53 protein-coding genes (1 of these 53 running past the window's edge) are annotated in these 56,725 nt (G+C 62.5%); 36 read left to right on the forward strand and 17 right to left on the reverse strand.

The window, feature by feature from the left end:
- Positions 1-1,059, forward strand: partial view of an NAD(P)-binding domain-containing protein gene (locus CCOS865_RS20620; RefSeq protein ID WP_167469085.1) — the 3' portion only. 327 nt of this gene lie to the left of the window's left edge; only the last 1,059 of its 1,386 coding nucleotides appear in the window; its start codon lies off the left edge, out of view; it ends in the stop codon at positions 1,057-1,059.
- 49 nt (positions 1,060-1,108) lie between these two features.
- Here the strand turns inward: CCOS865_RS20620 and CCOS865_RS20625 are convergent, their stop codons facing one another.
- The 3 genes from CCOS865_RS20625 to CCOS865_RS20635 all read right to left on the reverse strand — a co-directional run bounded on the left by CCOS865_RS20625 (position 1,109) and on the right by CCOS865_RS20635 (position 3,621).
- On the reverse strand, positions 1,109-2,200 hold the full coding sequence (locus CCOS865_RS20625; protein WP_119144272.1) for a Zn-dependent alcohol dehydrogenase: 1,092 nt from the start codon (positions 2,198-2,200) through the stop codon (positions 1,109-1,111).
- 56 nt (positions 2,201-2,256) lie between these two features.
- Positions 2,257-2,865, reverse strand: a complete 609-nt coding sequence (locus CCOS865_RS20630) for a TetR/AcrR family transcriptional regulator (RefSeq protein ID WP_119144274.1) — start codon at positions 2,863-2,865, stop codon at positions 2,257-2,259.
- A 117-nt stretch (positions 2,866-2,982) separates the two neighbouring features.
- Entirely contained in the window at positions 2,983-3,621 is a 639-nt protein-coding gene (locus tag CCOS865_RS20635) for a histidine phosphatase family protein (protein WP_119144276.1), read from the reverse strand.
- 808 nt (positions 3,622-4,429) lie between these two features.
- Here CCOS865_RS20635 and CCOS865_RS20645 point away from each other — a divergent pair.
- From CCOS865_RS20645 to CCOS865_RS20675, 6 genes are all read left to right on the forward strand, one after another.
- Positions 4,430-4,738, forward strand: a complete 309-nt coding sequence (locus CCOS865_RS20645; RefSeq protein ID WP_119144280.1) for a DUF3077 domain-containing protein — start codon at positions 4,430-4,432, stop codon at positions 4,736-4,738.
- A 118-nt stretch (positions 4,739-4,856) separates the two neighbouring features.
- Entirely contained in the window at positions 4,857-5,123 is a 267-nt protein-coding gene (locus CCOS865_RS20650; RefSeq protein ID WP_119144282.1) for a DUF3077 domain-containing protein, read from the forward strand.
- A 263-nt stretch (positions 5,124-5,386) separates the two neighbouring features.
- A complete protein-coding gene (vapB, locus tag CCOS865_RS20655; RefSeq protein ID WP_119144284.1) occupies positions 5,387-5,617 on the forward strand; it encodes a type II toxin-antitoxin system VapB family antitoxin in 231 nt (76 codons plus the stop codon).
- Entirely contained in the window at positions 5,614-6,024 is a 411-nt protein-coding gene (locus tag CCOS865_RS20660) for a type II toxin-antitoxin system VapC family toxin (protein WP_119144286.1), read from the forward strand. The genes vapB and CCOS865_RS20660 overlap by 4 nt, the downstream gene beginning before the upstream one ends.
- Positions 6,025-6,619: 595 nt before the next feature.
- Positions 6,620-6,799: a DUF3077 domain-containing protein gene (locus tag CCOS865_RS20665; RefSeq protein WP_119144288.1), complete on the forward strand. Its 180-nt coding sequence runs from the start codon at positions 6,620-6,622 to the stop codon at positions 6,797-6,799.
- A gap of 568 nt (positions 6,800-7,367) precedes the next feature.
- Positions 7,368-7,985, forward strand: a complete 618-nt coding sequence (locus tag CCOS865_RS20675; RefSeq protein WP_119144290.1) for a dTMP kinase — start codon at positions 7,368-7,370, stop codon at positions 7,983-7,985.
- A 130-nt stretch (positions 7,986-8,115) separates the two neighbouring features.
- On the opposite strand, the gene CCOS865_RS20680 is transcribed toward CCOS865_RS20675, so the two are convergent.
- On the reverse strand, positions 8,116-8,580 hold the full coding sequence (locus CCOS865_RS20680) for a hemerythrin domain-containing protein (protein WP_119144292.1): 465 nt from the start codon (positions 8,578-8,580) through the stop codon (positions 8,116-8,118).
- Between the two features lie 176 nt (positions 8,581-8,756).
- On the opposite strand from CCOS865_RS20680, the gene CCOS865_RS28225 reads away from it, so the two are divergent.
- Positions 8,757-8,924, forward strand: coding sequence for a hypothetical protein (locus tag CCOS865_RS28225; protein ID WP_167469086.1), 168 nt, complete (start codon positions 8,757-8,759; stop codon positions 8,922-8,924).
- A 30-nt stretch (positions 8,925-8,954) separates the two neighbouring features.
- On the opposite strand, the gene CCOS865_RS20685 is transcribed toward CCOS865_RS28225, so the two are convergent.
- From CCOS865_RS20685 to CCOS865_RS20710, 6 genes are all read right to left on the reverse strand, one after another.
- Positions 8,955-9,812, reverse strand: coding sequence for an SDR family oxidoreductase (locus tag CCOS865_RS20685; protein WP_119144294.1), 858 nt, complete (start codon positions 9,810-9,812; stop codon positions 8,955-8,957).
- A 36-nt stretch (positions 9,813-9,848) separates the two neighbouring features.
- Complete coding sequence (locus CCOS865_RS20690) at positions 9,849-10,388, reverse strand: type 1 glutamine amidotransferase domain-containing protein (RefSeq protein WP_119144296.1); 540 nt, start codon at positions 10,386-10,388, stop codon at positions 9,849-9,851.
- Positions 10,389-10,554: 166 nt separating this feature from the next.
- On the reverse strand, positions 10,555-11,832 hold the full coding sequence (locus CCOS865_RS20695) for an OprD family porin (RefSeq protein ID WP_119144298.1): 1,278 nt from the start codon (positions 11,830-11,832) through the stop codon (positions 10,555-10,557).
- Between the two features lie 32 nt (positions 11,833-11,864).
- Entirely contained in the window at positions 11,865-13,202 is a 1,338-nt protein-coding gene (locus CCOS865_RS20700; RefSeq protein WP_119144300.1) for an MFS transporter, read from the reverse strand.
- 231 nt (positions 13,203-13,433) lie between these two features.
- The gene (locus CCOS865_RS20705; protein ID WP_119144302.1) at positions 13,434-14,510 is read right to left on the reverse strand and encodes an aromatic ring-hydroxylating oxygenase subunit alpha; all 1,077 of its coding nucleotides are present in this window, start codon (positions 14,508-14,510) and stop codon (positions 13,434-13,436) included.
- Between the two features lie 41 nt (positions 14,511-14,551).
- Complete coding sequence (locus CCOS865_RS20710) at positions 14,552-15,505, reverse strand: PDR/VanB family oxidoreductase (RefSeq protein WP_119144304.1); 954 nt, start codon at positions 15,503-15,505, stop codon at positions 14,552-14,554.
- A 290-nt stretch (positions 15,506-15,795) separates the two neighbouring features.
- On the opposite strand from CCOS865_RS20710, the gene CCOS865_RS20715 reads away from it, so the two are divergent.
- From CCOS865_RS20715 to CCOS865_RS20770, 12 genes are all read left to right on the forward strand, one after another.
- On the forward strand, positions 15,796-16,266 hold the full coding sequence (locus CCOS865_RS20715; RefSeq protein ID WP_119144306.1) for a MarR family winged helix-turn-helix transcriptional regulator: 471 nt from the start codon (positions 15,796-15,798) through the stop codon (positions 16,264-16,266).
- Between the two features lie 262 nt (positions 16,267-16,528).
- Complete coding sequence (locus CCOS865_RS20720; protein WP_119144308.1) at positions 16,529-18,208, forward strand: DUF1302 domain-containing protein; 1,680 nt, start codon at positions 16,529-16,531, stop codon at positions 18,206-18,208.
- Positions 18,209-18,220: 12 nt separating this feature from the next.
- Complete coding sequence (locus tag CCOS865_RS20725) at positions 18,221-19,585, forward strand: DUF1329 domain-containing protein (RefSeq protein ID WP_119144310.1); 1,365 nt, start codon at positions 18,221-18,223, stop codon at positions 19,583-19,585.
- A 58-nt stretch (positions 19,586-19,643) separates the two neighbouring features.
- Entirely contained in the window at positions 19,644-20,732 is a 1,089-nt protein-coding gene (locus CCOS865_RS20730; RefSeq protein WP_119144312.1) for a WD40/YVTN/BNR-like repeat-containing protein, read from the forward strand.
- A 4-nt stretch (positions 20,733-20,736) separates the two neighbouring features.
- On the forward strand, positions 20,737-23,160 hold the full coding sequence (locus CCOS865_RS20735; RefSeq protein WP_119144314.1) for an efflux RND transporter permease subunit: 2,424 nt from the start codon (positions 20,737-20,739) through the stop codon (positions 23,158-23,160).
- On the forward strand, positions 23,153-24,349 hold the full coding sequence (locus tag CCOS865_RS20740) for an MFS transporter (protein ID WP_119144316.1): 1,197 nt from the start codon (positions 23,153-23,155) through the stop codon (positions 24,347-24,349). Before CCOS865_RS20735 ends, CCOS865_RS20740 begins: the two co-directional genes overlap by 8 nt.
- Positions 24,350-24,430: 81 nt before the next feature.
- The gene (locus tag CCOS865_RS20745; protein ID WP_119144318.1) at positions 24,431-25,423 is read left to right on the forward strand and encodes a fumarylacetoacetate hydrolase family protein; all 993 of its coding nucleotides are present in this window, start codon (positions 24,431-24,433) and stop codon (positions 25,421-25,423) included.
- Positions 25,414-26,394 (forward strand): NAD-dependent epimerase/dehydratase family protein, encoded by a 981-nt coding sequence (locus tag CCOS865_RS20750; RefSeq protein ID WP_119144319.1) that lies wholly within the window; start codon positions 25,414-25,416, stop codon positions 26,392-26,394. The genes CCOS865_RS20745 and CCOS865_RS20750 overlap by 10 nt, the downstream gene beginning before the upstream one ends.
- Before the next feature lie 11 nt (positions 26,395-26,405).
- Positions 26,406-27,194, forward strand: a complete 789-nt coding sequence (locus CCOS865_RS20755; RefSeq protein WP_119144320.1) for a cyclase family protein — start codon at positions 26,406-26,408, stop codon at positions 27,192-27,194.
- The gene (locus tag CCOS865_RS20760; protein ID WP_119144322.1) at positions 27,191-28,849 is read left to right on the forward strand and encodes an arylsulfatase; all 1,659 of its coding nucleotides are present in this window, start codon (positions 27,191-27,193) and stop codon (positions 28,847-28,849) included. Before CCOS865_RS20755 ends, CCOS865_RS20760 begins: the two co-directional genes overlap by 4 nt.
- Complete coding sequence (locus CCOS865_RS20765) at positions 28,846-29,850, forward strand: formylglycine-generating enzyme family protein (RefSeq protein ID WP_244216149.1); 1,005 nt, start codon at positions 28,846-28,848, stop codon at positions 29,848-29,850. The genes CCOS865_RS20760 and CCOS865_RS20765 overlap by 4 nt, the downstream gene beginning before the upstream one ends.
- A gap of 4 nt (positions 29,851-29,854) precedes the next feature.
- Complete coding sequence (locus CCOS865_RS20770; protein WP_119144323.1) at positions 29,855-30,688, forward strand: cache domain-containing protein; 834 nt, start codon at positions 29,855-29,857, stop codon at positions 30,686-30,688.
- Positions 30,689-30,804: 116 nt separating this feature from the next.
- Here the strand turns inward: CCOS865_RS20770 and CCOS865_RS20775 are convergent, their stop codons facing one another.
- The 3 genes from CCOS865_RS20775 to CCOS865_RS20785 form a co-directional block, all read right to left on the reverse strand.
- Entirely contained in the window at positions 30,805-31,740 is a 936-nt protein-coding gene (locus tag CCOS865_RS20775) for a VOC family protein (RefSeq protein ID WP_119144326.1), read from the reverse strand.
- A 22-nt stretch (positions 31,741-31,762) separates the two neighbouring features.
- Complete coding sequence (locus CCOS865_RS20780) at positions 31,763-32,920, reverse strand: alpha/beta hydrolase family protein (RefSeq protein ID WP_119144328.1); 1,158 nt, start codon at positions 32,918-32,920, stop codon at positions 31,763-31,765.
- Between the two features lie 366 nt (positions 32,921-33,286).
- Positions 33,287-34,210 (reverse strand): LysR family transcriptional regulator, encoded by a 924-nt coding sequence (locus CCOS865_RS20785; protein WP_119144330.1) that lies wholly within the window; start codon positions 34,208-34,210, stop codon positions 33,287-33,289.
- 187 nt (positions 34,211-34,397) lie between these two features.
- Here CCOS865_RS20785 and CCOS865_RS20790 point away from each other — a divergent pair, with 187 nt between their 5' ends.
- Together CCOS865_RS20790 and CCOS865_RS20795 are read left to right on the forward strand one after the other, a co-directional pair.
- Positions 34,398-35,522 carry an FAD-dependent oxidoreductase gene (locus tag CCOS865_RS20790; RefSeq protein WP_119144332.1) on the forward strand — a complete coding sequence of 375 codons (1,125 nt, stop codon included), beginning with the start codon at positions 34,398-34,400 and terminating at the stop codon, positions 35,520-35,522.
- A 22-nt stretch (positions 35,523-35,544) separates the two neighbouring features.
- Positions 35,545-35,886, forward strand: a complete 342-nt coding sequence (locus tag CCOS865_RS20795) for a Rieske (2Fe-2S) protein (RefSeq protein ID WP_119144334.1) — start codon at positions 35,545-35,547, stop codon at positions 35,884-35,886.
- 29 nt (positions 35,887-35,915) lie between these two features.
- Here CCOS865_RS20795 and CCOS865_RS20800 read toward each other — a convergent pair whose 3' ends face one another.
- The gene (locus tag CCOS865_RS20800) at positions 35,916-37,142 is read right to left on the reverse strand and encodes a PAS domain-containing sensor histidine kinase (protein WP_119144336.1); all 1,227 of its coding nucleotides are present in this window, start codon (positions 37,140-37,142) and stop codon (positions 35,916-35,918) included.
- Positions 37,132-37,947: an alpha/beta fold hydrolase gene (locus CCOS865_RS20805; protein WP_119144338.1), complete on the reverse strand. Its 816-nt coding sequence runs from the start codon at positions 37,945-37,947 to the stop codon at positions 37,132-37,134. The genes CCOS865_RS20800 and CCOS865_RS20805 overlap by 11 nt, the downstream gene beginning before the upstream one ends.
- A 188-nt stretch (positions 37,948-38,135) precedes the next feature.
- Here CCOS865_RS20805 and CCOS865_RS20810 point away from each other — a divergent pair, with 188 nt between their 5' ends.
- Positions 38,136-38,372, forward strand: a complete 237-nt coding sequence (locus CCOS865_RS20810) for a hypothetical protein (protein WP_119144340.1) — start codon at positions 38,136-38,138, stop codon at positions 38,370-38,372.
- 72 nt (positions 38,373-38,444) lie between these two features.
- The gene (locus tag CCOS865_RS20815) at positions 38,445-38,954 is read left to right on the forward strand and encodes a P-loop nucleotide/nucleoside kinase family protein (RefSeq protein ID WP_119144342.1); all 510 of its coding nucleotides are present in this window, start codon (positions 38,445-38,447) and stop codon (positions 38,952-38,954) included.
- Here the strand turns inward: CCOS865_RS20815 and CCOS865_RS20820 are convergent.
- Complete coding sequence (locus CCOS865_RS20820) at positions 38,934-39,935, reverse strand: metallophosphoesterase (RefSeq protein ID WP_119144345.1); 1,002 nt, start codon at positions 39,933-39,935, stop codon at positions 38,934-38,936. The two genes, CCOS865_RS20815 and CCOS865_RS20820, sit on opposite strands and share 21 nt — an antisense overlap.
- Positions 39,936-40,365: 430 nt before the next feature.
- Between CCOS865_RS20820 and CCOS865_RS20830 the strand changes: the two genes are divergently transcribed.
- The 12 genes from CCOS865_RS20830 (at position 40,366) to CCOS865_RS20885 (ending at position 55,820) form a co-directional block, all read left to right on the forward strand.
- Positions 40,366-40,878: a sigma-70 family RNA polymerase sigma factor gene (locus tag CCOS865_RS20830; protein WP_119144347.1), complete on the forward strand. Its 513-nt coding sequence runs from the start codon at positions 40,366-40,368 to the stop codon at positions 40,876-40,878.
- Positions 40,875-41,825, forward strand: a complete 951-nt coding sequence (locus tag CCOS865_RS20835) for a FecR domain-containing protein (protein WP_119144349.1) — start codon at positions 40,875-40,877, stop codon at positions 41,823-41,825. Before CCOS865_RS20830 ends, CCOS865_RS20835 begins: the two co-directional genes overlap by 4 nt.
- Before the next feature lie 106 nt (positions 41,826-41,931).
- On the forward strand, positions 41,932-44,274 hold the full coding sequence (locus CCOS865_RS20840) for a TonB-dependent siderophore receptor (RefSeq protein ID WP_119144351.1): 2,343 nt from the start codon (positions 41,932-41,934) through the stop codon (positions 44,272-44,274).
- A gap of 15 nt (positions 44,275-44,289) precedes the next feature.
- Positions 44,290-46,143, forward strand: a complete 1,854-nt coding sequence (locus CCOS865_RS20845; RefSeq protein WP_119144353.1) for an extracellular solute-binding protein — start codon at positions 44,290-44,292, stop codon at positions 46,141-46,143.
- Entirely contained in the window at positions 46,130-47,200 is a 1,071-nt protein-coding gene (locus CCOS865_RS20850) for a microcin C ABC transporter permease YejB (protein ID WP_119144355.1), read from the forward strand. Before CCOS865_RS20845 ends, CCOS865_RS20850 begins: the two co-directional genes overlap by 14 nt.
- Positions 47,200-48,222, forward strand: a complete 1,023-nt coding sequence (locus CCOS865_RS20855) for an ABC transporter permease (RefSeq protein ID WP_119144357.1) — start codon at positions 47,200-47,202, stop codon at positions 48,220-48,222. Before CCOS865_RS20850 ends, CCOS865_RS20855 begins: the two co-directional genes overlap by 1 nt.
- The gene (locus tag CCOS865_RS20860; protein ID WP_244216150.1) at positions 48,197-49,831 is read left to right on the forward strand and encodes an ABC transporter ATP-binding protein; all 1,635 of its coding nucleotides are present in this window, start codon (positions 48,197-48,199) and stop codon (positions 49,829-49,831) included. The genes CCOS865_RS20855 and CCOS865_RS20860 overlap by 26 nt, the downstream gene beginning before the upstream one ends.
- A 17-nt stretch (positions 49,832-49,848) precedes the next feature.
- On the forward strand, positions 49,849-51,294 hold the full coding sequence (locus CCOS865_RS20865) for a TldD/PmbA family protein (RefSeq protein WP_119144359.1): 1,446 nt from the start codon (positions 49,849-49,851) through the stop codon (positions 51,292-51,294).
- A complete protein-coding gene (locus CCOS865_RS20870) occupies positions 51,294-52,625 on the forward strand; it encodes a TldD/PmbA family protein (protein ID WP_119144361.1) in 1,332 nt (443 codons plus the stop codon). The genes CCOS865_RS20865 and CCOS865_RS20870 overlap by 1 nt, the downstream gene beginning before the upstream one ends.
- Before the next feature lie 137 nt (positions 52,626-52,762).
- Complete coding sequence (locus CCOS865_RS20875; RefSeq protein WP_119144363.1) at positions 52,763-53,587, forward strand: class II aldolase/adducin family protein; 825 nt, start codon at positions 52,763-52,765, stop codon at positions 53,585-53,587.
- Positions 53,588-53,624: 37 nt separating this feature from the next.
- Positions 53,625-54,959 (forward strand): LLM class flavin-dependent oxidoreductase, encoded by a 1,335-nt coding sequence (locus CCOS865_RS20880; RefSeq protein ID WP_119144365.1) that lies wholly within the window; start codon positions 53,625-53,627, stop codon positions 54,957-54,959.
- A 12-nt stretch (positions 54,960-54,971) separates the two neighbouring features.
- Positions 54,972-55,820, forward strand: a complete 849-nt coding sequence (locus tag CCOS865_RS20885) for a sulfurtransferase (RefSeq protein WP_119144367.1) — start codon at positions 54,972-54,974, stop codon at positions 55,818-55,820.
- Here the strand turns inward: CCOS865_RS20885 and CCOS865_RS20890 are convergent.
- Entirely contained in the window at positions 55,815-56,705 is an 891-nt protein-coding gene (locus tag CCOS865_RS20890; protein WP_119144371.1) for a LysR family transcriptional regulator, read from the reverse strand. The two genes, CCOS865_RS20885 and CCOS865_RS20890, sit on opposite strands and share 6 nt — an antisense overlap.
- Positions 56,706-56,725: the final 20 nt, after the last annotated feature.

The following is a 56,725-nucleotide window of genomic DNA, read 5'->3' on the forward strand; positions in this document are numbered from 1 at the left end:
ATCGATCGCCTTTCCTGGGCTAAATACCTCTCCTGGCTACGCGACTCGACTGGCGTTGTGGTTGAGTACGGTCATCGGGTAACGGCGGTTAGCCTGAATCCGTCGTCAGTGGAGTTGGCCGTCGTGCAGGCCGATGGGCAGCACCGCGCTATTGATTGCCGATACGCCGTCTTGGCGACAGGTTTTTTGGGGAGTGGAGCGCCTTCTTTTCCAGCGGTGTTGCGTAAAGCGCTCCCTGCGCACGCCCTTCGTCACACGAGTGAAAGCCTGGACTTTGCTGAGTACTCGGGTAAACGTGTTGCCATAATCGGGGCCGCGGCGTCAGCATTCGATGCAGCGGGAGAGGCCTTGGAACGCGGCGCTGCAGAAGTCAGACTGTTTGCCCGTCGCCCTGCGCTCGCAGGTGGTACGCGATGGAGATTTACGGGCTATGAGGGCTTCGATAGCTTCTTTCATCTTCCTGACGCGCTGAAATGGAAGGTGCAGCACGCACTGCGACAGTACGCCCCGCAGCCGCCCACCGAGAGCGTGACGCGTGCAACTCAGCATTCGAATTTTCACCTGCATCTTGGCGCTGATGTGGTAGCCGCACGCTGGGAAGAGGAGCGCGCCCACCTGCAATTCTTGCAAGGTGAATACAGTGCGGATGTGGTGATCGCAGGAACCGGATTCAGCGTCGAGCTTGCGGCCCGGCCTGAACTGTCTCAGATCAGCGACCGTATCGTCACATGGGATGACCGCTTCATGCCCGGTGATGATCAGCTTGATTCAGCCCTCGGACGCTATCCATACCTGGGGAAGCACTTTGAATTCCTGGACCGTCTCGACGACCCAGCGATGTCAAGAATTCGCTGCTACAACGCCGCCGCGGTGTGTAGCCATGGACGTATTGTTGGGGATATCACCAGCATGAAGTATGGTCTCCCTGTGCTTGTGAACGGATTGTTACGATCACTGTTGCTGGAGAACGCCAACGTTTACGTCGACAGGATCGTAAACGCCGAACTGGAACACGAACTTGACCCGCGCACGTGGCAGAGTGCCGTCTCTGTGCTGTGAACGTCACGCCCCGAGGCGTTCAACTGGCCCTTGAGCGCCTCGGGTGGTTTCAGAACGACGTAATGACGCTGCGGGCGATTGCACCGGTTTGCAGCTCTTCGTAGGCCTCATTGATCTGCGAAATGTGGATTTCCTTCGAGATCAGGTCATCGAGGTTGAAGCGCCCGTCCAGGTAGAGCTGGGCGTACATGGGGATATCGTGCTTGATGTTGCTCGACCCCATGTACACCCCGCGCACGATCACCTGGCGAACGATCAGGTCGTCCAGCACATCCACCTCGATGGTCGCGCCGGCCTTGTGCAGCCCGATGAGGTAGGCGCCACCGCCCAGGCGGGCCATCTTGATCGCCTGCTGGCTGGTGCTTCTCAGGCCGATCACCTCGAACGCGTGGTCCACGCCGGTGACGGTGAGTGCGTGCACGCGCTCGACGGCGTCTGCTTGGCTGGCGTCGATGAAATCCGTGGCGCCGAAGCGGCGCGCCAGCGATGCCTTGGCCGGTTGCGTGTCGATCGCGATGATGCGCACGGCGCCGGCGAGTCGTGCACCCGAGATGACGTTGAGTCCAACGCCGCCAACGCCGATGATCGCGACGGTGTCGCCCGGTTTGACATTCGCCGTGTTGATCGCCGCGCCCGCACCCGTCACGCACCCGCAGCCAAGCACGCAGGCCTGAGCGAAGGGCAGCTCTTTTGGCACTTTGGCCAACTGGTTTTCATGCACCAGCGAATACTCGGCAAACGCCGAGGTGCCGAACACGGCCGTCAGCGGTTGGCCATTGCGTGACAGGCGCGGGCCTTCTGCTTCTGCCCGGTGGGTTTCTTCAGGACGTGCGCACTGGTAGGTGCGGCCATCCAGGCAGGCCTTGCAATGGCCGCAATACTGCACAAGCGATGCCACCACGTGGTCGCCCACCTGGAACTCGCGCACGTCCGGGCCGATCGCTTCCACCACCCCAGCCAACTCATGGCCGAATACCGCGGGGAGTGCCACGCCGTACCCGCCTGCGGACATGTGCAAGTCCGAATGGCAAAGCCCGGAAGCCTTCACGGCAACCAATACTTCGCGCCGTTTGGGGATGTCGATGTCGACTTCCTCGATCTCGAACTTCCCGTTGTCCTGGTTCAATACAGCCGCTTTCATGAGACGTCTCCTGTTGTTGACATTATTGGGGGCGTTATGGGGCAGTGAGGCTGGAATCAGGGGGCGTACCACGACGGATACACGGCTTCGACCGCGGTCAGCAGCAGGTCCTGGTTACGCGGCAGAGGCAGGCGCAGCCAGGCTTCCACCGCGCCGGCGACGCCGTGGGCGAGGAAGGCCGCTTGCAGCAGGGCCGACTCGGCGCCGGGCACGGGCGGTTGGACGAAGCCTGCGTGGAACAGGGTCAGGACTGAGCGCTCGACATGCTCGGCGAGTACGATGCGCAGGGCGTACAGCGACGACGCTCGGTTGGCGCTGCCGTAGACCGATTCGTAGCGCACCACGTGGTTGATAATTTCGTTGAGCGTGGAGCGGGTCAAGTCGCGCAGCAGTCGCCCGTCGCGCTCCAGTTGGCGTTGGCTACGCTGGCTGACCTGGTCGAGGTCCTGGGACAGGACGCGGGTGAGCAGTTGCACGGGGGAGTCGGCGTGGGCGTAGAAGGTGCTGCGGTTGATCTGCGCGCGGCGAGCGAGCTCTGCCACCGAGGCGGTGGTGATGTCTTGCTCGCTGGCAAGGGCCAGCACCGCTTCCGTCAAACGCAGGCGGGTGCGTTGAAAGCGGGCGTCGTCTGCGGCGCTTGTGTGATCAGGTGAAGTCGCTTCCATGCCACACTCCTGCGCTGCGCTGTCGCTAAACGACAGCTGTTGTTTAGTGATAGTGGCACCGAGTTTACGGTCGCGTCAAGCTGTCGTACCGGCGTCAGAAGGAGGGCCGAGCAGGGATCAATCAGCCGCAAGGTTTGTCCTGTGATCGAGGGTCCAGATCGGCTCGTCCTGCGCGCGGGTTAGCGTGTAGCCGCCGCCATTAGGGACGTGATGGTTGATTTCATACCGACGCCAATCGGTCATTGCCGGGCTGTCGATCTGTAGCTGTTTGCATTCGAGCAGCCAGGCAACGGCGTTTAGGAACTGGCCATGGGAAAACACCAGGATGTCCTGCGCAGGGTGCGTGGCCAGGCGATCCAGAAACGCTCGAGCCCGCTCGATCAGGTCGAGGAACGACTCAGCACCTTCTCCGTCTCGATGAGACGGGTCGGCCTTGGCCCAATAGTCATCGACCCAGCCTCGCCGTTGCGCCACCGTCGTGTTCACGCACCTTGCTGGCGCCAGGTAGGTGAACTCTTCAATGGGCCACGTCTCGACCGGCACTGAGGCAAACGCGGCAGCGGTCACGCTGGCCGTTGCCTGGGCACGGGCAAACGGCGACACCACGATCAGCCCAGGCGCGTAAAGCACCGATCGCGCCACCTCCTGCGCCTGCTCCACACCCTTGGCGGTAAGCGCAATGGTGGCATGATCGTGCGTGGCCGCGCCGGCATTGGCGGCACTCTCGCCATGGCGTACCAACCTGACTCTTTTCATAGGTTTACCTCTGATTGATGAGGTAGACCTTAACCTTGGAACTCGCCAGGCGACAGAGGCTTTGTAAAACAGTGATGGCCAACAGCGCGGGGAGGCGCCCAACCCCTGAGGCCGATTACGGCGGCAAATATCAGTCTGCCGCTGACACATTTGGAACTGAAAGCACCGAAACAACACCGTGCAAACCAGCAAAACACTCAGAATTTCCCTCTTCCCTGTAGTCCATTTCCCAAACATACTTCTGCCGCCATCAAGCCATTGCAGCGAATCCGCAGTGCATCTAGCCTCCTTCCGTCGCTGACAATCAGCGACCGGTTGTGACAGGCCGTGCTTTTCGATTCGGATCATGCACGCCGCTTTATGGCGGCTGTGCGTGGGGCACTTCGGTGCGCCGAGTTCCGATATCCTCGGTCTGTCAACCCGCGTATAGCCGCCACCCATTTGTTTGACAGCAGAGACGTGGTAGCTCCAACGATATCGGAGACTTTCATGCTCAAAATCGTTCCGGACCCACCTATAAGCTCAACAGATTCCTCTCTCTCCCTCGAAGACCTCCTAATCCAGATCTCGGAGTACCTGGTCTGTGCCCTGACCGTCTCCCAGCAGACGGTACTGCTCCACGTGAGGCCTCCAGGCCAAGTCTTGACCCTCGCAGCCATGCACGAAATCGAACACGCCCGCACCTTGGTGGAAGTGGCACTTAGTCGCTTGCAGTCGCAGCACTGATCCCCGGGATTAGCCCGGTAACTCAGGTATTCACATTCAAGACCAGGCCTCGCGGTACACGCGGGGCCGGAGGAGGAGTGGTATGGACAAGGATCTGCAAAAGCCAGCAATCGATGAGGTGACCACGGTAGGCGTCGGCCATTTCGGCGTAGGCGTTGACTACAACAGTGAAACGCCGCTGTTTCGCGTGGAGGCGGGGCATCCAATGAGCCATGCGGTCGAACAAGCGACGGTGCTGATCTGTGCGGTACACAAACTCAGTGATCTGGCGATGGGCGAAGTGGAGGAGGGGCCGACGTTGCTGACGGCGATCCACTACCTCAGCGGCATGGCCAAGGCGCTGGCTCAGGATGTGAATCATGGCGTGATGATTCGCTCAGTGGCCGAGTAACCCGCTAACCACCTGTGCCCCCCGGCACAGGCGGTTTTTCCTGCTGGCCTAGACCCTGTAGGAGCGGGCTTGCCCGCGATGAGGCCCGGCCAGGCACCCGCGAAAAGGGAGACGGAACATGACGGAAATCACCAAAACCCCAACCACCCCAGGGCTGACCAAATTCTGCCAAGGCGATGAGCAGCCCGTGCCGCTGTTTGGCATCGAGGCGGGGATTCCTTGCCAGCATGCGCGAGAGCAGGCTTCGGAGCTGCTCGATTATGCCCACCACCTGAGTTTGCAGGGCGTGATGGAGGGGGATCAGCGTGCGGCTTGGGCGGCTTACTACCTTAGTGCGATGGCCAAGGCGCTGCTTGATGATGCGGAGCTTGGGTTGACGCCGTGAAGGGGGATTCACGAGAGCAGTCCAGAAACCCAGTCGGAGTACAAATGTTCTCCTTCTGGGTTGCCACTCATTATTTGCAACTGCCAGCCCTTTATCTAGCTGATTCCGGAAATGCAGGATGCTGAGTCGAATCTGACCTCACGTGGATGAGACGGCATGTTGGATAGCCTCCCATACGGCCATTGTCCTCAAGCATATGCTTTGCATATGCCCATGAGTGGCACTATAGTAGAGATCTGAAATCCAACTCTGGAGGCGCTAAAATGCGGACCGTCTCGATTTTCAAAAACGGCAAGAATCAGGCCGTTCGCTTACCCAACGACATGGCCTACGAAGGCGTTGGTGAACTCGAAATCTCGCGTGAAGGCGACGTGATTACTCTGCGCCCTGCGCGGCCATCCTGGGCTACCTTTTCCGAGCTGCCGAAAGCCGATGCGGACTTCCTTGAGGAGCGCCCAGCAGTGGTCAGCGATGAAGGCAGATTTACTCTGTGATCACCTACATGCTGGATACCTGCATCTGCTCTTACATTATGCGAGAGCACCCAGCCTCGGTGATGCAGCGCTTGATGGCCGAAGTCGAGCAGGGTAATCGTATCGTGATTTCGACCATCACCTACTCTGAAATGCGTTATGGACAGATTGGCAAGAAGGCGTCGCCCAAGCACAAGGTTCTGGTCGATGAGTTTGTAAAGCGTTTGGATGCGGTGTTGCCGTGGGACCAAAAAGCGGTTGATGCGACCGTTGACCTGATGCAATCGCTCGCTCTGATCGGTACACCGATTGGCCCCAACGATACGGCCATCGCAGGGCATGCAGTCGCTGTAAATTGCACGCTAGTGACCAACAATGTGCGCGAGTTCAGCCGAGTTGCAGGCCTCGTTTATGAAGACTGGGTGTGAGAAAGGATAGGCCCGTTACATCTTCCGCGATTCTCAGCCGATAAAGGCAAAACCATCTGCAACCTGCTGAAGACCACCCACACACCCAATCTGCACCTGGGCCGATCTTAGCCTGCTGCTGATACATTTCTTCACTGAATGTATCGAAACATCGCCTGCCAAGCCGGTAAAACACTCAGATTTCCCCTCTTCCCTGTAGTCCATTTCCCAAACATACTCCTGCCGCCACCAAGTCATTGCACATGGTCAACCACGCCCTCTAGTCTCGCCCTGTCGCTGCAAATTCAGCGACCGGTTTTGACAGACCGCTCACGTTGTCCTTCTGCATGCTCGCTATGGCGGCTGTATGTGGGGCACCTTGTGTGCGCCGAGTGCCAACGTCTCGGTCTGTCAACCCGCTTACAGCTGCCACCCTCTTGTTTGACAGCAAGGTCGAGGCGGTTCCGCCTTTTACGTTGGAGTCAAATCATGCTCAAGATCGTTCCCGATCCACCGATGCACGCAAAAGATTCCCGCCACTCCTTTGAAGCGCTGCTGATCCCGATTCCGGAGTTAGTCGCAGCACTGATTCCGGAATCAGCCCGCTAAGTTTGGCATCGAGGCGGGGATTCCTTGCCAGCATGCGCGAGAGCAGGCTTCGGAGCTGCTCGATTATGCCCACCACCTGAGTTTGCAGGGCGTGATGGAGGGGGATCAGCGTGCGGCTTGGGCGGCTTACTACCTTAGTGCGATGGCCAAGGCGCTGCTTGATGATGCGGAGCTTGGGTTGGCGTAATGGTGGTTTGGAGGACGGCGTTGGTTCGCTAATCCGGAAGGAGTACAAATGTGCTCTTCCCGGATTATCGACACCTATCAACCTATTTGCATTCCATCCAACGCTCACTGTCGGACTTCAGTATTTCTGGGGCCGCTACGCGCCCCTTTCGCGACACAAGGCCGCTCCCACAGGGACGGTGTCGTTCAGTACCTGCCGCGCTTGGATAGGCTGTGAGCAACACCGCCGCCTCGGGTGGGAGCGGCCTAGTGTCGCGAAAGGGCTGCGCAGCAGCCCCAGCGAGTTCAAGCCAGGCGCGACGTCACTCACTGCGCGAGCCTATGAATCCAAAGGTGCGCAAAAGCGCGATAGCGGCAATAAAGAGTACAGATGTTCTCTTTTACCCCAAGCTAGACAGCTCAGCGTTCCGCAATGGCTAGAGAGTTACCTGTCTATGCATCGTCATGGCAGGTAGAGTACTTACCTGAGCCTGTTCGCAACGACCCTCAACTCGATTCGCCCGGTCGCCCAAAGTGGCTCCAGCGACCGAGCCGGGCAACCAATCCGCTTATCACTCGTTGTCCGAAAAATGAATCGTCCGCTGTTTGTTTCTGTTGATGGGCCGAAGGGAACCGGCAAAACCACGCTCTTGGAAGCCGTAACGCACGCACTGAGGGCAGACAAGAAAACGGTCATCCGCCTTTCCGAGCAAAAAAGCGATCCGTACCGGGCTGAAACAATGGCCTTGGTGAACAAGCTCGCCAGGCATCCCTGTCATGACTTGGAACTGGCGGTGTGTGAGCGCTTTGCGGATAGCCGTGCCTGGATTACCCAGCATGTGCTGCCCAAGCAGCCAGCGGGCAGCATCATCCTGATCGATCGCTGGTACCCGTCCGATGCCGCGTTCCGCCGAACAGTCCCGTTTGCAGAAATCCTCCAGTTGAACCTCGCACGCAACGTGCGCGTGCCAGATCTCCATGTCGGCGTTGTCACGGCTCCTGAAATTTCATGGGCGAGGGCGGCGGCACGTACGCGTGGGCTGAGCAGTACGGTGATGTACAAGCTCGAAGAGCAGGTTGCGTCTACCCAGGCGTTCGAGCGAGCCGCGGCGGATCACGGCTGGTTCCTGTGCCGTAATGAAGGGACGATCGAGGACGCGACGAGGCAGGTGGTTGGCGAAATTCATCGAGTGCTTTTCGCCGACTAGCAGCTGTAACGGCCATGGCCGGCCATTCCAGAAATTCGATCCAGTTCACCGTCAACACCAGCCTTGTCCAGTTAACGCAGTGGGCGCCTGCCAGACTGGCGGATGCCGTATCCGGCAAGGCGCGCTTGATTCAAGCGGCCCGCTGCTCGCTCTTGAGCAGCTTTTTCTGCGCTTCCATGGCCATCCCCAGTTGTTCCAACTGGTCTTTGCCCAGCAGTTTCTTCGCCGTGGGGAACAGCTCGCCTTCCTCTTCCTCGATGTGATGCTCAAGCAGTTCTTTCATCACCTTGAGCCGTCCGGCGAATTCGAGCGTGCCGGTGTCGGTGTGGAGCAAATCCGGGAGCACCAATGAATCGACCGTGCGGTGCTCTTCCTTCGCTTCGTAATACATCTTCGCTTCTTCCTTGCCGCCGGCCTGTTTGATCGCCGGGTAAAGGATGTCCTCTTCCAATGCGGTATGGATTTGCAGTTCCTGGTCAATCCGATGCAGCAGCTCGGCGCGCTTCTTGACGGCACGCTCCGTGGTCGCGGAGAGCTCTTCCAGCAGCTTCTTCACCAGCTTGTGGTCCTGCATCAGCAGATCGATGGCATTCATGGCGGCACCTCGTCGCGGGAGAGTAAATACTGACTTCCATGGGGTTGAGTCGGCCGTGCGCGGCAGGGTTCAACGATTACGATGGTTGGTAAGGTGACGCCTGTGACCTGAACTTTGTTGCCGTCGCTGCCATCACTCTATTGAAGGTGAATTCGAACACACAGAGGAGCGTGGCGATGAAGAAGCACAGCGATAGTGGCGACGCCAAGACACAGACGCCGTCGAACACGCAGGGTGAAGAAGAGCGTGACAATGATGCGCATCGACCAGACGGCTCATCAGGCACTGCTCATGACTCGACCGCCCAGAAAACGGCGCGGCAAGAGCCTCAGAAGAAGCGCTGAGGCCCGCGAAGCGAGCCCCGTCCATAGCGCTCAAAGGATGGGTTTGCCCCCGGTGACGGCATAGCGCGAGCCGGAGATGTAGCTGGCTTCATCGGACCCGAGCAGGACATAGATCGGGGCGACTTCCACCGGTTGCCCTGGCCGACCCATTGGGTAGCCTGAACCGAAGTTCCTGACCGCCTCATCCGGCATGGTGGCGGGGATCAACGGCGTCCAGATCGGCCCGGGTGCAACGCTGTTGACGCGGATGCCTTGTTTGGCCAGCAACTGCGCCAGGCCTGCGGTGAAGTTGGCGATGGCGCCTTTGGTGGCCGCGTAAGCCAGGAGGCTGGGCGAAGGGTCATCGGAGTTGACCGAGCTGGTGTTGATGATCGAGCCGCCTTTGGGCATCGACGGCAACGCCCGTTGGCAGATGCGGAAGATGGCGGTGATGTTGGTGTCGAACGTCTTCACCCACTCGTCATCGTCGATCTCGTCCAACGTCTCGTGGGCCATCTGAAAGGCAGCGTTGTTGACCAGGATGTCGATGCGCCCGAACTGTGCCACGGTCTTGTCGACGATGTCGTAGCAGTGCTGTTTGTGCACCAGGTCGCCGGGCAGCAGGAGGCACTGGCGGCCTGCGGCTTCGACCCAGCGTGCGGTTTCCTGCGCATCTTCGTGCTCGTCGAGGTAGGCGACGGCAACGTCTGCGCCTTCCCGGGCATAGGCGATCGCAACCGCCCGGCCGATGCCGCTGTCGGCGCCGGTGATCAACGCGATCTTACCCGCGAGCCGATTGTTGCCGGTGTACGTCTGTTCGCCACAGTCCGGGTACGGCTCCATCTTGCGTTGCGAGCCTGGAACGCTCTGCGGTTGGGAGGGGAAGGGAGGCGTAGGGTAGTCGTTCATGCCAAGAGCTCCTGTAGTTGAGGACGTGGTGCACACTCAGCCTGCCAGGGCTCTGATCAACTGCTCATTGAAGGCCGGAATATCATCGGGCTGGCGGCTACTGATCAGGTTGCCGTCGACCACGACCTGCTCATCCACCCATGTGGCGCCAGCGTTGCGAATATCGTCCTGCAAGGTCTTGTAGCTGGTCATCCGCTTGCCTTTGACCAAGCCACTGGACACCAGCAGCCAGCCACCATGGCAAATCACCGCCAGGGGCTTGCCGGCTGCAGCATGGTTTTTCACCAGTTGTTGCGCGCCGGGGATCAAGCGAATCGTGTCAGAGTTTTGCACGCCGCCGGGCAGCACCAGCGCATCGTAGAGGTCGCGCTGGGCACTTTCGAAGGTTGCATCCACGGCGAACGCGTCGGCCGGCTTGTCGTGGTTCCAGCTGCGTACGGTGCCTTCGTCGTCACTCAGGATATCGACCACCGCGCCGTGTTGCTCCAAGGCTTCACGTGGACCGGTGAGCTCCACTTGCTCGAAACCATCCGTGACCAGAAAGGCCACGCGCTTGCCATTCAGTTGGGCACTCATTGTTTGCTCTTCCTTTTATCGATAGACCTCTTAGAAGGGGCCTGCGACCAATAGGCAAAGTTCCTGTGCGACGCTCAGCGGTTCGCGCTAGCGGCGCAGCGTGGCAAACGGGTGGGGACAAACCTGACCCTATCAGTCGGACCGAGCTGCAGCAGCGCCGCCTCAGCTACCAGACCTTGAAGGTGTAGTCGACATTCACACGGGTCTCGTTAGCGCTGCGAAACGTCGATGCGCCGCTCTGGTTGTTTCGATAGAAGGCGTGCCGCAGACGCAGGCTCAGCCCCTTGGCTGGGCCGGCCTGGATCACGTAGCCCAGCTCCAGGTCCTTGGACGACTCATTGAGATTGCGCCCACCCAGGTGCGGCAGATCTATATTGCTGCCGTTCAGATAGCGGACCATGCCGGTCAGTCCGGGAACCCCCATGGCAACGAAGTTGTAGTCATAGCGGGCGACCCATGTGTTTTCTTTAGGGTTGACGAAGTCGGCACTCATGGCGCCGTCGCTGAGCACTGCCGGTTCGCCGCCGGCAATATACGCCATGGCTGTATCGCCTGACTGATACATGTAGCCGAGCCCTAGCGTGTGTGCGCTGACCTGGTAGCTCAGCATCAGGCCGGTGTTGCGGTTGTCGACCCTGCCAGCCTGGGCCTGGCCACTGTCCCGGCTGTCGAAATGCCTCAAGTCCATTTTCACCGTGCCTGGCCCTAGCGGAACCGTCTGCACAACCCCAAGGAAGTCCTGGGTGTAGATGTTCCTCAGCTCGGCATGGTAGTAGCGCAGGGTCGAGGTGTCTGACCAGCGGTAGTCACCGCCAATGAAGGCGAAACGCTCCGACATCGCGCCGGCTTTGAAGCGACCATTGGGCGACGCCAGCGCTATGGGTTGGTAGTTGGTGGAATCCCGCAGGTTGACCCGGTCCATGCGCCCGCCATGCAGGGTCAGTTGTTCAATGTCATCGCTAACCCCATAGACACCGCGAAAGGACTGCGGCAACAGCCGAGCGGGGCTGGCGGTGATGACGGGAAGTGCCGGAAACTGCGTACCGATCGACAACCGGGTTTGGGAAAGCCGGGCCTTGAATGTAGCGCCGAGCTCCGAATAGTCATCTTTGGCCTCGCGTGTCTGCGGGTCAGTGGGCAACAGTTGGGTCCCGCTACGGGCGGCCGACGAATCGAGCTTCAGCCCCACCAGACCTGTGAGGTCGAGGCCGAACCCGAGCGTGCCTTCGGTGAACCCCGAGTGGGCCCTGAGGATAAAGCCCTGAGCCCACTCGCGCGCGGCGGGATAGGTGCTGGGGCCTTTGAAGTCACGGTCCAGGTAGTAGTTGCGGGTCGTCAGGGTGACGTTGGCGTCCTCCACTAACGCGGCGTGGGCCATACCGCAGGCACAGGTTGCCAGCACGCCCGGCGCGTAGCACCAGGCAAATCGATAATTTCTCTGCATCGGGTTCGCCTTTCAACGTCAGTGGGCTGTGGTCACTCAGTGGCTACGGCGGTCTGTAGCGGTTGTCCGCGTTGCAGTCGTAGCAACCCGATCGCAAGGGCGGCCAGAACAAACGAGAAAGAGAACAGCAGATAGAGATCAGCCGGTTGCCAATGGGCATCGATCAGTCGCCCGGCGACAAGGGGAGAAAGAATGGCACCCGCCCGCCCGATGCCGATTGCGCAACCCAGGCCTGTGACACGTTGCGTCGCGTCGTAAACGGCCGGTGTCAGGGCATACAGGCCCGCAACGCAACCGTTGACGAAGACCCCGATGACCAGCACCAGGAGCAAGGTAAGGTTGAGGTTGGCGGTCAGTTTGACAAACAGCGCCAGCAGCACTGCGTTGGTCAGCATGTACACCAGCAGAATGCGCGACAGGCGGAACCGCGCAGCCAGCAAGCCCACCAACGCGGTACCGAAGATGCCGCCAACGTTGAGCAGGACGCCGCCGGTAATCCCTTGCTGGTTGGACAGGCCCGCCGAGACCAGCAGACGTGGTGTCCAGCTCATCACGAAGTAGAAACCGAACATCACCAGGAAGAACGCCGTCCAGATAAGCAACGTGGAACGCAGCAGGCCAGGTGAGAAAAGCCTCGAGAACGTAACGTTGAGAGGGGTGCCGCTCTTGTCGCTGGCGAGCGGCAACTCGCTCACCGGCGCCAGGCGAACGCGCAGCAGGAGGTGGTTGATTCTTGCCAGGGCATCATGCGGCTGCCGTGCAATCAGGAACGCCAGGGATTCCGGTAGCCAGATGAACAGTATCGGCAAGGCCGCCAGCGTGGCCGTGCCCCCGTACAGGAACACCGAGCGCCAGCCTAGCGCAGGGATCAGCTGGGCGGCGATCAGCCCGCCGATGGTTGCACCCAGGGCATAGGCAGTCGCTTGCAGGCTGATGGCAAGCCCCCTCCAGCGCTTGTTGGCATACTCGCCAGCAATTACGTAACTGCTGGCCAGGATCCCGCCGATGCCCAGGCCGGTGACCAGTCGCAGTCCTGCCAGCACCTGCGGTGAGCCCGCTTGCGAGGAGGCCAGCATGCCGAGCCCGGCGACGGTGACACAGCACAATATCAGCGGGCGGCGGCCAAAGCGGTCAGCCCACGGTGCAATAAGCAATGAGCCCAGCGCCATGCCGATCAGGCCCGCGCTGAGCAGGTAGCCGAGCTGGATGCCGGAGAGCCCCCAGTCGGCCGACACTGAAGCTGCGGTGAAGGCCATTACCAGGACGTCGAACCCATCCAGCATGTTGATCAGAAAGCACAGCGAGATCACGCCCCACTGAAACCTGACCATGGTTTTTTCGTCCATCTGTTGCCCGATCGACTGGTTCATGACGTCAGGCTCCAAGGGCAACGCGGGAATGGGGGGCGGTAGATCGCGCAGCCGCGGCTGCGCAGAATGGGTGAGCAATACATGTCGATACCTTTTTATTGTTTTGATCAGTGGCGCATGCAAAGCGGCTCGGTAGGAGCCGGGGGGCTGTCGTTGACAGCCCCGATCAGGGTTCAGGTCGCGCTGAAGATTGTGCAGGGGGCCGCGCGTTGCGCCGGTGCGCCCCCGTGCTCAGCAAGCGGCCTGGCGAAGCTGCTCGATGATCCGCCGGGCACGGTTGGCGCCGACATCGACGTGGATGTCGATCATCGGCCGCGTGCCGAAGCGGCACATGTTCTGGTACTGCGCCTCGATGACCACCTTGTCTTCGTCGAAGGTCAGGATGGTCTGCTCGATGACCTTGGCCTTGACGGCTTCCGGGTCGCTCTTGGGGTTGGTGGCCATGGTCCAGAAATAGTGGCTGGTGGTTTCCGTTTCTGGGGTCACGCCATGAAAGCCGCGCATGTGGAAACCGCCACGGTCCGGGTTGTTCAAGTCATCCGTGCCGGCGTCCACCGCACCGGTCCAGATGCGCAGGTGGCTCACATGGAATTCGATCTCCTGCCAGCGGTCGACGTTGCCGCTGAACGGGTAGGCGGCGGTGTAGGTGGGCGGCGGAACTGACCCTGGCATATGCCGAACGACGCGCACCACGTTGTCGTCACTTTCGACGCTCATCTGCGCATTCATGTGGATGCTGGCATTGCCACCGATGGTGCGCAGGTGCACATAGCCGAGGTGGCTGAGGTCCATGAGGTTGTCATGGATGAGCTGGTACGGGGCGTCATAGTGGTACACGTCGCCGTCGAACAGGTACTTGCCCGAGCTGTGCACGTCATAGATCGGCGGCTCACAGGTCGGAACCGGGTGCGCTGGGCTGGCGAACCAGATCCAGACGATCTGGTCCTGCTCGCGTACGTGATAGGCAGGCACTCGGGCCTTGCTGGGGATCTTGTCCTGGCCAGGGATTTCGATGCATTTGCCGTCGTCGTTGAACAGCAGTCCGTGGTAACCGCAGCGGATCCCGCCGCCCTCCAAGGTGCCATTGGACAGCGGCAGCGCTCGGTGGCAGCAGCGGTCTTCCAGGGCCGCCACTTGCCCGTCCGCGGTCCTGAACAGCACCACTGGTTTGCCCAGCAATGTTCGCCCCAAGGGCTTGTCCTTGAGCTCCCAGCCCAGGGCTGCGACGTACCATTGGTCGAGCGCAAAGCCGGGTACGGCGGCAGGCGCTATATCGTGGGCGAGTGGTTGTGCAGGGGATGGACTCATGGCGTTCTCCAGGGGGCGCGATTGGCGTTCTTGTTGTGGGTTCACAGGTCGAGTACCAGGCGTTGCGAGCGGGCACGCGAACAGCACGGGGTAAAGCGGTCGTTGGCGGCGTGTTCGGCCGTGGTCAGAAACTGATCCCGGTGGTCTGGCAGACCCTCCAGGACACGCGTGACGCAGGTGCCGCAGACGCCCTGCTCGCAGGACGACTGGATGTCGATACCGGCTTCGTCCAGTACCTCGAACACCGTCCGGTCGGCAGGAATGCTGAACACCCGGCCAGAACTGGCCAGTTGCACCTCGAAGGCCAGGTTGCTGGCCGGGTCAACCGCAGTAGCGGCGAAGAACTCCCTGTGCACGCAGGCGTCTGCCCAACCGGCTTGCTGCGCTGCGTCCAGCAGATAGGTCATGAACCCACCCGGGCCGCAGACGTAAAGGTGGGTACCTGGGGCAGGGGTTGCGAGCAGGTGGTGGGCGTCGAGTTTTTGCGCCTGCGCACCGCTGTCATCATGCAGCACGATGCAATCAGCGAAGGGCGCCAGCCTGAGCATTGGCAGAAACGCCGCACGATCAGTTGAGCGGAAGCAGTAATGCAACTCGAACGCGGCGCCGCGGTTGAACAGCTCGTAGGCCATGGCCAGGATCGGCGTGATGCCGATGCCGCCGCCGAACAGCAAGTGCCTGGCGGCGCCAGGGTCCAGTGCGAACAGGTTGCGTGGCGCGCTGATGCTGAGCGCTTGGCCTTCTTGCACCTGCTCATGCATGGCGACCGACCCGCCACGCGAGCCTGGGTCTTTGAGCACGCTGATCAGGTAACGGTGACGCTCCTGCGGATCGTTGCACAGGGAGTACCGACGGGTAAGGCCCTCGGCGATGTGAACATCAATGTGCGCGCCGGCGCCGAACGCGGGCAGCGCACGGCCGTCTGCGGCGGCCAGTTCGAAGCTGCAGATGCCTTCGGCTTCCTTGGCTTTGCGAATGACGTTGACCTGAAGCATGACTTCTCCCTCCACAGTGAAGTGGCAGATAAAAAACGGTAGTGGCGAACGGCAGTGCAGCGGGCTGATCAGCCCAGTGCGAGCCCAGGGCGCAGAGGGGAGGGGGGTGGCGGATCGGAGGCGACAATCGGGACGGTATTCATGAGCAAGGCCTGATAATTGTTTTTGTGGGTTGGACGGCGGCATATCATGCGGGTAATCGCCCGCAACGCTCGGTTGAGGAAATCCTCGGTTCATTTAGTTGCGGTGTCAACTAGTTTCCTGAAACGCTGACTGCAGGTACCCGCTTGATGTCCGATCACGACCAATTGAACCTGGCCCGCTATGTCCCGGGCTTGCTGACGTTCCTGGCCAACAAGCTGGCTACAGGTGCTTCACTCTGCTATCGCAAACATTTTGGTATCGGCGTGGTGGAGTGGCGGATGTTGTCGATGCTGGCCGTCGAAAGCGACATCACCGCCAATCGGATCTGCCAGGCCATCGGCCTGGACAAGAGCGCGGTGAGCCGCTCGTTGCAGACGCTCGAAGCGGCGGGTCGCGTGCGCAGCCAGGTCGACCCGAAAGATGCACGCAGCTACAGCGTCAGCCTGACCGAGGCCGGCAAGGCGTTGCATGACCGGGTCCTGAAAGTGGCCATGGAGCGGGAACGGCGCTTGCTCAGCGGGCTGTCGGCGGCTGAGGTGGATACCCTGGTAGATTTGCTTGGGCGTTTGCATGCTCAGGTCCCCTACGTCAACGACTACGAGCCTGTCGAAGGCTGACAGCCGCGCTCCCTCCCTTCCTCCTGCCTGCCCGCACCCCGCGAAGCGATGCCTGCCCCTAGGTATCGCGATTGCCGATAGGTCACATCCCAACAAGCGATTAGTCAGATCTCAGCGCTGAGGTCAACCTCTGCCCGTCGTCCAGCCTTTTCTGCGGGACGACCCCACCTCGGCACTTCGACCTATCGGTCTGGGTCGCCTAACCCGGCCGTAGGTGGCAGCTAGGTATTGCCAACAAAAACAATAAAAGAGGGTCTGTTCGATGGCTATCCGCCCTATCGCCGCCTTGCGGCGTGCGCCCTTCACCCTGACGCTCGCCGGTGCGCTGGTGTCGGGCCTCCCTAGTGCCCAGGCGTTCGAGATATCGACAGGCAGCCCTGATCTGAGCCTGCGCTGGGACAACACACTCAAGTACAGCTCGGCTTGGCGCTTGAAAGACCAGAGCAGCAGGCTCGCCAGCGACAGCGTGGCGCGCAACCAGGACGATGGTGATCGCGCCTTCGACAAGGGGCTGATCTCCAACCGCCTGGATATTCTCTCCGAGCTGGACATCGGTTACCGCGAAGTGGGTGCGCGCCTGAGCGGCGCCGGCTGGTTCGACACCGAGTACCAGAAAGACAACGACAACAATGATGCCGGCCGCGCCAACGCGCGCTCGGTCGCCTACGACCAGTTCACCGACGACACGCGGCACCTGCATGGCGGCGATGCCGAGCTGCTGGATGCCTTCGTCTACTGGAACGGCGATGTGGCTGACAGGGCGCTGTCAGTCCGTCTCGGTCGTCACGGGCTGATCTGGGGCGAAAGCCTGTTCTTCGGCGCCAACGGCATCGCTGGCGGCATGGCGCCGGTCGACGTGGTCAAGGCGGTGTCGGTGCCCAACACCCAGTTCAAGGAGATCACCCGCCCGGTCAGCCAACTGTCCACCACCTATCAATTGACCGAGGCGCTCTCGGTCGGCGCTTACTACCAGTTCGAATGGGAAGAGACCCGGCTGCCGGGTGCCGGCAGCTACTTCTCGGCCAGCGATACCATCGGCGAGGGTAATGAGCGGCTGGTGGTGGGGGCGCCGTTCCCGGCGTTTCTCGGCGGCAACGCCGACAGCCCGGCGGCGTTCTTCCATGGCAACGACAAGGAGGCCAAGAGCTCCGGCCAGGGTGGGCTGCAGCTGCGCTACACCGCTGACACGGTGGAGTACGGCCTGTATGCCATCCAGTACCACGACAAATCGCCGAAGCTGTACCTCAAACCGAGCGCCACCGGGCCGAACTTCAGCTCTGGCCAGATCGGCGAGTACTACTGGGTGTACCCGGAAAACATTCGGGCATTGGGCGCAAGCTTCGCCACCACCGTAGACGAATTCAGTTTCGCCGGTGAGGCCTCGATGCGCTGGAACATGCCGCTGGTCTCCAATGGCCAGACGGTGACGCCGGGCCTGCTCGCCGACAACGACGATCACCCACTGTACGCCGTCGGGCGTACTGCGCACCTGAACCTCAACATGCTCGCGTCGCTGGGCCCTTCGTTCATTTCCAGGGAGTCCAGCCTGGTGGCGGAAATTGCCTGGAACCGCCTGCTCGAGGTGACTAAAAACCGCCCGGCGCTCGACCCGAGTGCCACCGACGACGGTGTCGGCATCAAGGTGGTCTACACCCCGACCTATCGCCAGGTATTCGCCGGCATCGACCTGAGCGTGCCGATCGGCGTCAGCTACTTCCCGATGGGCAAATCGGCGGTCGTCAGCACCTTTGGTCCGGATCGCGGCGGTGACATCAACATTGGCGTCAGCGCCACCTACCTTGACCGGGTCACGTTCGGCCTGACGTACACCCACTACTACGGCCCGGAGGATACCAACCTCAACGCGGCCTCCCAGTTCACCTTCAAACAAACACTGAAAGACCGGGATTACCTGGCCTTCTCGGTTAAAACAACATTCTGAGGGGACTCGCGCATGACCATTCCTTTCTCACTCAAGACCTTTTGCGTAGTGCTTGCCAGGGTTGCCACACTCAGCCTGCAGACGGTGCAGGCCGCCACGCCGGACGACCTGGGCAAGCAACTTACCCCGTTTGGCGCCGAGCGCGCCGGCAATGCCGACGGCAGCATCCCGGCCTGGAACGGGGGGTACACCAAGGTTGACCCCGCCTTCAAAGAGGGCGGCAGACGCAGTGATCCGTTTGCGGGTGACAAGCCGCTGTTCAGCATCACGGCGAAGAACCTCGACCAGTACGCGGCCAAGCTGAGCGATGGCACCCAGGCGATGTTCAAGCGCTATCCGGACACCTACCGCATTGACGTCTATCCCACGCACCGCAGTGCGGCCGCGCCGCAATGGGTGTATGACAACACGCTGAAAAATGCGCACAGCGCCAAGCTTGTGCAGAGCAGCGCCGGGCTGGTGCCGGAAGGCGCCTATGGCGGTATCCCGTTCCCGATCCCCAAGGACGGCACCGAGGCCATGTGGAACCACGTGCTCAACTGGCGCGGCACCTCGCTGGCCATGGATTTCCGCCACTACCTGATGACGGCTGACGGTGCCCCGGTGATGACCACCGACGGCAAGGCCGTGCAAGAGATGCCCTACTACTACCAGGAGGGTAGCGCGGCCACCTTCGACGGCGACTACTGGCTGTTCCGCTTGCTCAACGTCGGCCCGGCACTGCGGGCTGGTGAGCAGATTCTGGGACGCACCAACATCAATGGTGACAAGTCCCAGGCGCACGTCTACCTGACCGGGCAGCGCCGCGTGCGCAAGCTGCCCAATGCCTGCTGCGATACGCCGACGCCGGCCACGGCGGGGGTCATGTCGTTCGATGAGCTGAGCGTGTTCCAGGGGCGTCTGGATCGCTTCAACTGGAAACTGGTGGGCAAGCAGGAGATGTATATCCCCTACAACACCAACAAGGTGCAGGCCGCCGGCAAGCCTGAAGACCTGTTCGCCAAGCATCACCTGAACCCCGATCAGGTGCGCTGGGAGCTGCACCGTGTCTGGGTGGTGGAAGCCGACCTGGCGCCAGGCAAGCGTCACCAGTTGCCCAAGGGCCGCTATTACCTCGATGAAGACACCTGGCAGGCCATGCTCGGCGACCGCTGGGATGCCAACGGCCAGTTGGCCAAGACGCTCTGGTCGCTGCCAGCGGTACTGCCTGATCTGCCAGCTGTGGCGCAGTTGTCCTCGGGTTTCTACGACCTGGTCTCCGGCGCCTGGTTCATCCAGAACGTCTACACCGGCAAAGCCCAGCAGTACGCCGTGGTCGATCGCCTCAAGCCCGCCGAGTTTTCGCCTGCCGCCATGGCCGGTCGTGGCGTGCGCTGACCGCATGCAGGGGAGGGCGCAGGTCGCCCTCCCGCTGAGCAATTGATTCGAGGTGAACATGAACAGAACGCGTCAGTTGAGTGGCCTGCTGTTGGCCCTTGTCCTGCCGATTGCGCCGTATTGCATGGCCCAGAGCCTGGTGGTGGGTGAGGTGTTGCAGAGCCCTGCGGCGATGGTGCCCAACCCACAACGTGCGGTGTATACCGCCATCGCCCGTGCGGGTGAGCGGCTAGTCGCAGTGGGTGAGCGTGGGCTGATCCTGCTGTCGGATGATAACGGTCAGCAGTGGCGTCAGGCAGAGGTCCCGGTATCGGTAGGGCTGACGGCGGTGCAGTTTGCCAATGCCGAATGCGGCTGGGCGGTCGGCCACGCCGGCGTGGTGCTGGCGACCCGTGATGGCGGCCAGCACTGGACGCTCCAACTGGACGGCCGCCGCGCCGCACAGCTTGAACTGGACGCCGCGCAGCAGGACCTGGCGGACAACCCTGACAGTGATGCCGGCCAGGCCCGGGTGGAGACTGCCGAGCGCGTGCTCGCCGAACCTGCGGACAAACCGTTCCTGGCCTTGCTGGTGAGCGATGCGCGCCAGGTGTTGGTGGTGGGTGCTTATGGCTTGGCCATGCGCACCGATGATGCCGGCGTCAGCTGGCGCTCGACGATGGGCCAGATCGACAACCCGATGGGCTTGCACCTCTACGCTGCTGCGCGGCAGGGCACTGCCTGGCTCCTGGCCGGGGAGCAGGGCTACCTGGCGCGGGCGGCTGAAGGTGGGCGTTTCGAGCAACTGCCCAGCCCTTATGCGGGGACCTTCTTTACCCTCACCCGGCGCGCCGACGACGCCGTTGTGCTGGGCGGCCTGAACGGCAACGCGTTTGTGCTGGCAGCCGATGCCCAGACGCCTGAAGCGCTGCCGCTGCTGGCCCCGGTGTCGTTTACCGACGCCACCGCGCTGAGTGACGGGCGCGTGCTGATGGTCAACCAGGGGGGCGGCCTGTTCGCCAGCTCTGGCAAGGGTTTCAGCGCTGTTCTCGAACCTTTGCGCAAGCCGGTCTCGGCTGTGGTTCAGGCGGTCGATGGCAGCCTGGTATTTGCCGGCTACACGGGCCTTACGCGCCTGTCGCAGCCCGCCGTTTCCGCTTCGGAGTGAGTTTATGAATTGCGCCAGTCATCCCGCGCCTGCCGGCCCGCAAGCCTTTGATCCCCGCTCGGGCTCACTGATCGAAAGGGCCCTGTTCAACCATCGGCATTGGGTCTTGCTGCTGTGCCTGCTGACCACTGCATTACTCGGCTGGCAGTCGGCCCGGCTTGAGCTCAATGCCAGTTTCGAGAAGATGATCCCTACCGGGCATCCGTACATTGCCAACTACCTGGACAACCAGAAAGAGCTGTCAGGCCTGGGCAACGCGTTGCGGGTCGCCGTCGCCAACCGCAAGGGTGACATTTACGACGCCGACTACCTGCGTAGTTTGCAGGCCTTGAGCGACAGGATCTACCTGCTGCCAGGGGTTGACCGCGCGTACATGAAGTCGCTATGGACGCCGGCCACGCGCTGGGTTTCGGTGACCGAAGACGGCCTGGACGGCGGCCCGGTGATCCCCGACGACTACGAGGGCAGTGCCGCATCGCTGGCAGACCTGCGGCGCAATGTGCAGTTGTCCAACGAGATTGGCCAACTGGTGGCCTTCGACCAGCGCTCAAGCATCATCCAGGTGCCGCTCCTGACCCACACGCCGGACGGCCAGCCGCTGGATTATGCGGTGCTGTCCAAGCAGCTGGAGGCGCTGCGGGACGAGTACCAGAGCGACAGCGTCGACATCCACATCACCGGTTTCGCAAAAAAAGTCGGTGACCTGATCGAGGGCCTGGAGCAGATCCTGCTGTTCTTTGCGGTGGCGATCCTGATCACCACCGTGGTGCTCTACGCCTACACCCGCTGCGTGCGCAGCACCCTGCTGGTGGTGGTGTGCTCGCTGGTGGCGGTGGTCTGGCAACTCGGCCTGCTGCCATTGCTGGGGTTTGAGCTTGATCCGTACTCAGTGCTGGTACCGTTTCTGGTGTTCGCCATCGGCATGAGCCATGGCGCGCAGAAGATGAACGGCATCATGCAGGACATCGGCCGCGGCATGCACCGCCTGGTCGCGGCGCGCTTCACCTTCCGCCGGCTGTTTCTCGCAGGTCTCACGGCCTTGCTCTGCGATGCGGTCGGTTTCGCGGTCCTGATGATCATCCAGATCCAGGTGATTCAGGACCTGGCGATCATTGCCAGCATTGGCGTAGCGGTACTGATCTTCACCAACCTGATCCTGCTGCCGGTGCTCCTCTCGTATGTCGGCGTCAGCCCGCGGGCGGCGCAATTGAGCCTGCGCAGCGAGCGCGCCGAGCGCGATGGGCAGGCCCGTCATGGTTTCTGGCGCTTCCTCGACCTGTTCACCCGCAAGCCCTGGGCGGGCGTGTGTGTCGCGCTCAGCCTGGTGCTGGCGGGGCTGGGGTTCATGGTCAGCCTGCACCTGGCGATCGGCGACCTCGATGCCGGCGCGCCGGAGTTGCGCGCCGACTCACGGTATAACCAGGACGACGCGTTCATGACCCGCAGCTACGGGGCCAGCAGCGACCTGTTCGCGGTCATGGTGCGCACCCCGGCCGGTGCCTGCTCACGCTATGACGTGCTGCGCAAGGTGGATGAGCTGGACTGGCAACTGCGCAGCCTGCCAGGCGTGGATTCGACCAATTCGCTGGCACTGCTCAACCGCCGAATGATGGTCGGGCTCTCCGAGGGCAGCCCCAAGTGGTACGAGCTGCAGAACAACCAGGCGATGCTCAACATGATCACCGCCAGCGCGCCGCGCGGGCTCTATAACGAGTCGTGCAGCCTGCTTACGCTGTATGTCTACCTGACCGATCACAAAGCCGAGACCTTGACCCGCCTGGTGGAGCATGTCGAGGCGTTCGCGGCTGCCAACGACACCGACCAAGTGCAGTTCTTGATGGCCGCCGGCAGTGCCGGGATCGAGGCGGCGACCAATATCGTGGTCAAGGACGCCAACCGCGAGATGCTGTTCTGGGTCTACGGTGCGGTGATCCTGTTGTGCCTGGTCACCTTCCGCTCCTGGCGCGCGACCCTGTGTGCGGTCATCCCGTTGATGCTCACCTCGATCCTCTGCGAGGCGTTGATGGTCGCCCTGGGTATCGGCGTCAAGGTCGCCACCTTGCCGGTGATCGCGCTTGGCGTGGGCATCGGTGTCGACTACGCGCTGTATGTCATGAGCATCATGCTCGGTCACCTGCGTCAGGGTGCCAGCCTTTCAGATGCGTACTACCGGGCGCTGGTGTCCACCGGCAAGGTGGTGATGCTGACGGGTGTGACGCTGGCGATCGGGGTCGGCACCTGGATCTTCTCTCCCATCAAGTTCCAGGCCGACATGGGCGTGCTGCTGGCCTTCATGTTTGTCTGGAACATGGTCGGCGCGTTGCTGCTGCTGCCGGCACTGGCGCACTTCCTGTTGCAGTCCGAGGGCCGCCGTGGAGCCGGGCAGACAGCGCCGCAAACCCCCTCCGGAGTAACTGCACATGCGTGATGAACGTAAACCTGGATGGCCGCAATCGCTGCTCCTGCTGCTGGGCAGCTGCCTGCCGGTACTCGGCGCAGTGTTGCTGGCACCGGTCCTGCCGCGGATGCAGGCGCATTTTGCCGACACGCCCGCTGCGCAATTGCTGGTGCCGATCAGCCTGACCATTCCCGCACTGATGATTGCGCTGTTGGCGCCCTTTGCCGGGGTGATTGCCGATCGGGTCGGGCGCAAGCCTTTATTGCTCGGCTCCATGCTGCTCTACAGCGTGTTCGGCCTGATGCCGCTGTGGCTCGAGTCGCTGCCGGCGATCGTGGCCAGCCGGGCCGGGCTTGGGCTGGCGGAGGCGGGGATCATGACCTGCTGCACCACGCTGATTGGCGACTATTACCAGGGGGCGCGGCGTGAGCGACTGTTCGCCTTGCAGATGGTCTGCACTTCACTTTCGGCAGCGCTGTTCATCGCCGTCGGGGGCGCGTTGGGTCAGGACGACTGGCGCACACCCTATGTGCTGTATGGCATCGGCCTGCTGTTGTTGCCACTGATGGCCGGTTTGCTTTGGGAACAGAAAGCCGTTGAAGCGGCGGCTGCCCCTGCGGTGCAGGGTGGTCTGCCCTGGCTGGCCCTGCTGCCGTTGTATGCGTTCAGCGCGTTGGCCGGGATCAGCCTGTTCATCGTGCCGGTGCAGGCAGGGTTTCTCCTCGGCCTGCTGCACGTCGACTCCCCTCAGCACGTTGGCATGGTCATGGGCGCCAATCAGCTTGGCGTGCTGATCGGCGCACTGAGTTTCCGCCTGCTGGGGCGCGTCGCCAAGCCGTACCTGCTGCTGCTCGCATTTGCCGTTGCCGGCAGTGGCGGGCTGTTGATGGCCGTGGCGGGCAACCCGTTGTGGTTGACCCTTGCGGTACTGATCAATGGCCTTGGCATCGGCCTCATGCTGCCCACGCTGATCACCTGGGTCATGGCCCAGGCCAGCTTCGCTCAACGCGGTCGCGCGACGGGCGGCTTTACCGCCGCGCTGTTCGCGGGCGAATTCATCAGCCCACTGGTGGTCCTCGGGCTCAGCCAGGGTGACCCCCTGCAACTCACCGATGCCCTGGCGCAGGTCGCGCTGGCGCAACTGGTGCTGGCATTGGTCTGCCTGACCCTGCCGAGGCTGTTTCGTCCACTGGCCACGCCGGCACCGTCCGCCCGCTGAAGGCGTGGTGGCAAACACTCACAACGGAGTCTCCATGCACACACGTTTCCCTTTCACACGCGCCCCGCAGGAGGTGCCGCAATGAAACTGGCAACTCTGGCCGACGGCAGCCGCGACGGCCGCTTGCTGCTGGTATCACGTGATCTGACCCGCGCGGTGAATGCGGCGGACATCGCCCCCACCTTGCAGGCGGCGATCGAACGCTGGACAGAGGTGGAAGCCCCCCTGCAGGCGCGCTACCAGGCGCTCAATGGCGGTGGGTTGCCTGGCGCATTCGGGTTTGACCCGGCCCAGCTCATGGCGCCGCTGCCGCGCGCCTGGCAGTGGCTGGACGGCTCGTGTTTTCTCAGCCATGGCGAACTGATGCAGCGCGCGTTCAACCTGGCGCCCATCGAAGGTGTCGAGCACACCCCGCTGATGTACCAGGGCGCAGGGGATGATTTTCTCGGCCCGCGCCAGCCGATTGCCTTGCCCAGCGAAGCACACGGTATCGATTTCGAAGGCGAGTTCGCCGTGCTGGTGGACGACGTGCCGATGGGCTGCACTGCCGAGCAGGCGTTGAAGCACGTGCGCCTGGTGCTGCAGGTCAACGACGTCAGCCTGCGTGCGCTGGCGCCGCGGGAGATGAAGACCGGCTTTGGTTTCATCCAGGCGAAGTCGTCATCCAGCTTCGCTCCCGTGGCGATAACACCGGACGAATTGGCCGAAGACTGGCACGAAGGACGCGTCCAGCGCCCCTTGGAAGTCAGCTGGAACGGCAAGTGGTTTGGCCATCCGCACGGCGGCGCGATGCATTTTGGCTTCCATCAGTTGATCGCCCATGCGGCGCTGACACGGCGCCTGCACGCGGGCACCGTGATTGGCTCGGGCACCGTCTCCAACGCCGACCGCAGTGTCGGCTCTGCCTGCATCAGCGAGCGCCGGGCGATCGAGATGATCGAGCACGGCGCCGCGCGCACCGGCTTCATGCGCTTTGGCGACACGCTGCGCATGGAGGCCCGCAGCCGCGATGGCACGCCGTTGTTCGGTGCCATCGAACAACAGGTGGTGCAGGCAGTTTCGCCATGCGTGTGATGGTCACCGGCGCGGCGGGCTTTCTCGGCCGCCTGCTGGTGCAACGTCTGCTGACACAGGGCCTGTTGCGCGGGCAGAGCATCGAGACCCTGGTCCTGCTTGACCACCAGTTACAGGGGTTCCCGGACGACCAGCGCTTGCGTCCCCTGTGCGCAAGCATCACCGAGCCGGCGCTGTTACGCCGTGCATTGGCTGATGGCGTCGACGTGGTATTCCACCTGGCGAGCATCGCCGGCGGTGCGGCAGAACAGGACTATCGCCTGGGTCAGCAGGTCAACCTGGCGGCCAGCCTGGAGCTGCTCGAACAGTTGCGCGACAGCCACAGGCCGCCGGTGCTGGTGTATGCCAGCAGCATTGCGGTGTATGGCTCCGGGCTGCCCGCACGCATGGGCGAGCACGCTGCGACGCATCCCGAGCTGTCTTACGGGACGCACAAGCTGATGGTCGAATCACTGCTCAGCGATCTCAGCCGGCGCGGTGACATCGACGGCCGCGCCTTGCGCCTGCCAGGCATCGTTGCCCGGCCGGGCGCCTCCAGCGGCTTGCGCTCGGGCTTCATGAGCGAGCTGCTGCACGCCTTCGCCAATGACCAGCCCTACCAGTGCCCGGTATCGGCGCAGGCCTGCGCCTGGTGGATGTCGGCTGCGCGCTGCGTGGACAACCTGCTGCACGCCGCCGAGCTGCGCCACCTGGGCGCACAACGGGTCTGGCAACTGCCGGTGCTGCACCTGGCCATTGGCGAGGTGGTCGATGCCCTGGCCGAAACCTTCGGCCAGGCACGTCGCGCCCTGGTCAGCTACCAGCCCGATGCCGAACTGGAGGCGCTGTTCGGGCGCTTTCCACCGTTGAGTACACCGCAGGCGCGCGCTTGCGGCTTTCGCCATGACGGCACCGCCCTGGCGCTGGTACGTCACGCCTTGAACCTCACCCAACCGCCGCGCCGCGTGCGCGCGCCCCTTGAAAACGCCTGAGAGCAAATGCCATGACCCCGACTCGCAAACGCCGCCTCGTCGACCTTTCCGTAACCCTCGATAACAACCCCTACACCGACCCGCCGCCGTTGTTGCCGAAGATCGATTACATGGATCACCAGCAGGGCTGGCCAGAGATGGCTGCGATGTTCCCAGGCTTGAGCATGGACCAGTTGCCCGGGCAGGAGTCCTGGGCCGCGGAGCGGCTGTCGATCACCACCCACAGCGGCACGCACATGGATGCCCCTTGGCACTATGCCTCGACCACCGACGGCGGCAAGCCGGCCTTCGGTATCGATGAACTGCCGTTGGAGTGGTGCCTGCAGCCTGGGGTAAAGCTCGACTTTCGCGCATTGCCCGACGGCCATGTGGTCAGCGCCGCGCAAGTGCACGCTGAGCTTGAACGGATTGGTCACGACCTGCAGCCGCTGGACATCGTCCTGGTCAATACCCGAGCCGGCAGCCTGTTTGGCCAACCGGGGTATCTGGATGCTGGCATCGGCATGGGCCGCGAGGCGACCCTGTACCTGCTCGAGCGCGGCGTGCGTGTGGTCGGTACCGATGCCTGGAGCTGGGACGCGCCTTTCAAGTACACCCGCGAACGCTTCGCCCAGAGCGGCGATGCGGCAATCATCTGGGAAGGGCACAAGGCCGGGCGCGATATCGGCTACGGGCAAATGGAGAAACTGGCCAACCTCGACGCCTTGCCAAGCAGCGGCTTCATGGTGTCGTGCTTCCCGTACAAGATCCGCCACGCCTCCGCAGGCTTCGTCCGCGCCGTGGCCATCTTCGAAGAATGAACAGAGGAGGTGCACGCGTGCGTTTTCCGTTTCTACTCGCGGCTTTGGCCTGCATCGTAGCGCAGGGCGCCGGGGCCGCCGAGCGCCCCAACATCCTGCTGATCGTCGCCGATGACCTGGGCTATTCCGACCTTGGGGCCTTTGGCGGCGAAATCTCCACGCCCAACCTGGACCGGCTGGCGGCGCACAGCCTGCAACTGACCCAAATGTACGCCGCGCCAACGTGCTCCCCGACCCGGGCCATGCTGATGTCCGGCACCGACAATCACCTCGTTGGGCTCGGCAGCATGGCCGAAGGCTTGCAACCGTTCCAGCGCGGCAAGCCTGGCTATGAGGGCTACCTCAACGAGCAGGCCCATTCGATTGCCGAGTTGCTGCGTGACGGGGGTTATCGCACCAGCATGGTGGGCAAATGGCACCTGGGCCTGGCACCGGAGCAAGGTCCGGACCGGCGTGGGTTCGAGCAGTCGTTCACCTTGCTCGAAGGCGGCGGCGTGCACTTCAAGCCCCCGGCTGACCCGAGCAGCAAGATCGCCCAGCTCAGCTACCGAGAGAACGGCAAGCCGGTCCAGTTGCCCGACGACTTCTATTCCAGCGACTTCTACACCGACAAGCTGCTGGCCTTTCTGCAAAAAGGGCAGGGCAGCGACACGCCGTTTTTCGCCTACGCCGCCTACACCTCGCCGCACTGGCCACTGCAGGCGCCGGAGGCGTACCTGGACAAGTACCGCGGGCGCTATGACGCCGGCTACGACCCTGTGCGCCTGGCGCGCATCACGCGGATGCGCGAGAAGGGCCTGTTGCCGGCCGACTTCGTGCCTGCCGCGCCCCTGCCAATCACCCCCGCGTTGCCGGGATGGGCGCAGTTGAACCCCGAGCAACGCCAGGTCGAGGCGCGCAAGATGGAAATCTATGCCGCCATGGTCGACAACCTCGACCACAACATCGGCCGCTTGCTGGATTACCTCGAACGCAGCGGGCAGTACGACAACACGCTGATCGTGTTCATGTCCGACAACGGCGCTGCTGGCGAGCACCACGAGCAGTTCTACCCACCGGGGCCGGACACTGACAACCGCCTGGAAAACCTCGGTCGACGCGGCTCACAGGTCGATTACGGCCCGCGCTGGGCAGAAGTCAGCGCAGCCCCGTGGCGCCTGTTCAAAGGGACTACCGCCGAAGGCGGGATCAGCGTGCCGGCCATTGTCCACCTCCCCGCCAGCCTGCACCGTCAAGGCCTGGAGCGCTCGGTGGCACGGGTAGACGACCTGGCGCCGACCTTTCTCGCCTTGGCCCAGGTGGCCGACCCGGGCAACGAGTATCAGGGCCAGCCAAAGCACCCGATCACAGGGCGCTCGATGCTGCCGGTGTTGCAGGGCGAGGCCGGGGCGCCACCCGTGCTGGCGGGCGAACTGTTTGGCGGCCTCTACTACCGCGAAGGCAATCTCAAGCTGCTCGGCTTGCGGCCCTGGGCGAAGCCCGGCGAGGCGCCGCAACCGCTGCGCTGGCAGCTGTTCGATCTGGACCGCGACCGGGGCGAGGTGGACGACTTGTCATCCCGTGAGCCGCAGACCCTGGAGCGCTTGAAACAGGCTTGGCAAGCCTATGCGCAAAAAGTCGGCGTGGTCAGGCCACCGCAGGCGCCAACACCGTGAAGCGGGTTGGCATCGCCCTTGGCTGCCTGGGCGTGCTGGTGCTGGCAGGTATCCTCAGCGGGACACGTACGTCGCCGCCGCTGGGCAGTGTGGCCGGTTGCCAAGCCTACAACGGCTTGCCGGCGGGCTGGCAGAGCAACCCGCAGGCGGGCATGCTGCACATTCGTGGCGGGCGCTTTACACCGGGTAGCGGCGCGGGTTACCCGGATGAACGGCCGCTGGCAGCGGTGGCCATCGAAGACTTCTGGATCGATCGCACCGAAGTCACGCGTGCCCAGTTTGCCGCGTTCGTCAGCGCCACCGGCTACCTGACCGACGCTGAACGGGCGGGCGCCGCCGCGGTGTTCAGGGTGCCAGGCGACAACCCCGCCAGTGCGTCGCCGTTGCCCTGGTGGCAGTACCTCAAAGGCGCCAACTGGCGCTATCCAGACGGTCCGAATGGCCCGGCAGCAGTGCTCGACCAGCAGCCGGTGACCCAGGTCACCCTGGCCGACGCCCAGGCCTACGCACAATGGCGCGGTAACACGTTGCCGAGCGAGGCCCAGTGGGAGTATGCCGCCCGCGCTGGGGGCGACTCGCAGCGCCTGGGCGAAGAACCGCGTGATGCCCACGGGCGCCCTGTCGCCAATTACTGGCAGGGGATCTTTCCGCTGACCAATGATGCCGAGGATGGTTTTGCCGGTCTGGCGCCCGTGGGCTGTTTCGCCGCCAACGATCTTGGCCTGTTCGACATGATCGGCAACGTCTGGGAATGGACCACCGATGTTCAGCGAGGCCTGCTCATCAGCCATGCCAACGGCGACCCTGGGCTGTTGCGCGGGGCGTCGGGCCAGCCCGGTCCACGCATCATCAAAGGCGGCTCGTTCCTTTGTGCCACCTCCTATTGCGCACGTTACCGCGCCGCCGCACGCGAGCGGCAGGACGCTGACCTGGCCACCGCCCATGTCGGCTTTCGCACCGTTCGCCTGATCACGGCCCCCGACTCTACCCAACCGGAGTGAATCCATGCGCTTATTCAAAGGGCTGTGGGGCGCATTCGCGCTCCTGATCGTTTGCACCGCTGTCCATGCCGACGAGGAGCAGGAGGCGCGCCGCCTGCTGCAACGTGCGGTCGATTATTACCAGGCCCAGGGCGACGCCGCGTTTGCAGCGTTCAGCCGGCAGGGTGAATTCATCGATGGCGAGCATTATGTGTTTGTGGTCGACACTCACGGCATCATGCTGGCCAGTGGCGGCAGCTCTGCGGTGTTGATCGGCCGCGACGTGTCACAGGTGTTGGAGCCGGAGTTGCGTGGCGCGTTCCAGCAGGCGCTGGCGGGCGAGGAGGCGGGGGTGCGAGTCGCCGAGTACGGTTGGATGAACACCCGCGACAGCCGGGTCGAGCGCAAGCGGGTGTTCTTCCAGCGGGTGGGCGACCGGGTGATCGCGGTCGGCCTGTACCTGCCGCGGGCAACGCCTGAAAGCGCGGCGGTCCTGCTCGATCGGGCCGTCCAGGCACTCAAGCAGGACCCGCAAGGGAGTATTGCGGCGATCAATGACTTGTCGCCGCGGTTTCGCGAGGACGATCTCTACGTCTTCGTGATTGACCTGCGCTCGGGACGCTACCTGGCGCACGGCTACAACCTGCGGCTGCTGGGGGTAGACTTTGCCAAGGTCAAGGACCCGGATGGCAAGCCGGTGGGCAAGCCGATACTGGACTTGATGAAAGGGCGCAGCGAAGGCGGTTACGATTACCGCTGGAAGAACCCGGTGACCGGCAAAATCGAGGACAAATACGCGCTGTTGCGCAAGCAGGGCGACAGGCTCGTGGCAGTCGGGTACTACAAACGCCTCGACTAGTCACTGGATGACCTTGAAATAGAAAAAGACCGGCTGTATTCAGCCGGTCTTTTTTTGCCCCCAGGTCGTGTCAACAACGCCGTTCAGCACGCGCGGGCAGCGCTGGACAGTCGTTGTCAGTGCTTCGGAGGTGGGCCACCCGGTGCCCATTTCTGCTGGTGGTGGAAGAGGAAGTACTGCGAATTGTCGGCGCCTGGCGCGGCGACGCGAGCACTCCAGCTGTCGTCATGCTGATCCATGTCGGCATCGTATTCGACGTGGCAGCCCATCGGGCTGTTGAAATACCAGAACCAGTTCGAGCCCAGTTGGTGGCGGCCCGGCCCCCAGAACGACTCATAGCCTTTTTCGACGAAGCGGGTGCCGGCGATCATGACTTCGGTAGGCCCACCCATATGGAAGGTGAAGTGCTCGATGCCCTTCATGAACGGCGGCGTCTGGATCAGGAACAGGGTGTGATGGTCCAGCGTGCCGGCCGGGCGCAGGAAGGGGCCGGTGTCGACGAAGCGGTCGGTGCAGACAAACCCCAGGCGCAGGTAGAACGCCTCGGCCTTGGCCTGGTCGGGCACGAAATAGACCACGTGCGACAGGCTGCGCGGCAATGCCGCGATGTCGTTGCTGGCCCCCAGCGCATTGATCGGGCGCGCGGGTGCGGCGTAGGGTGCCTGGCTGGTTTCGCCGGCCAGCTCCAGGGCACGCCGCTGGGTGATCTGGAAGCCCAGGGCAAAGCCCATGTCGTCCACCGCGCGCAGCACACCGTCTTCACCCCGGATGACCTCGCGGTCCTTGCGCAACTCGGCCTCGATGGCCTGCAGGGTATCTTCGTCGGCGACCCCGTAGACGGTTTCACGCAGGGTGTTGGCGGTCTCCATGGCGGCCGGTAGCCTCGGGTCGTGGCGCACGCGGACGAGCACGCCGGTACCGTCCAGCGCCTCGAGGAAGGCGCCGGATTGATCCTGCTCACGCAGCTTGAGGCCGTAGTCGATCAGGTATTGCACGCAGTCGTCGACATTGTCGACGCCAAACACCAGGTAGTCAGGTCCGATGATGTTCATTGTTGGTTTCTCTTCTCGGTTTTCAGGCGGTGCGACCGCCGAGGGTCTCGGCGACCCAGTCGGCAATGAATTGGCCAGCGTTGATGGAATTGTCGAAACTGGAGTGCTGCACGCCGCCTTCGCGCGGGGTGAAGATCTTCAGTTCACGCTTGGGGCTATTGATTAACTGCTCGTAGGTGCGATGGGCCCACTTGAGCGGGATCTGCGAGTCCTGTTCGCCATGGGTGACCAGGAACGGCACCTTGATCTTTTCCACCACACCGTCCAGGTGGACGTTCTCGGCGATCTGCATGAACTCCTCGATATCGCGGCCGCCCCACACCCAGCGCACGTGCTCCCAGTAGTGCGGCACGGGCAAGCTGCCTTCACGCTCGAGCCGACGTTTCTGCACTTCACGCCAGTCATGGTTGGCGCCCCAGACCACGCCACAGGCAAAGCGCGGTTCGAACGCGACCGCACGCGGGCAGTAGTAACCACCGAGGGAAACCCCTTCACAGCCGATGCGGCTGTGGTCGACGTCGCTGCGGGTCTCGAGCCAGTCGACCACGCGGCTGGCCCAGTGCTCGGCGTCATAGCGGGCTTTGAGGTCATGCAGGCGCAAGGCCTCGCCCGTACCGGGCTGGTCGATCAGCAAGGAGGCGATGCCACGTTTGGCCAGCCAGAAGGGCAGGCCGACGCGGTACTTCATCTCCTTGGTCGAATCCAGGCCGTTGAGCTGGACCAGGATCGGCGCCGGGCCGCTAGCGCCTTCGGCGCGCACGTACAAGCCAGACAGCACCTTGCCCTCGTAGGGGATCTCCACACGCTCACAGTTTTCTTGCGAGAGGGCGATGCCGCGGGCAAAGGTGTCGAGGAAGCGTTGATACAGCTCGGCGCGGCCTGGCGCACCGTGGGCTTGCAGCCGTTCACAGGTGAGGTAGTAGGTGGCGGCACGGTTGTACTTTTCGCCGGCCGACAGCAGGCGGCCCTGCGCTTCATCTTCGCCTGCCAGGTCACACAGCTTGTCGGCCATGGTCGACCAGGTCTGCCGAAATGCCCGGGTGCCTTCAGCATCAGGTTGCTTGGCGGCCTCTTGCAGGGGCTCGCACATCTCGACGATCTCGCCGATGCGCGCGCCCATCTCCAAGGCGAGATCGACAGAAAGATTCCAAACGTAGTTGGTGGGGAAGTAACGGAACATAATGTTGTTTTCCTTCTTGGATCCGGATCATCATCGGCGCGGGTCGAGCCTGGCAGTCGGTTCGTTGCAGGCCGCGGCTACAGGCACCTGCGACCATGGCGCAGACGACGGCCACCCTTGGGGCAGCCCTGGCACGCTCGCATGGCGGTGAGGAATTCGACAAATCGCTTGTTGGAATGCCAGCTATCAGATTGCGCGATACGTTGAGGCGCGGCGGGGCCGCAGAGGTTCACGGCGGGGGAGGAAGGCGCGAGTGCTGATGGCGGCCGCGCAGGCCGCCGTCAGCCAGAGGGGGAGTGGGACGGGCCAGTGGTGGCGTGGTCTGCCCTGGCGATGCGGCGGGTGGTGGCTCTAAAGCCAGCGGGATCACCCTGCAAGCGGCACCTGAGGTCGGCTGGCCATTTCGAGCAGTTTGTTGCGCAACCAGGCCAGGATAGGGTCGCGGTCCAGGCTGCGGTGCCAGCACATGAACTCTTGCATGGGCGGCAAGTTGACCGGTGGTGGCACGATGCGCAGTGGCAAGTTGCGGGCATACAACAGGGCCAGGCGGCTGTGCACGGTGGCCACCCGGGCGGTACCGATCACCAGTTGTGGCAGGGTATTGAAGTCGTGGGTGATGACTTCGAGGCGGCGCTTGCAGCCGTATTCGGCCATGAACCATTCTTCGATGCCCGGTGAGCGATTGCGCCCAAAGGCCACCGACACGTGGCCCAGCTCCAGGTACTGCTCCAGCGTCAGACGCTCACCCACCGCACTGTTTTGCTGGCACACCACGCACACGTGCTGCTCTTCGAACAGCAGTTGTGACGGGTGTTCCTTCACGATGTAGTGCTCGGGCGCGATCATCAGGTCGACTTCTCCACGCCTGAGCATTTCTGTGGCCGTTTCGCCTGGGCTGACCAGCTCGAAGGTCACCTGGGGAGCTTCCTGGTTGATCTCTCGAATGACTTCGGCAAACAGCACGCTGATCAGGTAGTCAGACGCCATGATGCGGAAATGGCGCTTGCTCTGGGAGATGTCGAACACGGGCTTGGCGGTAATGGACGTCTGGATTTTAAGCAGCACTTCGCGCACTGGTATTTCCAGTTCCTTGGCCAAGGGCGTGAGCATCATCTTGCGCCCCACCTGCACCAGCAGGTCGTCTTCAAAATAGCTTCGCAGCCTCGCCATCACGCCGCTGGTAGCGGATTGAGTCATGTGCAGACGCGTGGCAGCACGGGTGATGTTCTGCTCTTCGAGCAACACATCGAGTGCCACCAGGAGGTTCAGATCCAGGTGTTTGAAGCGCATCACAGGCCCCTCTTGTTGTATTTATTTTCGCGATACCCTGCATCCTGACTATCGATTAGTCAAATTCTTCAGCGCTTTTTAGCCTGTGCCCAGAAGCATCGGCGGCGCCGCTGTCTGCCTGTTCAAAAGGCACCCTGGTTGCACCGCAGGTGGCACGTTCACCACAACAAGAACAAGGGATTCACGCATGAGCGATATCAACAAGGTACTTATCGTGGGCGGCGGTATCGGCGGGCTCTGCGCCGCTATCGCATTGCGCCGCCAAGGGGTCGCCGTCGATCTGGTAGAGATCAAGACCGAGTGGACGGTCTACGGCGTCGGCATCATCCAGCAGAGCAACGTCGTGCGCGAAATGGCCAAGCTGGGGGTGCTCGATCGGTACCTGGACGCCGCCTACGCCTTTGAGGATGTGGGCATTTACGATGTGCAGGGCAACCCCTTGGCACGCATCCCCGGTCAGCGGCTTGCAGGGCCAGAGTACCCGGCCAACGTCGGCATCTCGCGCCTGGCCCTGCATCAGGTGTTGAGTGATACCGCCGTTGAACTGGGCACGCAGGTGCGGCTGGGGTTGAGTGTTGCGGCCTACGTGGACGACAGCCACGGGCTGGAGGTTACTTTCACCGACAACACCCAGCAGCGTTACGACCTGATGATCGGCGCTGACGGCGTGTACTCGAAGATCCGCGGCATGCTCTTCGCCGATACCTACACGCCGCGCTTCACCGGCCAGGCGGTGTGGCGCTACAACTTTGCCCGGCATCCTTCGATCGACCACCTGGCGACGTTCACCGGGGCGGCTGGCAACGCAGGCCTGGTACCGTTGGCCGATAACCTGATGTACCTGTTTTCGACGTCTCACGAGCCTGACAACCCGTGGTATGCGACCGAGCAGTTGGCCGTGACCATGCGCGAACGGCTGGCCAACATGGGCGGTCTGGTCGGTGAACTGCGTGAGCAGATCATCGATGACAGCCAGGTGGTCTACAAGCCGATGGAAGTGGTGTTTGTCGATGAGCCCTGGTTCAAGGGCCGGGTGTTGCTCATCGGTGATGCGGCGCATGCCACCACGCCGCACCTGGGCCAGGGGGCAGGCATGGCGATCGAGGATGCACTGGTATTGGGCGAAGAACTGTTCGGCGACGGGTCGCTGCCCGAGCGTCTGCAACGGTTCATGACGCGCCGTTTCGAGCGCTGCAAGTACATCAGCGAGAACTCGATCCTGGCGGGCGAGCGGGAGATGGCCCGCGATCCAGCGTTCGACCGTATCGGCCTGACCAAGGCGATGCTGAAACTGACGGCCGAGCCGATCTGAACCCATCCCCCCGAGGTGTGCGATGCCCCAGCAACCGGTATTTCTTTGCCATCAGCACCAGCTTGAAGAAGGGCAGGCCAGGGGCTTTGACCCGTGGGGGGAAGGGCGCGACAGCGTGATCGCCATGATCTGGCAAGGGCAGGTGCGGGTCTACGCTAACCTGTGCCCGCACTTTGGGGTGACGATGCAGTTCCGCAAGGACCGGTTCATGTCCGGTGACGGTGCGCACATCGTCTGCTTCGCCCATGGCGCGTTGTTCGATCCCGACGATGGCGCTTGTGTGCTCGGGCCTTGCCTGGGGCAGGCGCTGACGGCGCTTGCCGTGACGACTGACGAGGCCAGCGGGCTATGGCTGAGTGCGTGACGGTGATCACCCATAGACCCCGCGCCTGATCAGGGTAAACGCGAGTCCTGCGTTATGTTGCCCTGATCATCGACAGGTCCCGATTCAGGGTCCACCGGGAAGCTGACGCAGAACAGGGTGCCTGCTTCAGCCGATGAGCTGACGGCCACATCGCCACCATGGGCCCGGGCTAGCTCCCTGACGATGTACAAGCCAAGGCCTACGCTTCTGATGTCAGACGCTTGCTCGCTGAGTCGTGTCATGGGCTCGAACAGGTTGGGTTGCGAGGCCTCGGGAATGACAGCGCCCTGGTTGTGTACCGACAAGGAGGCGATACCCGCCGCGACCCCGGACGTGATCGTGATGGGGTGGGCCAGGTCGCCATAGGCCACACTGTTGGCGACCAGGTTACCGATGACTTGCTGCACCCTGTCAGCGTCGAAATCAGCCAGGCCTGCGCCGGTCTGCTGGTGAATCAACATCGCCTGGGGAAACGCGACGCGTAACTCGCTCACACTCTGCCCCGTGGCCTGGTGCAGGTCGGTCGGCCGTCGGGTGATGCGAATGCCAGGGCCCACCCTCGCCAAGGTGAAGTCCAGCAGGTCCTCGATCATCCGCTGGGCGCGTTGGGACGACTGGCCGATGTGCTCGAGGAGTTGAGTTTCTCGTTGGGTGCGTTCGCCGCGGCCTAAAAAGTCCGTGGCCATCTTGATCGCGGTGAGCGGGTTCTTCAGGTCATGGCTGGCAATGGCAACCATCTGTTCAGCGAACAGCGCCCTGCGTTGGGACTTTTCATACGCCACATCAAGTTCGACTTTTGCCTGCTGCAACGCCGCTTCTGCCCGGGTTTTCTCCAGCAACAGTTCTTCTGCGCGCCGGCGTGATTCGAGCAGTTCGCGTTCATAGCGGTCTCGGTCAGCGGTGCCAAACAGCGCCAGCTCATAAAAAGCGCCATCGGGATGCTCACGCCTCACGCCATTGAGCAACATGGTGACCGTTTGCCCATCGGCATGTTTGAACTCGAGTTTGATCTCGGCGACTGAACCTTGCATGCGCATCAACGGCGCCCAGTGGGTCTGGTGGAAGATCCGCCCACCCATCGTCAGCAATTCCTGAAAACGCCGCTGGGCCAGCTCCACTTGGCTGAAACCGAGCCAAAGACTGAAGATCCGGTTGCTGCGCAGGATCGTGCCGTCTTCCCGGGTGATCACCAGCCCGCAGGGCGCGCCTTCGAACAGCTCATCCGAGCCCGGCAGAACGGAAAGATCAATCGACATGTTCGCCTACCCAGGGCAGAAGAAAGTGATCCATTGCCTCGGCACACGCACCCGGTGCGCTCATGTGCGGACAGTGGCCAATGTTATCGACCAGATGGAGGACGCTGTTGGGCAGATTGGCATGCATGTAGTTGCCAACGTCCAACGGCGCAATCAGATCATCCGAGGATTGCAGGATGAGCGTCGGCGTCGCCAGGCCGGCAATGTCTTTGCGGTTATCGGACAGGAAGGTCACCCGTGCGAATTGCTTGGCGATCTCGGGTTCTGTGCGGCAGAAACTGTTGGTGAGCTCTTCACCCAGCGCTGGCTGCCCGGGCGAGCCCATGATGGCCGGGGCCATCGCGCTCGACCAGCCGAGGTAGTTGCTGTCGAGGGTATCGAGCAGCGAGTGGATGTCTTCGCGCTTGAAGCCCCCCACGTATCCCTCTGAGTCGATGTAGCAAGGCGAAGGGCCCACCATGACGTGAGCGGCAATGCGCCCAGGGACCAGGCGGTCGGCGAGTGCACTGATCATCGCGCTGACCGAGTGGCTGACCACGATCACCGGCCCGAGCGCATAGCGCTCGATGACGTCGTTGAGGTCGTGTGCGTAACCCGCGAGCGAATCGTATTTTTCCCGCTCATACGCATCCAGATCGGACCTGCCGGCACCCACCAGGTCATACAGCACCACGCGAAAGCGGCCGGTGAAGTGCTGGAACAGGTACTGCCACATGGTCTGGTCGCAGCCGAAACCATGAGAAAACACCAGCGTCGAAGGGCCATCGCCCAGGACTCTCACATTGTTCCGGCGTTGAATATCCATGCATCAGGTCTCCACTCGGCCAAGACACCTTGGCTCTGGGGAAGAATAGTGCCGGGGAGGCAGTCTAAAGAGCAAGGTTGTGAGATTTATTGTGTAGGGGGCTGGTAGCGAGGAGGGCGGCTTCAGCTGAACCAAATGCTGTCCCATGGGTCAGGATCTCTAGCGAATCCAACTTCACGAGGCCACTGATGCGCACTTACAACGTAGAATATGCTTTCAAAGGCGAGCCGCGAAGCCATGAGTTTCAGCTGAAGCAGGGTGAGTTGCCTGTCCACGAGGCCGCGATGCACCTGATCGTGTTGCATTTCGGGGATGGTGAGAACAGTTTGGTCATGCCTGCGGCTGATGCCAGCCCGGAGGAGATTTTGGAGCAGGCGGAGTTGCTTGAGATCTCGCAGGTCAGGGTGCATGGGGTGGGCAAGTAGACGTGCGAGCGGTGCGTTGAATTTTGCGGGCTGCGGCCCTTATTGAGTGACTTACAGATCGAAGGACAGACCATGCTTGTCGTATTCAGCGGCCTTCCTGGCACCGGAAAAACCACCATCGCCAAGGATCTCGTCGCTACGACAGGCGCCTTTTACCTGCGCATCGATACGATCGAGCAAGCGATCCGAAACTCCGGTGCGCTTGCGCATGACGTGGGGCGCAGTGGTTATATGGTCGCTTATGAGCTGGCGCTGAGTAATCTTCGTCTAGGTCATACGGTCATCGTGGATTGCGTGAATCCGGTGAGCGAGAGCCGGATGGCGTGGAGTGACGCGGCCTCGAAGGCCAGTGTTCGGTTGGTCAATATCGAAGTGATTTGCTCGGACACGAATGAGCATCGGCGCCGGGTAGAAACGAGATCCAGTGATATTCCGGGGCTGACTCCACCCACCTGGCAATCGGTGCTGGATCACGACTATGAAGTGTGGGTCGAGGCGCCGTTCTGCATAGACACCGCCCTGGCCTCGCCAGCGCAAGCGGTAGCGATGATCAGCAAACGCTTATCCCAGCAAACGCCTTAAAAGCCCTTCGATCTGACTGTCCGCATGCCTGGCACATAGTTCGTCCAGCTTGGCGCTTCGACGCTCTCCAGTTGCAAGGCTAAGGCCATGCAACGCGTTGGTCAGCCGTTGCTGCTCCTCCACGCCTGCACGCACTTCCTGCCACATCGAGTTGACCCGCTTCGCCACCGAGTCTAGCTCTGCGGCCATCAACTGTGCCTCGATCAGCTTGTTGCCGTTCACCGTTGTCTTGAGCGTCGCAGCACGCGCTTCGAGCGCCTGCAGCTGCTCGGTCAGGCACTCGGCCTGGTCGATCGTTGTAGCGACACCCTCGATGTAGATCTTGTCCTCCTGGACGCTATATATCGCGAGCGAGCCATCGGCGCCACCCGTGATATCCAACGCCAGCACATTGCCCAACCTCAGCGGGCGCGGAATCCAGGTGTGCCCAGTGCAGACTCGCCATACACCCGGGACACCTTCACGGTAATGCTTGACGATGCGATCCCTTCCCCAGAGGGCGATGTCTTCGATGGCGGAATTATCGAGTTGGCTGACGAAGGTCAGCCAGGGCATCCCCGCCGGTACGTCGGCGTGGACGACGCCAACGGCACCGCTATCTGACTCGATCTGGATGGCGATCGGCAGGCTTCGCAGCTTGTCGATGATCATGCCCTTGGAGTCTTCGGCGATCGTCATCCACCAGCCTGCGCCGTGAGCGCTGTAGCGCGCTTGGGGGTTGGCTTGATAGGCATCGATGAGCATTCGCTCGTGATTGCCTTGCACGCTGAAGAACCACGGTTCGCCGAGCAGCTTGAGGCCGTCCAGGACGCCTGGCCCGCGGTCGATGACATCGCCCACGGCTATCAGCCGGTCGGTGGTCCGGTCAAAACCCAGGGCTTGCAGGCCGCGATGGAGGTCGGTGGTTTTGAAGTGGATGTCGCCGACAACGAAGTCGCGGCCATGGCGGTTTTTCGGCAGATGGAGGAGCTTGGAAGTCATGGGGGAGGGTGCGTCTCCGGGTGGGTTTCCGGGATGTCGAATCGTGGCCATTTTCCGACTTGGCACGCCGGCAGTCGAGCTAAATGCTTAGTGACCTGGGCAAGCTCAGTACCGGAAAGGGGGGGTAGGCAGCAGCCCCTCGAGGCTGATGTCGAGGCGTGGAGGCCGCTCCCTACCAGGGCAATACGCGTTTAGCGCACGCTCGCCCGTACGTTTTCACGGAAACTGTTTTCGTAGCAGTCTTGGCCCTTGACCTTCTCGGCCAGCGTCGGGACTGTTCCATTCAGGGGTGACCCAGACGCGAGAAGGCGTCGGTTAGTACGGCTGCTTATAACCACTACTGGTATTTTTTGTTATTTTTAATTTCTTTTTGTCCATTGCATAGTGTCGCTCTTTATACGCCAGCCAGGCGTTGCAGGAGGGCCACACCGTGGACGTCGATCATAAATCTCGCAGTCTGCTGATCGACCGATGGTTCAGAAGCGAGTATCGCTGGCTGCGTACCCGGGTCGTGAAAGACGTTGGTTGCCCGCACAGCGCTGAGGACATCGCCGCGGAAACCTTCGCGCAACTCCTGACCCTGCGCGATCTGCTGTCTGTCCGCGCTCCGCGCGCGTTGCTCGGCACCATTGCCCGTCGCCTGATGTATGAAGGCTGGCGACGGCGCGACCTGGAGAAAGCCTACCGCGAAAGCCTGGCCAATCAGGAGGAGGGGTATCACCCCTCACCGGAAGAGCAAGCGCTGGTGATCGAAGCGCTACTGACGGTGGACCGGCTGCTCGATGGTTTGTCGAGCAAAGCCAAGACGGCATTCCTGCTGCACCAGCTCGACGGCCTGACATACGCTGAGATCGCTGCCGAGCTCGCGGTGTCCCCAAGCCGGGTCCAGCAATACATGGTGCAGGCGTTCAAACACATCTACCAGGCAACCACCCACCCATGAGTCAGAATGAAAGCCGGGTTGTCGATGAAGCGGCCGAGTGGATGGCGCTGCTGCAGTCGGGGCACGCGAGCCCTGAAGAACAGCGGGCATTTGTGCACTGGCGGGACAGCCATCCCAGGCACGCAGAAATCATCTCGCGGATGGGCGGGGGATTGAAGCAGCTGCCCCTCGATACATTACGCGCGATACCGCGTGAAACCGTCCTGCGCAGTGTCAACAGCCCCTCCACACGTCGTCGATTCGTCGGTAAAAGCCTGTCGGTATTGGCCGTGGGGATGCTGGCGATGGGGCTGGGCAGGCGCTATGGGCTTGTCGCGTTGCCGAGTGAACTGCACACCAGTACGGGGGAGCGGCGGGCATTCACGCTCGAGGATGGCAGTGCCTTGACGCTCAATGCTCGCACACGCGTTGCGGTGCAATTCAGCGCTCACGAGCGGGTGCTGTCCTTGCACTGCGGCGAACTCCTGGTGGATGTGGCGCGGGACCCTGCTCGGCCTTTCGTGGTCGAGACCGATCACGGCCGCATGCGCGCACTGGGCACTCGTTTTCTGGTACAGCGCAAAGCAGACTCGACGCGGATTGTCATGCTGCATTCGAAGGTCGAGGTCAGCACCCGGTCGGGGCTCAGGCAAATTGTCAGTGCGGGGCAAAGCGTAAGGTTCGACCAGCATGCCTATCTCGCGATGGGGGCTTCGAGTGGCGATGAGAGCAGTTGGACGGATGGCCAGCTGGCGCTGTACGACCGTCCGTTGGCAGAGTTGGTCGAGCATCTGCGTAGCTACCGTCGCGGCATCATCGTTGTCAGCCCCGAGGTTGCCAGCTTACGCATCAGCGGCCTGTACTTCCTTGACGATACCGACCGCACACTGCAGTTACTCCAGCTGTCGTTGCCAATTACAGTGCGTTTCCATACGCCCCTTTGGGTGAGCATCGAACCTCGCGGTTGAGGGCTGGCCTCGCTGCGCTGCACGACCGTTATTTTTTTTCGTGCCCCCTATAAATCCCGCTTCCTCGTTTCACTCATATCCATCAAGTCATTGAGAGGGAGGGGGTATGAGGGTTTTCAAGGGTTCGCTGCTGGCACCGTGCATCGCATTTGGTCTTGTGCTCAGCACGCAGGCGAGTGTGGTCGTAGCCGAGGGGCAGGCGCAGCAGCGGACGGTTCATTTTGAGTTGGGCGCTGGGCCGCTGGATCGGGTGCTGGTGCAGATTTCCCGGCAGGCGGCTGTGGCTATCTCGTTCCAGCAAGAAACCCTGCAGGGGCTCATCAGCAGTCCGGTCGAGGGTCAACTGACGGTCGGCGAAGCCATCGACCAAGCGTTGCAAGGGACCGGCCTGCGCCGCGTGCAGAGCGACGCCGGCATCAGTATCGAGCACGACAGCCAGCCCGCACGCTTGGGAACCATCACCGTCAATGGGCTGCACACACGTGAGCCGAAAATGATCGCGGGTGCACTGGGCAGCGCCAGTGCACTGAAAACCCCATTTTCCACCGTCCAGGTGAGCAGCGAGGAACTTCAGGAACGTCAGATCAAGTCGTTGAGCAAGGCCTTGGCAGGTGACGCTTCGGTCGATGCCAAGGGCGATACCTACTCGCTGACGGCCACCAACCTGACCGTGCGTGGCGTGCGCCTGGACAACGGCGGAAGCTACAAGATCAATGGCCTGCCGATCCTGATGACGACCCTCGAGTTGCCCATGGAGGCGTTCGACTCGGTACAGCTGTTGAAGGGCGCCTCGGGCTTCATGTACGGTTTTGGCGCGCCGGGTGGAGTCGTCAACTACGTCACCAAGAAGCCTACCGATCAGACCACGCTCAGCCTGGACGCCGGCGTGCGTTCCAATGGGGTCTGGAGCGAACACGTGGATATCGGCGGGCGCACCGGGCCTGATGACAGGTTCGGCTATCGCCTGAATGCGGTGCATGAAGAGGGCGAGACGCCCACCCGGTCGAATGTTCATCGTGATGCGTTCTCGCTGTTGCTGGATGCGCGCATCAACCCGGACCTGACCTGGACCGCGGACACCTTCTATCAGGACCGGCTTATCAACGGCGGTATCCAGAACTACCGCTTGCCCAAGTACACCGGGTCGAGCCTGCCGGACGTGATCAATCCCAGGACCAACCGGTCGGGGATCGACGACACCAGCTTCCAGTCGCGCGCCTGGCTGGCGGCTACAGGCTTGCAGTGGACTATCACCCCCGACTGGTCGGTGAGCCTGGATTACAACCACTTCGATCAACAGCGCGTGTACATTTCCGAGTACCCGACACTGCTCAATGAGGCGGGTGACTATGAAGAAGTTCTCAGTACCGGCAACGGTTCGGCGGTCTACGATCAGGTCCAGGCGATGCTGCAAGGTAACTTCAGCACCGGCCCGATAGGCCACAAGATCGTCCTGGGCACGTCCTGGCAAGGCTACGACCGCCGTTCCAGCACGGTTTCACTGTTCCAGAGCATTGGCACCAACAACCTCTACACCACGCCGAACAAGATCAGTTACGGCGGCCAGATCGACTACCCCACCTACCGCGTCTCCTACATCGAGCAGCGTGCAGTGTTTGCCAGCGATACCCTGGACCTGACCCATGGTTGGTCGCTGCTGGCCGGGTTGCGGCTGACCGAGTACACCCAGGATGTGTACAACGTCGCGGGGGCGAAGACCTCCGAGTACCGCAAGGTCCCGCTGACCCCAACGATCGCCCTGATGTATCAGCCTCGGCCTGATACCACCTTCTATGCCAGTTATGTCGAGGCGCTCGAGGCCGGCGAGACCGCAGGCTCTACCTACCAGAACGCCGGCGAAACGCTCGATCCGATCACCAGTAAACAGTACGAAATAGGGGTCAAGACCGAGCGCGAGCGCTGGGGTGGGTCGCTGGCGGTGTTCCGTCTGGACCGCGGTGCCGAGTATGGCAACGGCGCAGGTTTCTACGTCCAGGACGGCGAGCAGCGCTACCAGGGGGTGGAGCTCAATGCACGCCTGGAGCTCACCGACAGCACCACGTTGAACAGCAGCTCGACCTGGCTGGACGCGACCTTCACCCAGAGCGAAGAGGCGCTGATTGGCAACCGTGCCTCTGGCGTACCGCGCTTTCAGCAAAGCCTGTCGATCAGCCAGAAGGTCCCGGGCGTTGATGGGCTGAAGGTGTATGCCGACGCACGTTACAAAGGCGCGTCCGAAGCCAATGACACCAACACCCTGGAGGTCCCCAGTTTTACCCTGTTTGGCGCCGGGGCCAGTTACCGCATCCCGGTGGATGCGCATGATGTCACGCTGCGCCTGGCCGTCGACAACATCGCCAATCGACGTTACTGGGCATTTGCCTCGAGCAACTCGGTCTTCCTCGGTGCGCCGCGGACCGTGTCGTTCAACGTCAGCTTCGATTACTGATCAGCGGGGCCAGCCATGTTTCAGCGTCTGGCGCGGAGCGCCGTGTACCTACTGTTGTGCGCACCTGCAGTGCACGCCCAGCCTCAGCCGTTTCTCACGGTCTATGGCGAGGCTGCCAAATACGCTGTGCAGTTCGAGCACTTTGCCTACGTCAACCCCGACGCCCCCAAAGGCGGGCGTATGAGCCTGTTGTCTCAGGCAGCAGCGTTCGACCACCTGATTCCCTATGTCGACAAAGGTCAGGGTGTCGACAAGCTCGAGGGTTGGCTGTACGGGTCGCTGGCGACGCGGTCGAAGGATGAACCCTTCACCGTGTATGGGTACATCGCCAAGACCCTGGAGCTGGCCCCGGACCGGACCTGGCTGCGTTTCAACATCGATCCCCGAGCCCGCTTCGAAGACGGTGCGCCGATCACCGCTGAAGACGTGCGCTACACCTTCGAGCAATTGATGAAGCACGGCAAGCTTGCGTACCGCATCCAGTTCGCCAACGTTACCCAGGTCACCGTCGAGGCGCCGTTGCAGGTGCGTTTCGACTTTGCCGATGGCGAGGATCGGGTCTTGCCCCTGGAGCTTGCGACCCTGCCGGTGCTGCCTGAGCACTGGTGGCGCACGCGTGACCTGGCCAACGGTGGCGGTTTCGAGATCCCGCCTGGCAATGGTCCGTACCGTGTGGTCAAGGTCGATCCAGGGCGCAGTGTGAAGCTGCAGCGAGTCGCCGACTGGTGGGGCGCAAACCTGCCGGTCAACCGTGGGCAATTCAATTTTGACCAGCTCAGCATCGAATACTTCGCCAACAGCGGTAGCGGCGCGGTGCAGGCGTTTCGGGCGGGCGCGTTCGACCTGCAGGCGGTGAGCTCCGCGGCGCAGTATGCGACGGCGTACCAGGGTGACGCGCTCGAGGACGGTCGCTTGCAGCGCGAACGCCTGGCGCAAGGCGCTATCCGTAATGCCCAGGGCTTCTTCTTCAACCTGGACCGGCCGCAGTTTGCCGATCGCAGGGTGCGCCAGGCGCTGGCCCTGTTATGGGATTTCGAATGGACCAACCGCACCATTCTGTATGACGCCTACCGCCGCCAGCGCAGCCACTTTTCCAACGGGCCCATGGCGGCGCGTGGGCTCCCCGGGCCTGGAGAGAGGCGCCTGCTGGACCCTTGGCGGGCTCAATTGCCGCCAGAAGTCTTCGACACGGCCTTCGAACCGCCCACCAGCGATGGCAGTGGCGTGATTCGCGACAAGCAACTGCAGGCGCTGGCACTGCTCGAAGCCGCGGGCTGGCGGCCGCGGGGCAATCAGTTGGTGGATGCAGCCGGCACACCGTTGCACTTCACCTTCCTCATCAGTGGCCCCAGTTTTGGCCGGCTGGTAATGCCGTACAAGCGCAACCTGGCGCAGATCGGTATCACCCTGGAATTTCGCAGCGTGGACTCTGCGCAGTACATCAACCGGCTGCGCACCCGTGATTACGACATGATCATGGCCGCCTACCCGGTCTCCGCGACGCCAGGTCGTGAGTTGCTCAACTACTTCGGCTCGCGCGCGGCCGGTGACCCAGGCTCGAACAACTACATCGGCCTGCGCAGCCCTGTGGTCGATGCCCTGATCGACCGGGCAATCAAGGCCGACAGCCGCCAAGCACTGCAAGACAGCACACGGGCACTGGATAGGGTGCTGCAGTGGGGGTACTACTGGATCCCCAATTACTACCCCGCCGGCAACCCTGTGGTCTGGTGGAACCGCTTTGGACGGCCAACCGCCGGGGCGGCCGACGACCAGACCCAGGACGCCTGGTGGCAGGTCAGTGAAGTGCCACTGAGCAACGCCCAGATGCGCGCCCGAGCAGAGGAGCACAGCCATGCTGGGTTATAGCGTGCGGCGCCTGCTGCTGATCATCCCCACCTTGCTGGGCATCCTCCTGGTCAACTTCGCGATCGTCCAGGCGGCCCCTGGCGGCCCGGTCGAGCAGGCCATTGCGCGCATGCAGGGCCTGGACATGGCGCAAGACCTCGGCGGGGCCACCGTCGACAGCTTTGCGACGACTGCGACGTCTTCGGCCAGCCGCGGCCTTGATCCACGCCTGGTCGCTGATATCGAGCGGCAATATGGCTTTGACAAGCCGCCCCTGCAGCGGCTCTGGTTGATGCTCACGCAATACGCGCAGCTGGATTTCGGCAGCAGTTTCTACCGCGGCATCAGCGTCACTGACCTGATCGCAGAGAAAATGCCCGTCACCGTGTCTCTGGGATTGTGGGCGTTGTTGATTACCTACGGGATTTCCATCCCGCTGGGGATCCGCAAGGCGGTCAACAATGGCAGCGCCTTCGATGTCTGGACCAGTACGCTGATCATCATCGGCTACGCGGTGCCGGCGTTTCTCTTCGCGCTGTTACTGATCCTGATGTTCGGGGGCGGCAGTGGTTTGAACTGGTTGCCGATCCGCGGCCTGGTCTCGGAAGATTTTGCCACGCTGTCGGCGGCCGGCAAGGTCCTCGACTACCTGAAGCACCTGGTACTGCCGGTCACCGCGTTGGTGGTGGGTGGCTTTGCGACGCTGACCCTGCTCACCAAGAACAGCTTCCTTGACGAGCTCTCGCGCCAGTACGTGATCACCGCTCGGGCCAAAGGTGCCGGCGAGCGGCAGGTGCTGTACGGGCACGTCCTGCGCAATGCGATGCTGATGGTGACCGCAGGATTGCCCAGCGCCATGTTGCACGTCTTTTTTGGCGGCTCGTTGCTGATCGAGGTGCTGTTTTCCCTCGATGGCATGGGGCGCATGAGCTATGAGGCGGCGGTCTCGCGCGATTACCCGGTGGTATTCGGCTCGCTGTTCATCTTCACCCTCGCCGGGCTGTTGATCAAGCTGGTGGGAGACCTCTGCTACCGGCTGATCGACCCTCGTATCGACTTCTCATCGAGGGGCCACTGATGCTGCAGCTTTCCCCCGTGAATCAGCGCCGCTGGCAGCGCTTCAAGGCCAATCGCCGCGGTTACTGGTCGCTTTGGCTGTTCCTGGCGGTATTTGTCACCAGCCTGGCCGGGGACCTGATCGCCAACGACAAACCCTTGTTGCTGGTCAGTCAAGGCCACTGGCATTTCCCCGCCTTCAAGACTTACAGCGAAGTGGAACTGGGCGGGCAACTGCCCTTCGAGCCGGATTACCGTAGCGCCTACGTTCGCCAGCTGGTCGAGCAGCAGGGCGGCTGGATGCTGTTCGCACCGATCCAGTTCGGCGCCACCACGGTCAATTACGACGTGCGCACGCAGGTGCCCAGCCCGCCCAGTCGGGACAATTGGCTGGGCACCGATGATCAAGCGCGCGATGTGGCCGCGCGGGTAATTTTCGGCGTGCGACTGTCGCTGTTGTTCGCCTTGGCACTGGCCTCCGTCAGCAGCCTGATCGGCGTCTGTGCAGGGGCATTGCAAGGCTACTACGGCGGCATGGTGGACCTCTTCGGCCAGCGCTTGATAGAGGTCTGGGCGGGGCTGCCGGTGTTGTACCTGCTGATCATCCTGTCGGGCCTGATCCAGCCCGGTTTCGGCTGGCTGCTGGGGATCATGGCGGCATTCGCCTGGCTGACCCTGGTCGATGTGGTACGCGCGGAAGTCCTCCGAGGGCGCAACCTGGAATACGTCAAGGCAGCCCGCGCCATGGGCCTGAGCAGCCTCGAGGTGATGGTCCGGCATGTCTTGCCCAATGCCCTGACGGCGACCCTGGCATTTCTGCCGTTCATTGTCACCGGCGCCATCGGCACCTTGTCTGCGCTGGATTTCCTCGGCTTCGGCATGCCTGCCGGCAGCCCCTCGCTTGGCGAACTGATCAGTCAGGGCAAGAACAACCTGCAGGCGCCATGGTTGGGGCTGACAGCCTTCTGCGTGCTGGCAGTGCTGTTGAGTCTTTTGGTATTTATCGGTGAGGCCTGTCGTGACGCATTTGATCCAAGAGCCTGAGAGCACCGACCCGCTGATCGCCATCCGTGACCTGCGCGTGAGCTTTGCGGGGCAGGCGGTGGTCCGCGGCGTTGACCTGCAGATACGCCGGGGCGAGTGCCTGGCCCTGGTGGGTGAGTCGGGTTCGGGCAAGTCGGTAACGGCCCATTCGATTCTGCAGTTGCTGGGGCCTGGCGTGCGCACCGAAGGCAGCATCCGCTTGTCTGGTGAAGAGCTGTTGGGCATTGAACCGGGCCGTCTGCGGTCGCTGCGGGGCAACCAGGTGGCGATGATTTTTCAAGAGCCCATGAGTTCGCTGAACCCGCTGCACAGCGTTGAACGGCAAATCGGCGAGGCCCTGCGTTTGCATACCTCGCTGGATGCTCCAGGGATTCGTCGTCGGGTGCTGGAGTTGCTGGGCCAGGTTGGCTTGCAACACGCCGAGAAGCGCCTGCAGGCCTACCCCCACGAGTTGTCCGGCGGGCAGCGCCAGCGGGTGATGATTGCCATGGCGCTGGCCTGCGAGCCGCAACTGCTGATAGCCGATGAGCCCACCACAGCGCTCGATGTCACGGTCCAGCGCAAGATCCTGCAATTGCTCAAGAACCTGCAACAGCAACTGGGCATGGCCTTGTTGCTGATCAGCCATGACCTCAACCTGGTGCGGCACATCGCTCAGCGGGTGGCGGTGATGCGGGATGGGCAGATCGTCGAGCAAGCACCGTGTGAAGTGGTGTTTACCCGGCCTGCGCACCGCTACACCCGGCAGTTGCTGGATGCCGAGCCTGGCCGCGAACCGGTGGCGGTCGCAGCGTCGGCGACCTTGCTCGAGGTCAAGGACCTTGACGTGACGTTCCCGCTTGGCGGCCCGCCCTGGCGGCGGCGTTATCTGGAGGCGGTGAAGGGGATCGGCCTGAGCGTTCGGCGCGGGACCACGCTGGGCATCGTCGGCGAGTCCGGCTCGGGGAAGTCGACCCTGGGCCAGGCTATTTTCCGGCTGATCGACGGCCGCGGCAGCGTGCGCTTCGACGGCACTGCATTGGACGCGCTCGAGGGTCGCCACCTGCGCCCTTGGCGCAAACGCATGCAAGTGGTGTTTCAGGACCCGTTTGGCAGCTTGAGCCCGCGTATGACCGTCCTGCAGATCATCGCTGAAGGCCTGCGTGTGCACACACGACTGACGCCCGAAGAACGCGAACAAGCGGTAATCACCGTGCTGGAGGAGGTCGGCCTGGCTGGCGAGGTTCGCCACCGATATCCCCACGAGTTTTCCGGCGGGCAGCGCCAACGCATCGCCATCGCCCGGGCGATCGTACTCAAGCCTGAGCTGATCCTGCTGGATGAACCGACGTCGGCGCTCGACCGCACCGTGCAAAAACAGATCATCGAGCTCTTGCGTCACCTCCAGCAGACGTATGGCCTGACGTACCTGTTCATCAGTCACGACCTGGCGGTGGTCCGCGCGCTCGCGCATCAACTGCTGGTCATGAAAGACGGCGTGGTTGTCGAGCGTGGCGCTACGGCGCAGGTCTTCGACGCCCCCGCACACCCCTATACCCGCCAGCTTCTGGCGGCAGCACTGGCCCCCGGTGGCCGCGATTCGCAGCCCTTGGCGCTGCCCTACCCGTAGCAGAGGACGTTGGACCGATGTCTGAACAACCCGCCTCACTGAGGTCATTGCTTTCCGGTTTCAGCCAAGCTCATCAAGGGGCTGGCTATTTCCATTCGCTGCGTTACGTTCACCAGGACAGCGTCAGCCTGTCGGTGAGCCGCAACGTGATTGATCCCCCGCGTCGCCAGTCCAGCCGGGGGGTAATGCTCTGCGTGCGGGTCAACGGCAACGAGGCCTTTGCCGCGACCAGCGACCTGACCGTGCGCGGGCTGGCGCTGGCATACGACCAGGCACTGATGCTGGCCAGGGCGATCGGCAGCCATGCCTTGTTGCACCAGCCGGCGCAGCAGGGCGCGGCCTTCGAGGCCAGTTACCGCTCGCCGGGCGCTGGCGCGCCGTTGCCCGCAACCGGCGATTGGCTGGAGCTGTTGCGCAGTGAGTCGGCACGGGTGCCGCGCCACGACAAGCTGGTCAACTGGTCGGCCGGGCTGCGCATCGTCGATCGTCAGCAACTCTACTACGACAGCACGGGCAGCGAGATCGCCAGCCACAAGCAATTGCTCTTGCCGCGCCTGGATGTGACCGCCTTCGATGGCCGTCAGAGCCAGCGACGGACCTGGGGAATTTCGCGTCAGGGGGGCACTGAGCTGGTGCAGGGCTCAGGTTTCATCGGGCAGATCGAGCAGGTCGCCGACCAGGCGTTGCAGCTGCTCGCTGCGCCCAATACGCCAGAAGGCCCGCGTGACCTGCTGCTGTTGCCTGACCAGATGATCCTGCAGATACATGAATCGATCGGCCACCCGCTGGAACTCGATCGCATACTTGGCGACGAGCGTAACTTTGCCGGCACCAGCTTTGTGACCCAAGACATGTTTGGCAGTTACCAATACGGCTCGCCACTGCTCAATGTCAGCTTCGATCCGCATGTAACTGATGAATTGGGCAGCTACAGCCATGACGACGAAGGGCTGCCGGCGCAAAAGCATCTGTTGATCGAAGCTGGAGTGCTCAAAAGGCCGCTGGGGGCAGCTTTGTCCCAGGCACGCAGCGGAATGGAGGGGGTGGCCAACAGCCGCGCCTGCGACTGGAACCGGCCCCCGATCGACCGCATGGCCAACCTCAATATCGAGCCCGGCGACCAGAGCCTGGCGCAGATGATCGGCACTATCGAACACGGGATTCTCATGGCGACCAACCGCTCCTGGTCCATCGATCAGGCCCGTAACAAGTTTCAGTTCGGCTGCGAATGGGGGCAACTGATCGAAAACGGCAGGCTGGCGGGGGTGGTGAAGAACCCCAATTACCGCGGCATCTCCTCGCAGTTCTGGCGCAAGCTGAGCGCCGTCGGCGACCGCTCGACCCTGCAGGTGCTGGGCACGCCCAACTGTGGCAAAGGTGAGCCCAATCAGTCGATCACCGTCGGGCACGCGTCGCCGGCCTGCGTGTTCGATCAGATCGATGTGTTCGGGGGGCAAGCCTGATGAATCATCAACACTACCGCCAGTCGTTCGACCAGCTGCACCGGTGGCTGCAAGGTCGACTCGAGCAGGACGAGCATTTTTCCCTGGGCTACAGCGCCGAAGCGTCGCACTTCATACGGTTCAATCACGGCCAGGTGCGCCAAGCCAGCCAAGTCGCTCAGATCGAGGTCAGCCTGCGCCTGATCAGCAAGGGGCGTCATGCCAGTGAAGCACTGAGCCTGACGGGGGATCCCGGCACTGACCAGGCACGCCTGGAAGAGGCGCTCGGGCAGTTGCGAGCCGTGGTGGCGATACTGCCTGCCGACCCGTATTTGCAGTTCGATCAGCAGGCCTTCAACAGCAGCCGCGAAGCGCAGGGGCGTCTGCCCAGCGCCGAACAACTGATCGAACACGTCTCAGCCCTGAGCGAAGGCCTGGACATGGTCGGTATCTATGCGGGCGGCCCGATGTACCGAGGCTTCGCCAGTTCATGGGGAAGCCACGGCTGGGACGTCGCGATCAGCGCCAGTCTGGATTTCAGCCTGTTTCACGGCAACGGCGAAGCGGTCAAGATCACCTATGCGGCTAGCCACTGGGATACCGAGGCCCTGGCAGCCCAGTTTGCCCAGGGTCGCGAGCAACTCACCCACCTGGGCAAGCCGCGCAAGACCCTTGCGCCCGGGCAATACCGCGCCTACCTGGCGCCCGCCGCAGTCAATTCGCTGATCGCTGCGCTGCGCGGCGGCCTTTCTGCGCGCGCCCTGCATACCCGGCGTAGCCCGTTGCAAGCGTTGCAACTGGGCACGGCCAGGTTGTCTGCGCACTTCAATTTGAGCGAGCAAGCGTCTGCGGGCCTGGAACCGTTGTTCAACAGCGAAGGCGGGGTGCGCCAGGATCAAGCGCTGATCGAAGCGGGCCAATTGGTGGGCCAATTGGTCAGTACCCGCTCGGCCCGCGAATATGGCTTGCAGGCCAATGGCGTCGACAGTCATGAGTTGCCTTCGTCACTGGTCCTGGGCGGTGGTGACCTGCCGTCCGCGGAGGTGCTCAAGGCCCTGGGCACCGGCCTGTACATCGGCAATCTCTGGTACCTGAACTACTCGGATGTGGGCACGGCGCGCATCACCGGCATGACCCGCTTCGCCAGCTTCTGGGTCGAGGACGGCGAAATCGTCGCACCGATCGACACCATGCGCTTTGACGACAGCCTGTACTCGATATTCGGCGACAAGCTGCTGGCGCTGACCCGTGAGCAGACCTTGCGCATCAGCACCCGCACTCATCTGCAGCGCGATGCCCAGACGGTGCTGTTGCCCGGGGCGCTGATCGAGGGTCTGACCTTGACCCTGTAAGCCTGCGGTCAAGCCCCTGAAACCCGTTTCAGGGGCTTGACCCTCGTCCATCCACCTGCTGCAGCCGCTCCCTGACCGCCGTCAGCGGTTTCGGCTGCCCACACACCACTGCCGAGGCACAAACAAGGGTCTATTGCATGCGTCATACACGGTTATTTTCTCAGTCCACCTATAGCCTTCCCCAGGACAACAATCGCCTGACCCTGCGCGAGCCTACGCGCCACCTAGACCCCCTGCAGGAGCGCCTGCATCGCAAGCAGCGGCTGGCCGCCTCATACCGGCTGTTTGCAGCGCTCGGTTTCGAGGTGGGCATAGCCGGGCACTTCACCGCACGTGACCCGGTTGAAACCGACCATTACTGGATCAACCCGCTCGGCGTGCCATTCTCGCAGATCTGCGTTTCACATCTGCTGCGGGTCGACGGCGCGGGCCAGGTGGTCGAGGGCGATGGGGTGCTCAATACCAGTGCCCTCGAGCTGCACTATGACCTGCAAAAAGCACGGCCCGACGTGGTCGGGATCGCTCACGTGCATGGCTTTCACGGCCGCGTCTGGTCGTCGCTGGGCAAGCTGTTCCAACCGATTACCGCCGAGTCGGCGGCGTTCGTTGACGACCAGGTGATCTTCGAGCGCCACGCATTGCGCGCCACCGACGGGCGCCTTGAGCGCAACCGCGAGCGCGTCAGCGAGGCGTTTGTGAAAACCTTTGCACAGCACCACCTGCTGTTCTGGCAGAACCATGGCTTGTGGACGGTGGGGCAGAGCGTCGAAACCGCCGCCTGGCGCTGCATCCTCGCCGATGACACCGCACGTGCACACCTGTTGGCGTACTCGGCCGGTACGCCGGTGATACCCGACCTCGATGCCGGGTCGGACGCCGCTGGCAAAGAATTCTTCGCCTGGTTGAATTTCCTTCCGCTGTGGGACCGGATCTGTCGCGAGCAACCGGACTTGCTCGACTGAGCCGCGCTCAACGCTGCAGACACTCAAGGAGTAGTACATGAGCAACCCGCACAAACAGATGATCCTTGGCGCGTTCATTCCCAGCGCCGGCTACATGAGCGCTGTCTGGCGTCATCCTGAGGCGCAGAGCGATCTGTTCCGCGACTTCGAGCACTTTCGCCGGGCCGCACAGACGCTGGAAGACGCACGCCTGCATGCCGTGTTCTTCAACGATGCCGTCAATGTCGACGCCGACAAGGCCTCGCTGGGTGGCAGCCCGACCAGCGTGCGCTGGGACCCGCTGGTGTTGCTGCCAGCACTGGCCATGACCACCCGGCGCATTGGCCTGATCGGCACCGCCAGCACCACCTACAACGAGCCGTACAACCTGGCGCGAAAATTTGCCAACATCGACCACCTGAGTGGTGGCCGGGTGGGCTGGAACCTGGTGACTTCGCTGGGGGGCGGCGAGAACTTCAACCTTGACGCGCACGTCTTGCACGCCGACCGCTATGCCCGCGCCGAGGAGTTTTATGACGTGGTCACCGGGCTGTGGGACAGCTGGCAGGATGACGCCTTCGTGCAGGATAAACAGGCCGGGCGCTTTGTCGATGCGCAGAAAATGCACGTATTGAACCACCACGGCGAGCATTTCCAGGTACGCGGCCCACTCAATGCCCCGCGCCCGGTGCAAGGCTATCCGGTGATTGCCCAGGCCGGCTCCTCCGAAGCGGGGTGTGCGCTGGCGGCGCGTGCCGGGGAGTTGATCTTTACCGCCCAGCACACGCTGGAGCAGGGCCAGACGTTCTACCGTGATATCAAACAACGCGCGCAGGCGTTAGGCCGCAACCCCGACCACCTGAAGATACTCCCGGGGGTGTCGCCGATTGTCGGGCGTACCCTGGCTGAAGCCCAAGCGCGCTACGACCACCAGCAATCGCTGCTGGACCGACCCGCCTTCTTGCGCTCGATTTCGCGCTTCGCCGGGCTGGGCTTCGACCTGTCCGAGCTGCCGTTCGACTCGCGCGTCCCGTTGCCGCTCGAGCCGGCCGACACCAATGGTCACAAGAGCCGGCAAAAACTGATTGTCGATCTGATCCACCGCGAGCGGCCCACGGTACGCGAGCTGTTCAACCAGCTCACGGCGGGCGGCCACCGAATACTGATCGGCACACCGCAGAGCATCGCCGACGATTTCCAGGCGTGGTTCGAGGGTGGCGCAGCCGACGGCTTCAATGTCATGTTCTCCGGCCTGCACCAGGGCATTACCGATTTTGCCGAGCGGGTGGTCCCGGAGTTGCAGCGCCGCGGGCTGTTCCAGCGGGAGTATCAGGGCCAGACGCTGCGCGAAAACCTCGGCCTGCCTTTCATTGCCAACCGTCACACCCTTTGAGGGATCAGCCCCATGCCTACCTACTCGACCTTGATCAACCGCCACGCACTCGAGGCCCTGCTGCGTGAAGGGCCCGCGCCCGCGGTCTTCGATTGCAGTTTTGACCTGGCGGACCCTGAAAAGGGTGAAATCGCCTATGCCCAAGGCCATCTGCCCAGCGCCCAGTACCTGCACCTGGGACGTGACTTGAGCGGCCCCAAGACGGGACACAATGGCCGCCACCCCTTGCCCGATCGCGAGGTGCTTGCCGCGCGATTGCGTGAACTCGGCCTCCAGCGTGGCCAGCAAGTGGTGGTTTACGACGCGCAGGGCGGCATGTTTGCAGCCCGCGCCTGGTGGCTGCTGCGCTGGTTAGGCCACTCTGCGGTCGCGGTACTCGACGGTGGACTGCCTGCGTGGCAGGCCGCAGGCCTCGCACTGCCGAGCACGCCAACGCCGGGCGACTTTGTCAGCGCTGAGGCGCTGGTGGCCAGCATTGATCGGGTGGCGTTACTCGAGAGCGTGCGGCACCAGGGGCCGTGGGTGATTGTCGATGCCCGTGCGGCCGATCGTTTTCGTGGAGAGAATGAGACGCTGGATGCACGTGGCGGGCACATTCCAGGAGCCCGTAACCGGTTTTTCCGCGGCAATCTCGCAGAGGACGGCCTGTTCAAGCCGGCGGCCGTTCTACGCGACGAGTTCAAGGCGTTGCTCGGCGACACCGACGCGCGCCAGAGCGTCCAGCAATGCGGCTCAGGCGTTACCGCCTGCCACAATCTACTGGCCCTGGAAATCGCCGGCATGCGCGGCGCATCGCTGTACCCGGGGTCATGGAGTGAGTGGAGCAGTGATCCCGACGCGCCGATCGAAACCGCCTTATAAACATGAAATGGTCGTTTTGAGAAACTCGCAGAACCAACGCTGAGCGGAACTATCACCGCTGTGCTCATGCCAGTGCAGGCTGACCTCGAACGCTGGCACGGTAAACGGCAGTGCCAGGGTCTTGAGGCCATTGCGCTCGGCATATACTGATGCCACGCGCTGCGGAAGGGTCACCAGCAGGTCGCTGGAGGAGATGATTTCTGGCAGCACGCTGAAGTGCGGAACCCGCAGGCTGACCGTCCGTTCGATACTCGCTTCGCGCAAGCGGTCCTCGACAAAATGGTGCCCCGTGCCCGCCGACACGACCACGTGGCGCTCCCCCAGGAACTGCTCCATCGACAGGGTCGTACCGATGCGTGGGTGGTCACTGCGGGCCATGCATACATAGTGTTCGACAAACATCAGCTCGCACTTGGCCTGAACCGGAAGATAACTGCGGTTGCACACCGCAGCATCGATCTTGCCGGTTTTCAGCCACTCGTCCAGGCGGTCGATCTCGAGCTGAATCACTTCGAGTTCAACCAGCGGCGCCTGCGCCTGCAAGCCGCGCAGCACATGCGGCAGGAAAAACACCTCGCCCAGGTCAGACAAGGCCAGGCGGAAGCGGCGGGTGGAGACCTCGGGCTCGAACTTTCGCGTCAGGGCCACCGCGCGCTCGATGTCGGTCAGTGACGACCTGAACGAGCCGTACAACTGCGACGCCAGGACCGTAGGCTGCATGCCATCGCGGGTGCGCTTGAACAAGGGGTCTCCCCACTGATCTCGCAGCCGGCCCAGGGCGTAGCTGACGGAGGGCTGGGTCACGTGCAGGCGTTCGGCTGCACCGCTGACACTCCCTGTCTCGTAGATGGTGACGAAGACGCGGACGAGATTGAGATCGATCATAGTTGAATAGACATGGCTTA

This window comes from Pseudomonas reidholzensis (genome assembly GCF_900536025.1).
In the GTDB taxonomy this organism is placed as follows: domain Bacteria; phylum Pseudomonadota; class Gammaproteobacteria; order Pseudomonadales; family Pseudomonadaceae; genus Aquipseudomonas; species Aquipseudomonas reidholzensis.

Excerpts from the sequence above, each read along its gene's own strand:
- CCOS865_RS20625 (WP_119144272.1), bottom strand. The coding sequence starts at position 2,200 with ATGAAAGCGGCTGTATTGAACCAGGACAACGGGAAGTTCGAGATCGAG.
- CCOS865_RS20630 (WP_119144274.1), bottom strand. The coding sequence starts at position 2,865 with ATGGAAGCGACTTCACCTGATCACACAAGCGCCGCAGACGACGCCCGC.
- CCOS865_RS20635 (WP_119144276.1), bottom strand. The coding sequence starts at position 3,621 with ATGAAAAGAGTCAGGTTGGTACGCCATGGCGAGAGTGCCGCCAATGCC.
- CCOS865_RS20645 (WP_119144280.1), top strand. The coding sequence starts at position 4,430 with ATGGACAAGGATCTGCAAAAGCCAGCAATCGATGAGGTGACCACGGTA.
- CCOS865_RS20650 (WP_119144282.1), top strand. The coding sequence starts at position 4,857 with ATGACGGAAATCACCAAAACCCCAACCACCCCAGGGCTGACCAAATTC.
- vapB (WP_119144284.1), top strand. The coding sequence starts at position 5,387 with ATGCGGACCGTCTCGATTTTCAAAAACGGCAAGAATCAGGCCGTTCGC.
- CCOS865_RS20675 (WP_119144290.1), top strand. The coding sequence starts at position 7,368 with ATGAATCGTCCGCTGTTTGTTTCTGTTGATGGGCCGAAGGGAACCGGC.
- CCOS865_RS20680 (WP_119144292.1), bottom strand. The coding sequence starts at position 8,580 with ATGAATGCCATCGATCTGCTGATGCAGGACCACAAGCTGGTGAAGAAG.
- CCOS865_RS28225 (WP_167469086.1), top strand. The coding sequence starts at position 8,757 with ATGAAGAAGCACAGCGATAGTGGCGACGCCAAGACACAGACGCCGTCG.
- CCOS865_RS20685 (WP_119144294.1), bottom strand. The coding sequence starts at position 9,812 with ATGAACGACTACCCTACGCCTCCCTTCCCCTCCCAACCGCAGAGCGTT.
- CCOS865_RS20690 (WP_119144296.1), bottom strand. The coding sequence starts at position 10,388 with ATGAGTGCCCAACTGAATGGCAAGCGCGTGGCCTTTCTGGTCACGGAT.
- CCOS865_RS20695 (WP_119144298.1), bottom strand. The coding sequence starts at position 11,832 with ATGCAGAGAAATTATCGATTTGCCTGGTGCTACGCGCCGGGCGTGCTG.
- CCOS865_RS20700 (WP_119144300.1), bottom strand. The coding sequence starts at position 13,202 with ATGAACCAGTCGATCGGGCAACAGATGGACGAAAAAACCATGGTCAGG.
- CCOS865_RS20705 (WP_119144302.1), bottom strand. The coding sequence starts at position 14,510 with ATGAGTCCATCCCCTGCACAACCACTCGCCCACGATATAGCGCCTGCC.
- CCOS865_RS20710 (WP_119144304.1), bottom strand. The coding sequence starts at position 15,505 with ATGCTTCAGGTCAACGTCATTCGCAAAGCCAAGGAAGCCGAAGGCATC.
- CCOS865_RS20715 (WP_119144306.1), top strand. The coding sequence starts at position 15,796 with ATGTCCGATCACGACCAATTGAACCTGGCCCGCTATGTCCCGGGCTTG.
- CCOS865_RS20720 (WP_119144308.1), top strand. The coding sequence starts at position 16,529 with ATGGCTATCCGCCCTATCGCCGCCTTGCGGCGTGCGCCCTTCACCCTG.
- CCOS865_RS20725 (WP_119144310.1), top strand. The coding sequence starts at position 18,221 with ATGACCATTCCTTTCTCACTCAAGACCTTTTGCGTAGTGCTTGCCAGG.
- CCOS865_RS20730 (WP_119144312.1), top strand. The coding sequence starts at position 19,644 with ATGAACAGAACGCGTCAGTTGAGTGGCCTGCTGTTGGCCCTTGTCCTG.
- CCOS865_RS20735 (WP_119144314.1), top strand. The coding sequence starts at position 20,737 with ATGAATTGCGCCAGTCATCCCGCGCCTGCCGGCCCGCAAGCCTTTGAT.
- CCOS865_RS20740 (WP_119144316.1), top strand. The coding sequence starts at position 23,153 with ATGCGTGATGAACGTAAACCTGGATGGCCGCAATCGCTGCTCCTGCTG.
- CCOS865_RS20745 (WP_119144318.1), top strand. The coding sequence starts at position 24,431 with ATGAAACTGGCAACTCTGGCCGACGGCAGCCGCGACGGCCGCTTGCTG.
- CCOS865_RS20750 (WP_119144319.1), top strand. The coding sequence starts at position 25,414 with ATGCGTGTGATGGTCACCGGCGCGGCGGGCTTTCTCGGCCGCCTGCTG.
- CCOS865_RS20755 (WP_119144320.1), top strand. The coding sequence starts at position 26,406 with ATGACCCCGACTCGCAAACGCCGCCTCGTCGACCTTTCCGTAACCCTC.
- CCOS865_RS20760 (WP_119144322.1), top strand. The coding sequence starts at position 27,191 with ATGAACAGAGGAGGTGCACGCGTGCGTTTTCCGTTTCTACTCGCGGCT.
- CCOS865_RS20770 (WP_119144323.1), top strand. The coding sequence starts at position 29,855 with ATGCGCTTATTCAAAGGGCTGTGGGGCGCATTCGCGCTCCTGATCGTT.
- CCOS865_RS20775 (WP_119144326.1), bottom strand. The coding sequence starts at position 31,740 with ATGAACATCATCGGACCTGACTACCTGGTGTTTGGCGTCGACAATGTC.
- CCOS865_RS20780 (WP_119144328.1), bottom strand. The coding sequence starts at position 32,920 with ATGTTCCGTTACTTCCCCACCAACTACGTTTGGAATCTTTCTGTCGAT.
- CCOS865_RS20785 (WP_119144330.1), bottom strand. The coding sequence starts at position 34,210 with ATGCGCTTCAAACACCTGGATCTGAACCTCCTGGTGGCACTCGATGTG.
- CCOS865_RS20790 (WP_119144332.1), top strand. The coding sequence starts at position 34,398 with ATGAGCGATATCAACAAGGTACTTATCGTGGGCGGCGGTATCGGCGGG.
- CCOS865_RS20795 (WP_119144334.1), top strand. The coding sequence starts at position 35,545 with ATGCCCCAGCAACCGGTATTTCTTTGCCATCAGCACCAGCTTGAAGAA.
- CCOS865_RS20800 (WP_119144336.1), bottom strand. The coding sequence starts at position 37,142 with ATGTCGATTGATCTTTCCGTTCTGCCGGGCTCGGATGAGCTGTTCGAA.
- CCOS865_RS20805 (WP_119144338.1), bottom strand. The coding sequence starts at position 37,947 with ATGGATATTCAACGCCGGAACAATGTGAGAGTCCTGGGCGATGGCCCT.
- CCOS865_RS20810 (WP_119144340.1), top strand. The coding sequence starts at position 38,136 with ATGCGCACTTACAACGTAGAATATGCTTTCAAAGGCGAGCCGCGAAGC.
- CCOS865_RS20815 (WP_119144342.1), top strand. The coding sequence starts at position 38,445 with ATGCTTGTCGTATTCAGCGGCCTTCCTGGCACCGGAAAAACCACCATC.
- CCOS865_RS20820 (WP_119144345.1), bottom strand. The coding sequence starts at position 39,935 with ATGACTTCCAAGCTCCTCCATCTGCCGAAAAACCGCCATGGCCGCGAC.
- CCOS865_RS20835 (WP_119144349.1), top strand. The coding sequence starts at position 40,875 with ATGAGTCAGAATGAAAGCCGGGTTGTCGATGAAGCGGCCGAGTGGATG.
- CCOS865_RS20840 (WP_119144351.1), top strand. The coding sequence starts at position 41,932 with ATGAGGGTTTTCAAGGGTTCGCTGCTGGCACCGTGCATCGCATTTGGT.
- CCOS865_RS20845 (WP_119144353.1), top strand. The coding sequence starts at position 44,290 with ATGTTTCAGCGTCTGGCGCGGAGCGCCGTGTACCTACTGTTGTGCGCA.
- CCOS865_RS20850 (WP_119144355.1), top strand. The coding sequence starts at position 46,130 with ATGCTGGGTTATAGCGTGCGGCGCCTGCTGCTGATCATCCCCACCTTG.
- CCOS865_RS20855 (WP_119144357.1), top strand. The coding sequence starts at position 47,200 with ATGCTGCAGCTTTCCCCCGTGAATCAGCGCCGCTGGCAGCGCTTCAAG.
- CCOS865_RS20865 (WP_119144359.1), top strand. The coding sequence starts at position 49,849 with ATGTCTGAACAACCCGCCTCACTGAGGTCATTGCTTTCCGGTTTCAGC.
- CCOS865_RS20870 (WP_119144361.1), top strand. The coding sequence starts at position 51,294 with ATGAATCATCAACACTACCGCCAGTCGTTCGACCAGCTGCACCGGTGG.
- CCOS865_RS20875 (WP_119144363.1), top strand. The coding sequence starts at position 52,763 with ATGCGTCATACACGGTTATTTTCTCAGTCCACCTATAGCCTTCCCCAG.
- CCOS865_RS20880 (WP_119144365.1), top strand. The coding sequence starts at position 53,625 with ATGAGCAACCCGCACAAACAGATGATCCTTGGCGCGTTCATTCCCAGC.
- CCOS865_RS20885 (WP_119144367.1), top strand. The coding sequence starts at position 54,972 with ATGCCTACCTACTCGACCTTGATCAACCGCCACGCACTCGAGGCCCTG.
- CCOS865_RS20890 (WP_119144371.1), bottom strand. The coding sequence starts at position 56,705 with ATGATCGATCTCAATCTCGTCCGCGTCTTCGTCACCATCTACGAGACA.